General features: G+C 48.5%; 61 protein-coding genes and 1 pseudogene (1 of these 62 only partly in view). 32 read left to right on the forward strand and 30 right to left on the reverse strand.

What is annotated here, in order from left to right:
* A partial coding sequence (locus ACJHWT_RS05470; RefSeq protein WP_223602324.1) for a hypothetical protein occupies positions 1-79 on the reverse strand: 79 nt, incomplete at its 3' end.
* A 210-nt stretch (positions 80-289) separates the two neighbouring features.
* Here ACJHWT_RS05470 and ynfU point away from each other — a divergent pair.
* On the forward strand, positions 290-460 hold the full coding sequence (gene ynfU, locus ACJHWT_RS05475) for a putative zinc-binding protein YnfU (protein ID WP_001405948.1): 171 nt from the start codon (positions 290-292) through the stop codon (positions 458-460).
* A gap of 363 nt (positions 461-823) precedes the next feature.
* Here the strand turns inward: ynfU and cspB are convergent, their stop codons facing one another.
* A complete protein-coding gene (gene cspB / locus ACJHWT_RS05480) occupies positions 824-1039 on the reverse strand; it encodes a cold shock-like protein CspB (protein WP_000066485.1) in 216 nt (71 codons plus the stop codon).
* Positions 1040-1337: 298 nt separating this feature from the next.
* On the opposite strand from cspB, the pseudogene cspF reads away from it, so the two are divergent.
* Positions 1338-1540: pseudogene (gene cspF, locus ACJHWT_RS05485) on the forward strand (cold shock-like protein CspF); the annotation flags it as partial.
* 174 nt (positions 1541-1714) lie between these two features.
* On the opposite strand, the gene ACJHWT_RS05490 reads toward cspF, so the two are convergent.
* From ACJHWT_RS05490 to ACJHWT_RS05535, 10 genes are all read right to left on the reverse strand, one after another.
* Complete coding sequence (locus ACJHWT_RS05490) at positions 1715-2467, reverse strand: antitermination protein (RefSeq protein WP_001047132.1); 753 nt, start codon at positions 2465-2467, stop codon at positions 1715-1717.
* A 13-nt stretch (positions 2468-2480) separates the two neighbouring features.
* A complete protein-coding gene (locus ACJHWT_RS05495; protein ID WP_001696469.1) occupies positions 2481-3530 on the reverse strand; it encodes a DUF968 domain-containing protein in 1050 nt (349 codons plus the stop codon).
* A 1-nt stretch (position 3531) separates the two neighbouring features.
* Positions 3532-3810, reverse strand: a complete 279-nt coding sequence (locus tag ACJHWT_RS05500) for a hypothetical protein (protein WP_032297225.1) — start codon at positions 3808-3810, stop codon at positions 3532-3534.
* 66 nt (positions 3811-3876) lie between these two features.
* Complete coding sequence (gene rem / locus ACJHWT_RS05505; protein WP_000980999.1) at positions 3877-4128, reverse strand: protein Rem; 252 nt, start codon at positions 4126-4128, stop codon at positions 3877-3879.
* A gap of 216 nt (positions 4129-4344) precedes the next feature.
* On the reverse strand, positions 4345-4500 hold the full coding sequence (gene hokD, locus ACJHWT_RS05510; protein ID WP_000813254.1) for a type I toxin-antitoxin system toxin HokD: 156 nt from the start codon (positions 4498-4500) through the stop codon (positions 4345-4347).
* 734 nt (positions 4501-5234) lie between these two features.
* Positions 5235-6260, reverse strand: coding sequence for a RelA/SpoT domain-containing protein (locus ACJHWT_RS05515; protein ID WP_000547812.1), 1026 nt, complete (start codon positions 6258-6260; stop codon positions 5235-5237).
* Positions 6261-6793: 533 nt separating this feature from the next.
* The gene (locus ACJHWT_RS05520; RefSeq protein WP_001151252.1) at positions 6794-7195 is read right to left on the reverse strand and encodes a DUF977 family protein; all 402 of its coding nucleotides are present in this window, start codon (positions 7193-7195) and stop codon (positions 6794-6796) included.
* 40 nt (positions 7196-7235) lie between these two features.
* Positions 7236-8201, reverse strand: a complete 966-nt coding sequence (locus ACJHWT_RS05525) for a hypothetical protein (protein ID WP_000054495.1) — start codon at positions 8199-8201, stop codon at positions 7236-7238.
* Complete coding sequence (locus ACJHWT_RS05530) at positions 8182-8703, reverse strand: toxin YdaT family protein (RefSeq protein WP_000705360.1); 522 nt, start codon at positions 8701-8703, stop codon at positions 8182-8184. The genes ACJHWT_RS05525 and ACJHWT_RS05530 overlap by 20 nt, the downstream gene beginning before the upstream one ends.
* The gene (locus tag ACJHWT_RS05535) at positions 8687-8914 is read right to left on the reverse strand and encodes a Cro/CI family transcriptional regulator (RefSeq protein ID WP_000921596.1); all 228 of its coding nucleotides are present in this window, start codon (positions 8912-8914) and stop codon (positions 8687-8689) included. The genes ACJHWT_RS05530 and ACJHWT_RS05535 overlap by 17 nt, the downstream gene beginning before the upstream one ends.
* An 80-nt stretch (positions 8915-8994) precedes the next feature.
* Here ACJHWT_RS05535 and ACJHWT_RS05540 point away from each other — a divergent pair, with 80 nt between their 5' ends.
* The 3 genes from ACJHWT_RS05540 (at position 8995) to ACJHWT_RS05550 (ending at position 10100) form a co-directional block, all read left to right on the forward strand.
* Positions 8995-9402 carry a helix-turn-helix domain-containing protein gene (locus tag ACJHWT_RS05540; protein ID WP_000381212.1) on the forward strand — a complete coding sequence of 136 codons (408 nt, stop codon included), beginning with the start codon at positions 8995-8997 and terminating at the stop codon, positions 9400-9402.
* A gap of 168 nt (positions 9403-9570) precedes the next feature.
* Complete coding sequence (locus ACJHWT_RS05545) at positions 9571-9723, forward strand: DUF1391 family protein (protein ID WP_000379591.1); 153 nt, start codon at positions 9571-9573, stop codon at positions 9721-9723.
* 11 nt (positions 9724-9734) lie between these two features.
* Complete coding sequence (locus ACJHWT_RS05550) at positions 9735-10100, forward strand: hypothetical protein (protein WP_001320327.1); 366 nt, start codon at positions 9735-9737, stop codon at positions 10098-10100.
* Here ACJHWT_RS05550 and ACJHWT_RS05555 read toward each other — a convergent pair.
* Positions 10069-10269, reverse strand: coding sequence for a hypothetical protein (locus tag ACJHWT_RS05555; protein WP_000159335.1), 201 nt, complete (start codon positions 10267-10269; stop codon positions 10069-10071). The two genes, ACJHWT_RS05550 and ACJHWT_RS05555, sit on opposite strands and share 32 nt — an antisense overlap.
* 502 nt (positions 10270-10771) lie before the next feature.
* On the opposite strand from ACJHWT_RS05555, the gene dicB reads away from it, so the two are divergent.
* The 5 genes from dicB to ACJHWT_RS05580 all read left to right on the forward strand — a co-directional run bounded on the left by dicB (position 10772) and on the right by ACJHWT_RS05580 (position 15352).
* Complete coding sequence (gene dicB / locus ACJHWT_RS05560) at positions 10772-10960, forward strand: cell division inhibition protein DicB (RefSeq protein WP_000854559.1); 189 nt, start codon at positions 10772-10774, stop codon at positions 10958-10960.
* Positions 10957-11148, forward strand: coding sequence for a lysis protein YdfD (ydfD, locus tag ACJHWT_RS05565; RefSeq protein WP_001083273.1), 192 nt, complete (start codon positions 10957-10959; stop codon positions 11146-11148). The genes dicB and ydfD overlap by 4 nt, the downstream gene beginning before the upstream one ends.
* 93 nt (positions 11149-11241) lie before the next feature.
* Positions 11242-13713 carry an exonuclease gene (locus ACJHWT_RS05570; protein ID WP_001695751.1) on the forward strand — a complete coding sequence of 824 codons (2472 nt, stop codon included), beginning with the start codon at positions 11242-11244 and terminating at the stop codon, positions 13711-13713.
* 72 nt (positions 13714-13785) lie between these two features.
* Positions 13786-14037, forward strand: coding sequence for an excisionase family protein (gene xisR / locus ACJHWT_RS05575; RefSeq protein WP_001695752.1), 252 nt, complete (start codon positions 13786-13788; stop codon positions 14035-14037).
* Between the two features lie 34 nt (positions 14038-14071).
* Complete coding sequence (locus ACJHWT_RS05580) at positions 14072-15352, forward strand: tyrosine-type recombinase/integrase (RefSeq protein ID WP_000877006.1); 1281 nt, start codon at positions 14072-14074, stop codon at positions 15350-15352.
* A gap of 187 nt (positions 15353-15539) precedes the next feature.
* Here ACJHWT_RS05580 and ACJHWT_RS05585 read toward each other — a convergent pair whose 3' ends face one another.
* The 3 genes from ACJHWT_RS05585 to ACJHWT_RS05595 form a co-directional block, all read right to left on the reverse strand.
* Positions 15540-16559 (reverse strand): Zn-dependent oxidoreductase, encoded by a 1020-nt coding sequence (locus tag ACJHWT_RS05585; protein ID WP_000836040.1) that lies wholly within the window; start codon positions 16557-16559, stop codon positions 15540-15542.
* An 11-nt stretch (positions 16560-16570) separates the two neighbouring features.
* On the reverse strand, positions 16571-17785 hold the full coding sequence (rspA, locus tag ACJHWT_RS05590; protein WP_001295394.1) for a starvation-sensing protein RspA: 1215 nt from the start codon (positions 17783-17785) through the stop codon (positions 16571-16573).
* A 205-nt stretch (positions 17786-17990) separates the two neighbouring features.
* Positions 17991-18317, reverse strand: coding sequence for a YnfA family protein (locus tag ACJHWT_RS05595; protein ID WP_001295395.1), 327 nt, complete (start codon positions 18315-18317; stop codon positions 17991-17993).
* Between the two features lie 134 nt (positions 18318-18451).
* On the opposite strand from ACJHWT_RS05595, the gene ACJHWT_RS05600 reads away from it, so the two are divergent.
* Complete coding sequence (locus tag ACJHWT_RS05600) at positions 18452-18793, forward strand: DUF1283 family protein (RefSeq protein WP_000705195.1); 342 nt, start codon at positions 18452-18454, stop codon at positions 18791-18793.
* A 34-nt stretch (positions 18794-18827) separates the two neighbouring features.
* A complete protein-coding gene (speG, locus tag ACJHWT_RS05605) occupies positions 18828-19388 on the forward strand; it encodes a spermidine N1-acetyltransferase (protein ID WP_001138584.1) in 561 nt (186 codons plus the stop codon).
* 2 nt (positions 19389-19390) lie between these two features.
* Here speG and ACJHWT_RS05610 read toward each other — a convergent pair whose 3' ends face one another.
* Positions 19391-20101 (reverse strand): YnfC family lipoprotein, encoded by a 711-nt coding sequence (locus ACJHWT_RS05610; RefSeq protein ID WP_001445899.1) that lies wholly within the window; start codon positions 20099-20101, stop codon positions 19391-19393.
* Positions 20102-20208: 107 nt separating this feature from the next.
* On the opposite strand from ACJHWT_RS05610, the gene ACJHWT_RS05615 reads away from it, so the two are divergent.
* The 7 genes from ACJHWT_RS05615 (at position 20209) to clcB (ending at position 29214) form a co-directional block, all read left to right on the forward strand.
* Positions 20209-20514, forward strand: coding sequence for a DUF1161 domain-containing protein (locus ACJHWT_RS05615; protein ID WP_001317855.1), 306 nt, complete (start codon positions 20209-20211; stop codon positions 20512-20514).
* A 198-nt stretch (positions 20515-20712) separates the two neighbouring features.
* Positions 20713-23139, forward strand: a complete 2427-nt coding sequence (gene ynfE / locus ACJHWT_RS05620) for a selenate/tellurate reductase subunit YnfE (RefSeq protein ID WP_000041658.1) — start codon at positions 20713-20715, stop codon at positions 23137-23139.
* 60 nt (positions 23140-23199) lie between these two features.
* Positions 23200-25623, forward strand: coding sequence for a selenate/tellurate reductase subunit YnfF (ynfF, locus tag ACJHWT_RS05625; RefSeq protein WP_001695753.1), 2424 nt, complete (start codon positions 23200-23202; stop codon positions 25621-25623).
* Between the two features lie 10 nt (positions 25624-25633).
* Entirely contained in the window at positions 25634-26251 is a 618-nt protein-coding gene (ynfG, locus tag ACJHWT_RS05630; RefSeq protein ID WP_000213028.1) for a DMSO reductase like molybdoenzyme iron-sulfur subunit YnfG, read from the forward strand.
* 1 nt (position 26252) lies between these two features.
* Entirely contained in the window at positions 26253-27107 is an 855-nt protein-coding gene (ynfH, locus tag ACJHWT_RS05635) for a selenate reductase membrane anchor subunit YnfH (RefSeq protein WP_000526519.1), read from the forward strand.
* A gap of 42 nt (positions 27108-27149) precedes the next feature.
* Positions 27150-27764 (forward strand): Tat proofreading chaperone DmsD, encoded by a 615-nt coding sequence (dmsD, locus tag ACJHWT_RS05640; protein ID WP_000148698.1) that lies wholly within the window; start codon positions 27150-27152, stop codon positions 27762-27764.
* A 157-nt stretch (positions 27765-27921) separates the two neighbouring features.
* On the forward strand, positions 27922-29214 hold the full coding sequence (gene clcB, locus ACJHWT_RS05645; protein ID WP_071586384.1) for a voltage-gated ClC-type chloride channel ClcB: 1293 nt from the start codon (positions 27922-27924) through the stop codon (positions 29212-29214).
* On the opposite strand, the gene bioD is transcribed toward clcB, so the two are convergent.
* The 3 genes from bioD to ACJHWT_RS05660 all read right to left on the reverse strand — a co-directional run bounded on the left by bioD (position 29167) and on the right by ACJHWT_RS05660 (position 32235).
* Positions 29167-29862 carry a dethiobiotin synthase gene (gene bioD / locus ACJHWT_RS05650; RefSeq protein ID WP_000919226.1) on the reverse strand — a complete coding sequence of 232 codons (696 nt, stop codon included), beginning with the start codon at positions 29860-29862 and terminating at the stop codon, positions 29167-29169. The genes clcB and bioD overlap by 48 nt on opposite strands.
* A gap of 124 nt (positions 29863-29986) precedes the next feature.
* The gene (gene mlc, locus ACJHWT_RS05655; RefSeq protein ID WP_000225276.1) at positions 29987-31207 is read right to left on the reverse strand and encodes a sugar metabolism global transcriptional regulator Mlc; all 1221 of its coding nucleotides are present in this window, start codon (positions 31205-31207) and stop codon (positions 29987-29989) included.
* A 134-nt stretch (positions 31208-31341) separates the two neighbouring features.
* Positions 31342-32235, reverse strand: a complete 894-nt coding sequence (locus tag ACJHWT_RS05660) for a LysR family transcriptional regulator (RefSeq protein ID WP_001019561.1) — start codon at positions 32233-32235, stop codon at positions 31342-31344.
* Positions 32236-32341: 106 nt separating this feature from the next.
* Here ACJHWT_RS05660 and ACJHWT_RS05665 point away from each other — a divergent pair, with 106 nt between their 5' ends.
* On the forward strand, positions 32342-33595 hold the full coding sequence (locus ACJHWT_RS05665) for an MFS transporter (protein ID WP_000091847.1): 1254 nt from the start codon (positions 32342-32344) through the stop codon (positions 33593-33595).
* 49 nt (positions 33596-33644) lie between these two features.
* Here ACJHWT_RS05665 and ACJHWT_RS05670 read toward each other — a convergent pair whose 3' ends face one another.
* Positions 33645-33764, reverse strand: a complete 120-nt coding sequence (locus ACJHWT_RS05670) for a KPN_01571 family protein (RefSeq protein ID WP_001299090.1) — start codon at positions 33762-33764, stop codon at positions 33645-33647.
* Between the two features lie 255 nt (positions 33765-34019).
* Between ACJHWT_RS05670 and asr the strand changes: the two genes are divergently transcribed.
* The 3 genes from asr (at position 34020) to ACJHWT_RS05685 (ending at position 35425) form a co-directional block, all read left to right on the forward strand.
* A complete protein-coding gene (gene asr / locus ACJHWT_RS05675; protein ID WP_001362115.1) occupies positions 34020-34328 on the forward strand; it encodes an acid resistance repetitive basic protein Asr in 309 nt (102 codons plus the stop codon).
* Between the two features lie 92 nt (positions 34329-34420).
* Entirely contained in the window at positions 34421-34504 is an 84-nt protein-coding gene (locus ACJHWT_RS05680; protein ID WP_000233090.1) for a hypothetical protein, read from the forward strand.
* A 99-nt stretch (positions 34505-34603) separates the two neighbouring features.
* Positions 34604-35425, forward strand: coding sequence for a trypsin-like serine peptidase (locus ACJHWT_RS05685; RefSeq protein ID WP_001254970.1), 822 nt, complete (start codon positions 34604-34606; stop codon positions 35423-35425).
* Between the two features lie 38 nt (positions 35426-35463).
* Here ACJHWT_RS05685 and mdtI read toward each other — a convergent pair whose 3' ends face one another.
* Positions 35464-35793: a multidrug/spermidine efflux SMR transporter subunit MdtI gene (gene mdtI / locus ACJHWT_RS05690; RefSeq protein WP_000046661.1), complete on the reverse strand. Its 330-nt coding sequence runs from the start codon at positions 35791-35793 to the stop codon at positions 35464-35466.
* Positions 35780-36145, reverse strand: coding sequence for a multidrug/spermidine efflux SMR transporter subunit MdtJ (gene mdtJ / locus ACJHWT_RS05695; RefSeq protein ID WP_000276149.1), 366 nt, complete (start codon positions 36143-36145; stop codon positions 35780-35782). The genes mdtI and mdtJ overlap by 14 nt, the downstream gene beginning before the upstream one ends.
* Positions 36146-36555: 410 nt before the next feature.
* Between mdtJ and tqsA the strand changes: the two genes are divergently transcribed.
* Positions 36556-37590, forward strand: a complete 1035-nt coding sequence (gene tqsA / locus ACJHWT_RS05700) for an AI-2 transporter TqsA (protein WP_001118212.1) — start codon at positions 36556-36558, stop codon at positions 37588-37590.
* 24 nt (positions 37591-37614) lie between these two features.
* Here the strand turns inward: tqsA and pntB are convergent, their stop codons facing one another.
* On the reverse strand, positions 37615-39003 hold the full coding sequence (gene pntB / locus ACJHWT_RS05705; protein ID WP_000014036.1) for a Re/Si-specific NAD(P)(+) transhydrogenase subunit beta: 1389 nt from the start codon (positions 39001-39003) through the stop codon (positions 37615-37617).
* Positions 39004-39013: 10 nt separating this feature from the next.
* Positions 39014-40546 carry a Re/Si-specific NAD(P)(+) transhydrogenase subunit alpha gene (pntA, locus tag ACJHWT_RS05710; protein ID WP_001295398.1) on the reverse strand — a complete coding sequence of 511 codons (1533 nt, stop codon included), beginning with the start codon at positions 40544-40546 and terminating at the stop codon, positions 39014-39016.
* 523 nt (positions 40547-41069) lie between these two features.
* On the opposite strand from pntA, the gene ydgH reads away from it, so the two are divergent.
* The 3 genes from ydgH to folM all read left to right on the forward strand — a co-directional run bounded on the left by ydgH (position 41070) and on the right by folM (position 44341).
* Positions 41070-42014, forward strand: coding sequence for a DUF1471 family protein YdgH (gene ydgH, locus ACJHWT_RS05715; protein WP_000769322.1), 945 nt, complete (start codon positions 41070-41072; stop codon positions 42012-42014).
* Between the two features lie 185 nt (positions 42015-42199).
* Positions 42200-43582: an amino acid permease gene (locus ACJHWT_RS05720; RefSeq protein ID WP_000412395.1), complete on the forward strand. Its 1383-nt coding sequence runs from the start codon at positions 42200-42202 to the stop codon at positions 43580-43582.
* 36 nt (positions 43583-43618) lie between these two features.
* Positions 43619-44341, forward strand: coding sequence for a dihydromonapterin reductase (gene folM / locus ACJHWT_RS05725; RefSeq protein WP_000513658.1), 723 nt, complete (start codon positions 43619-43621; stop codon positions 44339-44341).
* Here the strand turns inward: folM and ACJHWT_RS05730 are convergent.
* On the reverse strand, positions 44338-44673 hold the full coding sequence (locus ACJHWT_RS05730) for a GlpM family protein (RefSeq protein WP_000524861.1): 336 nt from the start codon (positions 44671-44673) through the stop codon (positions 44338-44340). The two genes, folM and ACJHWT_RS05730, sit on opposite strands and share 4 nt — an antisense overlap.
* 128 nt (positions 44674-44801) lie before the next feature.
* On the opposite strand from ACJHWT_RS05730, the gene rstA reads away from it, so the two are divergent.
* The 3 genes from rstA (at position 44802) to tus (ending at position 47831) form a co-directional block, all read left to right on the forward strand.
* Entirely contained in the window at positions 44802-45521 is a 720-nt protein-coding gene (gene rstA / locus ACJHWT_RS05735) for a two-component system response regulator RstA (RefSeq protein ID WP_001317857.1), read from the forward strand.
* Positions 45522-45524: 3 nt separating this feature from the next.
* Positions 45525-46826: a two-component system sensor histidine kinase RstB gene (gene rstB / locus ACJHWT_RS05740; protein WP_000732513.1), complete on the forward strand. Its 1302-nt coding sequence runs from the start codon at positions 45525-45527 to the stop codon at positions 46824-46826.
* 75 nt (positions 46827-46901) lie between these two features.
* Entirely contained in the window at positions 46902-47831 is a 930-nt protein-coding gene (gene tus, locus ACJHWT_RS05745) for a DNA replication terminus site-binding protein (RefSeq protein ID WP_001695767.1), read from the forward strand.
* Here tus and fumC read toward each other — a convergent pair.
* Together fumC and fumB are read right to left on the reverse strand one after the other, a co-directional pair.
* On the reverse strand, positions 47828-49231 hold the full coding sequence (gene fumC, locus ACJHWT_RS05750; protein WP_001099118.1) for a class II fumarate hydratase: 1404 nt from the start codon (positions 49229-49231) through the stop codon (positions 47828-47830). The two genes, tus and fumC, sit on opposite strands and share 4 nt — an antisense overlap.
* A 142-nt stretch (positions 49232-49373) precedes the next feature.
* Positions 49374-51020: a class I fumarate hydratase gene (gene fumB, locus ACJHWT_RS05755; protein ID WP_000066641.1), complete on the reverse strand. Its 1647-nt coding sequence runs from the start codon at positions 51018-51020 to the stop codon at positions 49374-49376.
* A gap of 198 nt (positions 51021-51218) precedes the next feature.
* Here fumB and manA point away from each other — a divergent pair, with 198 nt between their 5' ends.
* Positions 51219-52394, forward strand: a complete 1176-nt coding sequence (gene manA / locus ACJHWT_RS05760; protein WP_065203446.1) for a mannose-6-phosphate isomerase — start codon at positions 51219-51221, stop codon at positions 52392-52394.
* A 100-nt stretch (positions 52395-52494) separates the two neighbouring features.
* Positions 52495-54003, forward strand: coding sequence for a YdgA family protein (locus ACJHWT_RS05765; protein ID WP_001043321.1), 1509 nt, complete (start codon positions 52495-52497; stop codon positions 54001-54003).
* 44 nt (positions 54004-54047) lie between these two features.
* Here the strand turns inward: ACJHWT_RS05765 and uidC are convergent, their stop codons facing one another.
* Together uidC and uidB are read right to left on the reverse strand one after the other, a co-directional pair.
* A complete protein-coding gene (uidC, locus tag ACJHWT_RS05770) occupies positions 54048-55313 on the reverse strand; it encodes a glucuronide uptake porin UidC (protein ID WP_001227064.1) in 1266 nt (421 codons plus the stop codon).
* Between the two features lie 38 nt (positions 55314-55351).
* A protein-coding gene (uidB, locus tag ACJHWT_RS05775) for a glucuronide transporter (protein WP_001075887.1) crosses the window boundary here: on the reverse strand, positions 55352-56115 show its 3' portion. It continues 610 nt past the right edge of the window; 764 of the gene's 1374 nt are visible here — the last part of the coding sequence; its start codon lies beyond the right edge, outside the window; it ends in the stop codon at positions 55352-55354.

The raw sequence follows: 56115 nt of genomic DNA on the forward strand, positions 1-56115 counted from the left end.
GCCAGTTGGTGATTTTGAACTTTTGCTTTGCCACGGAACGGTCTGCGTTGTCGGGAAGATACGTGATCTGATCCTTCAACTCAGCAAAAGTTCGATTTATTCAACAAAACCAAGATCGGAGTCTACGGGGTAGTTTTGACAGCACACGTTGTTCTCAACGGCGCTAAAGAAACATACACATTAAAAATGTGAGTAATTATTTTGAAAGAAAGTCATATATAAAATAATAATACGAGAAATGTTTTCATATTTAGTGTACTGTATACGGCCATTTATACAGGAAAAGCCTATGTCAGAACGTAAAGACTCAAAATCACGCCGTAATTATCTCGTTAAATGTTCCTGCCCAAACTGCACCCAAGAGTCAGAACACAGTTTTTCAAGAGTACAAAAAGGTGCCCTTTTGATCTGCCCTCATTGCAACAAAGTATTCCAGACAAATCTTAAAGCTGTAGCCTGATTGATTTTATTAGTAACAAGTATTTTTTATATTTTAATAATATATTTAAAGCAGATAATAAAAAACCCGCCTGAGCGGGTTTGAGATTGTGGTGCTTTTTGTGGGAGTCATCCACTTACGCACTTTGTTTTGCCATGCCAGCAGTTAGCTTCTGCTGTAAAACTATTCATGCAGCAAACCTGCACTTCACCACAATGGTTAGCATACTTTTCCTGATTAAGATTTTGCCAAATATGCTGGCCATTGTTTCATGTATTGGACCTCCTTACTTTTTATTAAAGAGATCCAATATTCACTACTCTGTCCGTATCTCTACTCAGGCATCAGCCTTCTTCGTTATCGTATACAGACGAGCGATGAATTTTAATCAGTAATGATGACATTTACTGCTGCAGGACCTTTAGCACCACTCTCTATAGAGAAGGTAACCTTTTGACCTTCAAATAAGGTTCGATAATTATCATTCTGAATCGCAGAAAAATGCACAAACACATCTTTACTACCATCAACAGGAGAAATAAAGCCGAAACCTTTATCAGCGTTAAACCATTTTACTAAACCAGTCATTTTATTTGACATTCTACATTCCTTAACTTGAGCCTTTCGGCATAAATGGTTTGCATAACAGAAACGACTTCGTACTTAATTGGAGAGACTCAAAGAAGGAATAAGTGAATAACACCTGAAATGAGAACTGCTTTAGTAAACTACTTCGTATATCGTCTGTTCTTCAAACCGACGCAGTCATTAACTCATAGTTGAACATATGAAGCAATGTTTATTTTAGACATCCAGCCACCTTCAACCCTATCAAAAAAGTAGTTTTCTCCAGGAACGTGTGTATGGTGCACCAGGTTATCAGTATTAAGGAGTTTTTCTGTCCCCTAAAATGACAGGAATTGTCAAAAACTTTGACTACAAAAGCAGCAAAGGTCTTATATTCCCATCCGATGGCGTATCGATGCCCAGCTTCACGTTTCAGCTCTCAATCTTCGAGATGCAGAAGAAATTACCACAGGATTACGCGTGGAATTTTGCCGGATAAATGGTTCGCGTGGACCTTCAACTGCCAATGTTTATCCCGGGATGAGATTCAATATCTCTATTGCCCCATTTAAAGCACAAAAACCCGCTTATAAGCGGGTTTTCTACTTTTTTCTAAACGTCGGATACACAAAGCCCATCGTTGAGAGAATCTTATCCATGTTTTTTGAAAAATGCAAACATCATGTCGCCATCTTCAGCAAAAATCATTTATCTCGTCACCTTCCTCAATTGCGCTTCCGCGTATGCTTCTTCCTGCCAGCACTTTGTTACCAGTTTATCAATGACGTCCGCATACCCCTTATACCACTGATAATCGGTCAGGTCTGGTACCAGCTTCTGGACATGACGTCGTGCCAGCGTGGTCGGTAAACGACTAAATCGGTTTCCATTACAACGCCCACAAATCTTATATACCGGTACGCCATGAAACCGGGTTCTTTTTTCATCCAGAACAATCCCTTTACCCTTACACCCTCTGCACGCTGTGCTGACTTCGCCCTTACCATGGCAATGCTGACATAGTTCCTTCACCCATTCTTCCTTGATTACAGATTCCCCGCGTCTGTAGTGTTTCACCACTTCGCGCAATACATTATAAAATCCCGTACCTGAACAATGCTCACAGCGAGCCTTACTTGCCGCAGACCTGGAGTAATCAGCAAAGGCAAAATTCACGAGGTAAGGAATAATCTGTAACCGGATTTCTTCACTCAATTTGTTCAATGTCGGGTTATCCAGTGCCATCGCGTAATTTAGCAGGCCTTCAATCGCAAACTGAGGGTCCTGAACACCAACTTTTGCCAGAAATAAGGCCAACCCAAGTGGTGCTTTCGACTGCACCATCCCCTGCGCTGCCATTACATCCGTAATTGTTAAACAACCGGTGCCTGTCGCTGGAGCGTCATCGCTCAATTTTGGAGATTTTGGGGAGTAATATTTTGGTAAGGCTTCAAGGTTCATGCTCGTTCTCCACTTACGCCAGTACGCCAGTTGCCAGCGCGCGATCGATAAAACGAAATATCAGCTCCAGTTGGGAGCCATACTTCTCTTCAAATGCCACTGTATCCGTATGCAGCTCGTTGTGATGCTTTCTGCACAAAGGCAACACAAAGAGATCATGTGCTTTTGTTCCCATTCCGCCCTGCCCGTGACCAATCAGATGATGCGGATCGTCGGCTGGCATACCGCAGCAAGCACACGGCTGTGTCTTAACCCAACGAGTGTATTTCTCCTTAACCCAGCGGCGACGTTTAGGCAGCTTCATGAAAGATTCCGGAGACTCTGGATCAACGTTGATGCTTACCACCGTCTTTTCCTGTGGTGGTTTTTGTTGCTGGTGGGCGTAAGGCAACGGTGCAAGATTTTTTGTGCGTTGTTTCAATATGCTGGTGGCGGTCTGCTCTCCCGGTACGATGTCGCTTTCGCGGTACACCGAGCAGATTTTTTCCGCTGGTAATCCCAGCGAACGACGCGATACAGCCTCAGGTAGTGCATCCACCACCTGATTGCAGACCGCCCACCAGGATAATTCAGCCAAAGATAATTCCCGCTCCTGCGTACCGCTTATTGCGTGACGGATGACGTCAATCACCCATGCTGTCAGATTTTGTTGAGCAAGCAGCTCCAGTGATTCCGATGTCTGGTCACGCAGTTGGTTGTCGCAGTGCCAGCACAACACCATTGCGCCGGTACCATAACGGTGAATGACTGTTTCAGTGTGATGGTAATCGCCATTAGGCCACTGGCAGGATGTAATATGACGTAATAGCCAGTCAGACAATGCGCCAACGCCGCCAGCAGCACGAATCACCCGTTCGTTACTAAAAAACGGCAGCAATGTTTTGTCTTCCGCCAGCGGCTGGCGAACGGCAGGAACGACTCCGGATGGCAGATTACGCATGCTTTTTGGTTCCGGTTCCACCAGCACTCGAGGATTATGAAATATCTGTATGGATTCACGGCCCGGCTTAAGGACCACCAGCCCAAGCTCAGGCACCAGAACAGGTCTAAGTAATACCCGCACGTTACCTCCAGATCCGTTGCTGGAAAGTGCGGGACGCACGTGGTGGGCGTTCGGAATAAGGCAGCCTGACAGAGATTATCCAGTGCCGATAGTCGAGACTGAGAGCTTTCTTAACCTCGAACCCGCGCCTGCAGTAAGAATGAATCAGCCATTCGGCCTGTTCTGCAGTGCATGGAGGGTGCTGGAACCATTCAGACTTGAATGCGTGAGAATACCGCCCGTGCGTGCAGGCAAGAACGGGCGAATTATCAGAATTGTAATATTTTACGTTGCGTGCCATCGGTTTTCTCCGGTGGCACGGTGTTACTCAGCGGGAGTTCAGCCCCGCGCAAGATTGTAGATGAGTTTATTCTTCTGCAAAAGCTGAAAAGCCTGCTTTTATTCCGATCTCTTTCAGTGCCTGTAATGAAGTGACAAACTCACCTTCGCGCAAGATAAATCCGTCTGTCACTCGACCATCCACAAAATTAATTAACGCAGCCCCATTCTTTCGCAAACACATAATGCGGTAATGACTAACAAGATTTCCATTTTCAACGCACACAGCATAGAGGCCATCTTCACAAAAAATTTTACGCAGTTCTTCGATGTTCATCATCAGAATCCTTCCGGATAATTAGCTCTCCCCTTTAAGGGACCATCCCTCTTATCCCTGCGCGCTACTTAAGTATTTTTGATTCTATTCCGGCACCGTCCAGAACTTCAAACGCGTTGAAAATAAAAACAAAAACCCGCCGAAGCGGGTTAAGTGCGGGTGCGTTGAGGATGCCTGCCACATCAGAGGTGGCGAGGGATTTCTCCCTCGCCGGGTCTCTTACTCCTCAGGTTCGTAAGCTGTGAAGACAGCGACCTCCGTCTGGCCGGTTCGGATTCGTACCTCGCAGAGGTCTTTCCTCGTTACCAGTGCCGTCACTATGACGGTTAAACAGATGACGATCAGGGCGATTAACATCGCCTTTTGCTGCTTCATAGCCTGCTTCTCCTTGCCTTCCGGCACGTAAGAGGCTAACCTACATGTGTCTAGCATGAAATTGGCCTCAGATTAATGTTAAGCGTCTTGCAGGACGCGTAATGTTAACTGGGGCTTTTCTCTATCTGCCTTTGGTGTTCATGCCCGAGGCAGATAGCCTCAAGCACCCGCAGCCATTCTACTTAACTACCTTTACCTCGCCAATATGAAATCAGTCAGAAAGGCGATCCATAAGAACAATAGCAAGACAATAAATCGCCATTACAGCCGTAATAGCCAGCGCACATTTGAGAACCAGCACCACAACCTCCTGTATTGGACGTACACCAGTCCTGATGAATATGAGGCTGTCTCGTCAGTGATTCAATACAACTATTGGGTATAGTTTCTCTGATTTTTTCTGTGGAAATGGGGCTCAACCACTAGTCACCACCAGCACTTCTTTTAATACGCAAAGTCCGACACAAGCTAACCTTCTAGTCCGCTTTGAGCAAGGAGCGGAAGTCAGTCCAAATTAGCCAAATTCTCGCAACAAGCTGTTGCCACCATACCGACCAGGGACAAATAATTCGCTTAAGCCTCCATGAATGTCATTGAATAACTTTACAACAACCACCACCTGCCGGCTTTGTTATTTTATGTTGACTAGCAGCAGAACCTCACAGGCCATTGTGGTCAGAAGCGGTCTGAAAAAACTAAGTTAGTAGAATTCAGACCACTCCAGATAACATTTTTTATTTTATAAAAACATACCTACTGAGATAATTTAAAAAAGTTTTCGTATCTAAAAAGTAAGCAGGATATGCATTTTTTAATTCACTAATTGAACTAACAGAAACCATAGCCACTTCACAGCCTTTATTTTCCGCGCAGTATTTTTCAGACTCGACATAAGCTTCTGCCGCCTTCGCATGATTGTGATTTTCGAAGCTCTTTATATTTATATTCCGCTTTATGGTATCAACAACAATTATGCAAAGTCCTTTATCATATTTTTTGCTACCCTCAATATGGCTAACTACGGCATTGTAAGCAGCTAATATATCGAAAACATTCAACTCGACGGATAAATAACTTAATTCTTCTGATATTTTTATATAACTCCCAGATGGTTCTTTTTCATACTCAAGTTTATAAAAAAGCTCTGATACCAATTCAAAAAACCTAAGCCATCTTGCATCACCAAAACCAGATTTCAATGATTCCTTTCGAAACAAACCAACCATTTCAACTGCTGTAGCCCAGCTATGTTGAATAGCTGTTCTTATTTGCATTTCAATGCGCAACCCATTTAAAGATGGAAATTTTTTATTTTGGAATGAATAGACCATATGAAAGCTTCTATAACCAGAATCTTTCACGTCTATCATGTAATCATCCATTCTAACTAGTTCATGTGAGAATTTAGATGATTTTATTTTATTAACTAAATCATACACTTGATCCAGATTATTTAAAATAGCCCGGCACCCACCAAGATCCTGCATCTTATTTAACTTCATATCAGGAAATCTAGAAAGCTTAGTAACAATGGAAGGCATCCTCTTAATTCTAGAGGATAGTAACGCATTTTTGTTTAAGGAAATAGCCTCTCTTTCCATATAAAATTGTATTTTACTTAAAGGATATAAATGCAACATCCTCCACTCATGAAGAATTTGTACATCTTCCTCTTTATATTTTTCACCTGTACCAAACTGAGAAACTAATCTATCCCCAGCTCTTCCAACTTCCTTTTTTGAAACAGATAAAATGTGCATAGTAAGAGGCCTTATAATAAAATTATGCTAGTTTAGGAATTACAACTTACAAAGACCCGACAGCGGACAAGGTTAACAAACCAGCGCCAATTAAGAGAGCTAGTCCGTGCCAGTATGGCATCAGGGTAACTGAAATGAATTGGATGCACCAGACGTGCGACAAGGAGCCTGCTTGAAAAAGGGAATTAAAGCTGTTTTTTAACCAATTGGCTGATCGCTACTCCTCAACTTGCGGATTTATGACGTTTTAGTGCCCGAAACTGAATGTAATCATTCGTTGGAGTGGCTCGAAAAAATCCACGAAAATGCTCACATCAGACTAGAAGTACCGTACATGAGGGCATTTTTGAATTCCATTTCGCGGGATGGAGGTGACCAGCTCCCGTTTTTAACTCACAGTTTCGTTAGTAACGTCCGCTGTTGGCACAAAGCGGACAACCACGCCAGATCTACCCTGTGCCATGAAAAATGAGAATGTCAATTCACTCCTGAACTAATGCTTTTTAATCTAGTAACGTCTAAAATATCTAACATTATCCCTGATAAAATGCCAGTATGCGCTGCATAACTTCACTCTTCCGGCACTCGCGGCAGATTATGTTCTGACGCCTGTCGTAGCGACGTATTTCTCCGTCAGGTAATGACCAGATAAGGTCCGGATCAACCGCAGATGGTTTCTTCAGCTTTGCCCTTGAGAGCTTTTTACGGGCATTTTGCCAGTCCTTACGCGCCTGTTCAGACGGGAATAACCCGTAACCAGAGTTGTATACATCGCCGCTGGCAACCAGCTCTCTTGCGAGAACGCTCATCAGATATCTTGTCGCACCTGTCTTGACTTCCAGTTGCCGTAACGTCTCACGCCCACTCCGGCGTACGAGTTCAACAACCTGCCCTTTAATTTTTTCCCGCTCTTCTTGTGTAAAAACTTTTGCCACAAGTCCCCCTTAAAATTATCTCATGACCTGAAATCAACACTTATCCCCTGAAACCAGGCGGAATTTCTGTATCCGGTTCAGAAATATGATTCACACAACGCTGTACAGGTGAACGTCCCAGGCGGATGACCAGTTCGTCCCATTTTTCGCGGAGTTTTGACGGGCTCATGATGTTTTTTACCCAGAATGGATCCCGCTGTACCCGACCAAACATTTCGCAAATTTGTCTGTGGCTTCTGCCATCCAGCATCCGCATTGTGCGCACGTCATTGGCCCAGGCTGTCCAGTTAGGCTCTTTTGGTCGCATGATCTCTCCATCGTCGCTGGCAGCCTGTTCGTAAAGGTTCACGATCCGCCCCCAAATCCACTGCGCACACGCCAGATCCTCCCTGCTACCCCACTGGCGTTTTTTCACACTAAACACAACCGCGTCGGGGTTCCGGGTTAAAAAATCCTGTTCAGTCGTCTGCGGGTCCGGTTGCGAAGCTTCCGGACGAAAAGTGTTTTTATTCTCTGTAGTAATCTCTGTTGTATTCTCTGTAAGATCATCAGGCCATTTTGACCCGATGACATTGGGTCGTTTTGAACCAATGGAGCGTTTCATTTTGACCTCTTCCATCGTGTCATTTTGACCTGATGGAGCGGCGCATTTTGAACCGATGGATTCGTTCAATTTGCCACCATCTAAAAGCTCGCTCCCATAGTTGATCGTGTAGAAATTGGTCATATCGCGCTTTGATTTATTGAGCTTTTCACAACGCAAAAGCCCCAGCGTTTTCAGACTTGCAAACGCGCGCTTTAACGTTGACTCTGACCAGAATGGGAACTGTTCCAGCCATTGTTCCGTTGTGTTATAAATCCAGCGAACACCATCACATTCCATACCGGAGTTGGTATCTCTCAACCAGTAGTGCAGTTGTTGCAAAACAATGGCTTCGTTTAAGCCGATTTTCATTGCCAGCTGCGTGTTTATAACCAGTGGGCGTTCAGCAAAAAGAAGACTCATAATTCCATCCAGCTTTTTGTTGGTATTGCTGTCGATACGCAAGCTTGAAAGCAATTGCTTTTTCTATAAGTTCGTCAGTTTCACGATCTACAACGGCAGGATCTGCAAAAAGCAGTCCGGATTCCACCACATCGCCATATTCTTTATTTAACCCGGCGATCATGTACGTAATACTTTTTCCATCACTGATCTCACGATACAACCTGAAATCACTAATCCGGATAGCCTCCATAATTGCAGGCACTAGCGCTGTGAACTTTTCACGCTTATCCCTGGTGTCGATAGCCTTCCAGCGTTCGAATATCTTCACTCGATTAACGCTAAGCGCTCGCTGATCAACCGCGCCACCTTCATATGTGACACGCTGAACATCGATGTTCGGGCGCTCTTTCAAAGCCCAGAATGCTTCAGTGATTAATATCGTCGCCTGCTCCTGTGTCATTCCTGGTCGACATATCCAGGCATCCAGAGCCTCACGAGCCTGTTCAGGAGTGATTTTCATTGTTCAACCGCCCCGCCCGCTTCGTCTTACGATATTCGTCATAAACTTTGGGATCATACTGAAGCTCCCCGCCAGATGCCTCCTGTAGACGCATCGCGCGACCTTCAGGAACCAGTATCCCCCAAGCAGCAACACTTGCCAGTCTCACTCCTGCGGCATTGGCAAGCTTTGTTTTGCTGCCAAAAAAAGTAATTGCGTCAACTTTAAGCATCAAAGCCCCCTCTTGTTAGACTTTTCTAACATTATTGTGCGCGGGATACCTAAGTCAAGAAAAATTAGAATTACCTAACTATGGATACAAGAACCCTAGGCCAGCGAGTTCTGGCGCGACGAAAAGAATTACGCTTAACACAACGAGAAGCTGCGCGCCTCGCTGGAGTTGCTCACGTCACAATTTCACAATGGGAAAGAGACGAAACCCAGCCAGTCGGAAAACGATTGTTTGCTTTAGCGGATGCTCTGAAGTGCTCACCTACATGGCTAATGTTTGGTGACGAAGACAAGGCACCAGTGCCTGCACAAGAACTTCATGTGGAAACAGAGCTAACTCCCAACCACAAAGAATTGATCGAATTATTCGATGCTCTTCCATCTTCCGAGCAGGAAGCCTTGCTGTCTGAAATGCGCGCAAGAGTAGAAAACTTCAACAAACTCTTCGAAGAAATGCTTAAAGCGCGTAAAAATAAATCAATAAAATAACATTCTTTTCAAGTGATTAGTTGCGCCCACTCTTTTTGTTAGATCAATCTAACAAAAAACACTTGCCTCTCATGTTAGGTTATTCTAAATTACTTTCCATCAAGACACCGCACGGTGTTCTCAGCAAACAGTTCCGCGACCCCGGCGTTAAGGGGAAATGAGGTCAGCATGGATACTATCGATCTTGGCAACAGCGAATCTCTGGTATGTGGCGTGTTCCCCAACCAGGACGGTACGTTCACCGCGATGACATATACCAAAAGCAAAACGTTTAAAACCGAATCTGGCGCGCGTTGCTGGTTAGCCAGAAACACTGACTGATGAGGCTGACGATGGAATTTAAAGATTTACCGTCTGATGTACAGAAAACAGCAGCTCATACATTGCATTCTGTGCTGCGAGAAATCGGGAAAGATATTGCAAGCGAGCCAGCAAAAGATCTGGCCCGGAAAATCAAGACCGCTTTCGTTGAGCTTTATAATGTTGGCACTGACTCTGAAACTGTCGAGACCAAGACCGTAAGTTCACCAATATTCTCACTTGAGCCAGGCGTATTATCAGGTGAAATATGCACCGAGATTTCCAGCGAACTGCTTCCGGTAATACGAGAAGCAATTTGCCGTCGCGGTTTGGATGGAAGTTACGATCATGACGTCCTGCAAGTTCTCAGGACAATGGTGACTTCACTGGGGATTTGATCCCTGCGTCCTCTAACCTTTTGATATAGCGGTCCTCCAAGAAGCGGTAAATTTTGTCGAAATCATCTTTCCCCTCTGGTTTATTCAGAGGATTACAGGACCCGTAAGTAGCGGCATACATTTCAACCGTTTTATCAAAAATATAAGAGACAAATTCTTCTTTAGTCATATAGATTTCCTTCTTGGTTATTCGGAATAAGAAGGATACCACCTCGCCTGACGTGGTTAAAAGCAGGCACACAACACGAAAGCGCACGGCGAAGTTCGTCTCACTGTACGGTGTCGTTAAATTTAATTCGACCGTGCGCTTCCGGTTGTGGCAACCCGCGAAATGGCGCGGCGGTAAGTATGGCAGGGTTATTCCTTCCCCGTTGAGGACACCGAGTTGTCAGGTTGACCATACGCTTAAGTGACAACCCCGCTGCAACGCCCTCTGTTATCAATTTTCTGGTGACGTTTGGCGGTATCAGTTTTACTCCGTGACTGCTCTGCCGCCGTTTTTAAAGTGAATTTTGTGATGCGGTGAATGCGGCTAAGCGCACGCGGAACAGTTAAAACCAAAAACAGTGTTATGGGTGGATTCTCTGTATCCGGCGTTAATTGTTAACTGGTTAACGTCACCTGGAGGCACCAGGCACTGCATCACAAAATTCATTGTTGAGGACGCGATAATGAAAACGTTATTACCAAACGTTAATACGTCTGAAGGTTGTTTTGAAATTGGTGTCACTATCAGTAACCCTGTATTTACTGAAGATGCCATTAACAAGAGAAAACAAGAACGGGAGCTATTAAATAAAATATGCATTGTTTCAATGCTGGCTCGTTTACGTCTGATGCCAAAAGGATGTGCACAATGAATTCAGCATTTGCGCTTGTTCTGACAGTTTTTCTTGTTTCCGGAGAGCCAGTTGATATTGCAGTCAGTGTTCACAGGACAATGCAGGAGTGTATGACAGCAGCAACCGAACAGAAAATTCCCGGTAACTGTTACCCGGTCGATAAAGTTATTCACCAGGATAATATCGAAATCCCGGCAGGTCTTTAAAACAGTTCCGTAATAAATATCCGGTTTCATTCTTATATGCCAGCAATGGCAGGGATTTGTTCATCCTTAAATCTGTCATGAGGTTAAAACAAAATGAGTAAAGTCTTTATTTGCGCCGCTATTCCTGACGAACTGGCAACAAGGGAAGAAGGCGCTGTGGCTGTAGCCACAGCCATTGAAGCTGGCGACGAACGCCGTGCTCGAGCAAAATTTCACTGGCAGTTCCTGGAACATTATCCGGCTGCTCAGGACTGCGCTTATAAATTTATTGTCTGCGAGGATAAACCTGGCATACCCCGCCCTGCCCTCGATTCATGGGATGCTGAATATATGCAGGAAAACCGCTGGGATGAGGAGTCTGCTTCTTTTGTCCCGGTTGAGACTGAATCCGATCCGATGAACGTCACTTTTGACAAGCTGGCCCCTGAAGTACAGAACGCTGTCATGGTTAAGTTCGACACATGTGAAAACATCACCGTTGATATGGTTATTAGCGCACAGGAATTGTTGCAGGAAGACATGGCAACATTCGACGGACATATCGTTGAAGCGTTGATGAAAATGCCAGAAGTTAACGCCATGTATCCGGAGCTTAAGTTGCACGCCATTGGGTGGGTTAAGCATAAATGTATTCCTGGTGCTAAATGGCCCGAAATTCAGGCAGAGATGCGCATCTGGAAAAAACGTCGCGAAGGTGAACGCAAGGAAACCGGAAAATACACGTCTGTTGTTGATCTCGCCCGCGCCAGAGCCAATCAACAGTACACTGAAAATTCAACAGGAAAAATCAGCCCGGTCATTGCTGCCATTCATCGCGAATACAAGCAGACATGGAAAACACTGGATGACGAACTGGCCTACGCTCTCTGGCCTGGTGATGTGGATGCCGGAAACATTGACGGCAGCATCCATCGCTGGGCAAAAAAAGAAGTTATCGACAACGACCGCGAAGACTGGAAGCGTATCTCGGCATCAATGCGCAAACAGCCTGATGCCCTTCGCTACGACCGCCAGACTATTTTTGGCCTTGTCCGTGAGCGTCCGATCGACATTCACAAAGATCCCATAGCACTGAACAAATATATCTGCGAATACCTGACGACAAAGGGCGTGTTTGAGAATGAAGAAACAGACCTGGGCACTGTTGATGTTCTCCAGTCATCAGAAACACAAACTGATGCAGTGGAAACTGAGGTATCTGATATCCCAAAAAATGAAACCGCGCCGGAAGCTGAACCATCTGTAGAGCGTGAGGGGCCGTTCTATTTCCTCTTCGCAGATAAGGACGGAGAAAAATACGGTCGCGCAAACAAACTTTCTGGTCTGGATAAGGCACTGGCTGCTGGCGCCACTGAAATCACAAAAGAAGAATATTTTGCCCGAAAAAATGGCACATACACGGGCTTACCGCAAAATGTAGATACCGCTGAAGATTCAGAACAACCAGAGCCGATAAAAGTTACCGCTGACGAAGTAAACAAAATTATGCAGGCAGCCAATATCAGCCAGCCTGACGCCGATAAGTTGCTTGCTGCATCACGTGGTGAATTTGTTGAAGGGATTAGTGACCCGAATGATCCGAAATGGGTTAAGGGGATCCAGACCCGCGATTCTGTGAACCAGAACCAGCATGAATCGGAACGGAACTACCAAAAAGCGGAACAAAACAGCACAAATGCGTTACAAAACGAGCCAGAAACGAAACAGCCTGAACCAGTGGCGCAACAGGAAGTGGAAAAAGTCTGCACCGCCTGCGGTCAGACCGGCGGCGGCAACTGCCCTGATTGTGGCGCGGTGATGGGCGACGCAACATACCAAGAAACATTCGATGAAGAGTATCAGGTTGAAGTTCAGGAAGATGATCCGGAGGAAATGGAAGGCGCTGAACATCCACACAAGGAGAACACTGGCGGCAATCAGCATCACAATAGCGATAATGAAACTGGCGAGACGGCAGATCACTCAATTAAGGTGAACGGTCATCACGAAATCACATCCACCAGCAGGACGTGTGACCATCTAATGATCGACCTTGAAACCATGGGAAAAAATCCTGATGCCCCGATCATCTCAATAGGTGCAATATTTTTCGATCCGCAAACCGGAGATATGGGACCGGAATTTAGTAAGACTATCGATCTGGAAACTGCTGGCGGAGTCATTGATCGGGACACCATTAAATGGTGGCTTAAGCAATCACGCGAAGCGCAATCTGCCATTATGACCGATGAAATCCCGTTAGATGATGCACTGTTACAATTGCGGGAATTTATCGACGAAAACTCCAGTGAATTTTTTGTTCAGGTTTGGGGAAATGGAGCCAACTTCGACAACACGATTTTGCGCCGTTCATACGAACGGCAGGGGATCCCCTGCCCGTGGCGTTACTACAACGATCGCGATGTACGCACAATCGTTGAGCTGGGGAAAGCCATAGACTTCGATGCCAGAACGGCTATTCCATTCGAAGGTGAGCGCCATAATGCACTTGATGACGCCCGTTACCAGGCAAAATACGTTTCAGTTATCTGGCAAAAACTGATCCCGAGTCAGGCTGATTCTTAATGTTCAACTGTCGCCGGTTGTGACTGGTATTCTGCAACCGGCGCTCGTCTGATGTAAGAGATAAAGAAATCGATGAGCGAAGTAATCATGATTGTCTCTCCCGGCAAATGGGTATCCGAAGAGCAGTTAATTGCGCTGAAAGGAATAAAAAAAGGTACGTTAAAAAAGGCCCGGGAAAAATCGTTTATGGAAGGAAGGGAATATAAGCATGTCGCTCATGACAGTATGCCATGGGATAACAGTCCATGCTTTTACAACCTGGAAGAAATTGATCGCTGGATTGAGCGCCAGGCATCAGCGAGACCAAGACGTCATCTTACTTGACTAAAAGCCACACTAACTAATGAGAGAAGTTGAAATGAAATATCCGACAGGCGTGGAAAACCATGGAGGGAAATTACGTATCTGGTTTGTTTATAAAGGCGTAAGAGTCAGGGAAAATCTGGGGGTTCCTGACACAGCAAAAAACAGGCGCGTTGCAGGTGAACTACGCTCCTCTGTTTGTTACGCAATAAAAACTGGTGTTTTCGACTATGCAAAACAGTTTCCCTCCTCACGCAATCTGGAAAAATTTGGTGAGGCCCGACAAGATTTAACCATAAAAGAACTGGCTGAAAAATTTCTGGCACTGAAAGAAACTGAAGTCGCCAAAACATCACTCAACACATACCGTGCCGTCATCAAAAATATCCTGAGCATAATCGGTGAAAAAAATCTTGCCTCATCGATTAATAAAGAAAAATTACTGGAGGTTCGTAAAGAGCTACTGACTGGATACCAGATCCCCAAAAGTAACTATATTGTTACACAACCAGGGAGATCGGCTGTAACTGTAAATAATTACATGACAAATCTTAACGCCGTGTTCCAGTTTGGTGTTGATAACGGTTACCTGCCAGATAATCCGTTTAAGGGGATCTCGCCATTAAAGGAATCAAGAACCATTCCGGATCCTCTTTCGCGGGAGGAATTTATCCGTCTTATCGATGCGTGCAGAAATCAGCAAGCAAAAAATTTATGGTGTGTTTCTGTTTATACTGGCGTTCGCCCTGGTGAGCTGTGTGCACTTGGATGGGAGGACATAGATCTGAAAAATGGAACAATGATGATCAGGAGAAATTTAGCAAAAGACCGTTTCACGGTACCAAAAACACAGGCGGGAACCAATCGGGTCATTCATCTTATTAAGCCAGCAATCGACGCTCTCCGGAGTCAGATGACATTAACGAGACTGAGCAAAGAGCATATCATTGATGTTCACCTCAGAGAGTATGGCAGAACAGAAAAACAAAAATGCACCTTTGTTTTTCAACCTGAAGTGTCAGCGAGAGTAAAAAATTATGGTGACCATTTTACCGTTGACTCAATAAGGCAGATGTGGGACGCAGCGATAAAACGTGCCGGACTCCGCCATCGAAAATCATATCAGTCGAGACATACTTATGCCTGCTGGTCGCTGACAGCTGGTGCTAACCCGGCATTTATAGCAAACCAGATGGGCCATGCAGATGCGCAAATGGTATTTCAGGTATACGGAAAATGGATGTCTGAAAACAATAATGCACAGGTAGCTTTGTTAAATACACAGTTAAGCGAGTTTGCCCCAACCATGCCCCATAACGAAGCAATGAAAAATTAATTTAATATTTATCAAATAGTTGACACGTATGACTCTTGAAATCCATAAATTCAAGCGCAGTGCCCAGCCATCCCGATACTGCTGCTTTCACCAAATCCTTAGTGCTTCTTTCGTGTTTTTCTATTGTCATAATGGTTATCTCTAAAAAAGAGGTAAGATGCGTACTACTTACTCGCCGTTATTGGTATTATTCAGAAAAAGTGAGTAAGACTTTGCAGCAATGTTTTTGATCCTGTTCAAATAAACTAATGGCATCAGCAACATGCTGGAAATCAAACGTATGGGTAATTAATTTTTCTGGTTTAATTAACCCTTTACTTAACCAGTCGATAACGACCGGAAATTTATTTGCATTTAAGCGTGAAGAGAAAATAGAGAGTTCTTTTCCGGTAATTCCTTGCTGAATCACTTCAGACGGTTCACTGGAGAAGCCCATCAATACAATACGTGCCGCTGGAGAAGCCAGCGTTACAGCCTCTTTCAGGATAGAAGGATGACAAGCCGCATCGATAATTAATGTCGGCTTGATGCCTTTTTCAGCGAAACTCTCGCCAAGCGGTGTCTGGCTGTTATTAATCGCCCAGTCTGCCCCGCTCTCTTTCGCTTTTTCCAGTCGTTCATCAATGCGATCGGCAACAATCACATTTTTAACGTTATAGACGCCTTTTAATACCTGAACGATCGTCAGGCCGATTGGACCGGCACCGTAAACCAGAACGGTATCATTTTCAGTCGGTTGACCATGACCGGTAACGTTAGCCGCAATGGTAAAAGGTTCGATCATCACCGCATATTGATCGGCCACTGCTTCAGGAATTTTCCACGCATTTTTTGCCGGAACCACGGCATATTCACTGAAACCACCGTCAGCGTGCACACCTAATACAGCCAGTGTCGTACAAACGTTCGGCTTACCTATAGAGCACGGATAGCAATGCCCACAGCTGACCACCGGATCGACAGCAACGCGTTCACCGACTCTGGCGCTTTCCACGCCTTCACCCACTGCATCAATGACGCCAAAGAATTCATGACCAATGACGCGCGGATATTTCGCAAAAGGATTATGCCCACGATAAATATGGCTATCTGAACCACAAATTCCGGCAAGTTTCACTTTTACTCGTACTTCACCCGCTGACGGGGTGGGTATTTCGCGTTCGATAATTGCCAGTTGATTCGGTTTTTCAATTAAAATGCTTTTCATTATCTTACTCCTTACCAGTTCCACAGCGTGCCATCTTCCAGACGTGCGACTGGCAGATAAGCAGGTTCATAGGGATATTTCGCCGCCAGCTTTTCATCGAATTCGATGCCAAGACCCGGTTTGTCTCCCGGATGCATATAGCCGTTATCGAAAGTCCAGTTGTGCGGGAAGACTTCAAGCATTTGTTCGGAATAACCCATGTACTCCTGGACACCGAAATTGGGGACCCACAGATCAAAGTGCAGCGCCGCAGCCATGCAGACTGGTGACAAATCGGAAGGACCGTGTGAGCCAGTACGTACCTGATACAGCGAAGCAAAATCGGCAATCCGGCGCATACCGGTAATTCCGCCTGCATGGGTCAGCGTGGTACGGATATAATCGATAAGTTGCTCTTCAATCAGTTGCTTGCAGTCCCAGATGCTGTTGAAGACTTCACCCACCGCGATGGGTGTGACGGTATGTTGGCGAATGAGACGGAAGCATTCCTGGTTTTCCGCAGGCGTCGGGTCTTCCATCCAGAACATGCGATAATCTTCAATGCTTTTACCAAAGCGCGCCGCTTCAATAGGCGTTAAGCGATGGTGCATGTCATGCAGCAAATGTTCATTAAAACCAAACTTGTTACGTACCGCGTCAAACAATTTCGGCATGAAATCGAGGTATTTCTCCGTCGACCACAGCTGCTCTTCCGGCCACTGTCCTTTAGTTGCGGGTTCATAAGCCAGACCTTTACCTTTCGACATGCCGTAGGTGGTTTTCATACCAGGGATTCCGCACTGCACGCGGATGGCTTTGAATCCCAGCTCCTGATGACGAGCATAATCATCCAGAGCTTCATCAATACTGTGACCGGTGGTATGGCAATAAACCATCACCCCTTCACGAGACGCGCCGCCGAGTAACTGGTAAAGCGGCATGTTGGCAGCTTTGGCTTTAATATCCCACAGCGCCATATCAACCGCTGAAATGGCCGACATCGTCACCGGGCCGCGACGCCAGTAAGCACCTTTATAGAAAAACTGCCAGATATCTTCGATACGGTGTGCATCGCGACCAATAAGCTGCGGACAAAGGTGATCCTGCAAATAAGAGGCCACGGAAAGCTCACGTCCATTTAGGGTGGCATCCCCAAGGCCCGTAATACCGTCCTCAGTGGTGATTTTTAATGTGACGAAATTACGCCCCGGACAGGTAACAAAAACTTCAGCCTTTACGATCTTCATGTTCGATTCCTTGCATCGCTTGTCGTGATGCATGAAATCTACGCAACTGAGCTACTACCATACAAGTATGAAGATCAAAAAAAGCCGGAGTGATCACAAAAAAAGGCGTATATTTGCGCCGTGAATGGTTGACAAAAGATGAAATAGAATACCTTTTGTCAGCTGACACATCCTCGTATCTTATTGATAAAAGGGATTTATATTCCTACGTGCGCCCCCAGCCCGCAACAATGATCAACATGCCGCAAAGCGCAATCAACGCCCCCGTCCAGTCATAAAGACTCAGTTTCACGCCATCCACAACGCGCAGCCACATCAACGCCGTGCAGACATAAACGCCACCATAAGCGGCGTAAACACGCCCACTCGCCGCAGGATGCAACGTTAACAACCAGACAAACAGCGCCAGTGAAATCCCCGCCGGAAGCAACAGCCAGATACTGGCGTTTCGTTTTAACCACAACCAGGGCAGAAAGCATCCAATAATTTCACACAGCGCAGTAGCAAAAAATAGTAACGTTGTTTTAATCATCTTTGTCACTTATTGACATCACGTATAGTTATAGGGCGACATAATATCATCAATATAAACACCCTCCTTGAACGTTTTGCGTTCGCAGTGGATGGTGTAGAATCAGCTTTAATCATTCATACAGGGAATGAATTATGAAAATCACTCTCAGCAAACGAATCGGCCTGCTCGCTTTTCTGCTGCCTTGCGCACTGGCATTGAGCACAACTGTTCATGCCGAAAATAACAAACTGGTGATTGAGTCTGGCGACAGTGCACAAAGCCGCCAGCGCGCCGCTATGGAAAAAGAGCAATGGAATGACACGCGTAATCTGCGCCAGAAAGTGAATAAACGCACTGAAAAAGAGTGGGATAAAGCCGACGCTGCTTTTGATAACCGCGATAAATGTGAGCAAAGCGCCAACATCAATGCCTACTGGGAGCCAAATACTTTGCGCTGCCTGGACCGTCGAACTGGCCGCGTTATTACCCCCTAACCTGTTATTGATTTAAGGAATGTAAGGACACGTTATGCCAAGCGCCCACAGTGTTAAGCTACGCCCGCTGGAGCGTGAAGATTTACGCTATGTACATCAACTCGACAATAACGCCAGTGTGATGCGTTACTGGTTTGAGGAACCCTACGAAGCCTTTGTTGAACTCTCTGATCTGTACGATAAGCATATTCACGATCAGAGCGAACGGCGCTTTGTGGTGGAATGTGACGGCGAAAAAGCCGGTCTGGTGGAGCTGGTGGAAATTAACCATGTTCATCGCCGCGCAGAATTTCAGATAATTATCTCCCCAGAATATCAGGGGAAAGGTCTGGCAACGCGTGCCGCAAAATTAGCAATGGACTATGGCTTCACCGTTCTCAATCTCTATAAGCTGTATCTGATCGTCGATAAAGAGAATGAAAAAGCGATTCACATTTACCGCAAGCTTGGCTTTACGGTTGAAGGTGAATTGATGCATGAGTTCTTTATTAATGGTCAATATCGTAATGCCATTCGCATGTGCATATTCCAGCATCAGTATCTGGCAGAGCACAAAACACCGGGTCAGACTCTCCTGAAGCCGACCGCACAATAGCATTAATAATAATCGATAGTATTTTTGATGGTGTAAACCCGTTCGACGGCGGGTTTTACTCCTTCATCAACAATGATTAGCTGACAGTCCACCGGATTGGCGTGACTGTCATATTCACAGCTCTGTTTTACATTACCAACCCTTTGATTATTCAGTAAAGTAACCGCTGTGTAATCTAATTTTTTGATCGGATCCGTTGATGGCGTAGCGCTGACAGATAATGTTTTGTCGTTACTTTTCGTGGTTTTACCCAGCGGATACCCCTGATCATCATAGCGATATTCCATCTGCATCTGTTTGCTGCTGGCTTTAATCACAAAGCCATTATCATCGGTTTCCCAGCTCACCCCGGCAGAAGGTAATTCTGCTAGCTGGCATTTTCCCTGCAAACGAACTCTCTTCTCCAGTGTCTGGGCATCACGGTAATAATTGGCGTCCAGTACCAGGGCAACCACGGTATTATTTTCCAGATCCAGTAATTCGAGTGAATCAAAACAGCCTTCTTCCGACAAAGTCCCCGAAACACGTTTCGTCACTTCACCTTGCTCATCCATTAATGTCTGAGTGAAATCTTTTACCGGACCACGCAGCGGATCAAAATCGAATTCATTAGAGAAACTGGCCATCTCAGGGGTAAATGAAAGTGTTACCTCTGTGCGGTCACATCCTGTGAGGAATATCGCGAGTAAGCATGGCAGTAATTTGTATTTCACAACAGTCACCAGAGAGTAGAGATGATTCTCAATCATAGTAGCAAATACAGTACTTTACACGTTAAATGCTATGCTTAAAGAAGTTATCTTCGCGTAAGGAGCTTATGATGAAACGCTCAACCTGCTGTGCCGCGCTTCTGCTCGCCCTCGCCTCACCCGCGGTACTCGCCGCGCCGGGATCCTGTGAGCGCATACAGAGCGATATATCACAGCGCATTATCAATAATGGCGTACCCGAAAGCAGCTTCACGTTAAGTATTGTACCCAATGACCAGGTTGATCAGCCTGATTCCCAGGTCGTCGGGCATTGCGCTAATGATACGCATAAAATTCTCTACACCCGCACCACCAGCGGTAACGTCTCTGCTCCCGCGCAGTCTACCCAGGATGGCGCGCCTGCCGAACCGCAGTAATACATTATCGACTGCACGCCGGATACGACACATCCGGCGATTTGAATATACAACATAATCCCACCTTATTACTCATACCCTTCTATTGATATGGATTAATAATTCTTAACCCAAAATAGGTAGACTCCCTCTATTGTTAGCGCGCTAAATATTCAATATATAAACTTTTATATAACGATAAAGAACAGGGAGTGAGTTATGTCCAAAAATGAACAAATGGTGGGCATCAGCCGCAGAACACTCGTTAAATCTACCGCGATAGGTTCTCTGGCGCTGGCTGCAGGCGGTTTTTCTTTACCGTTCACCCTGCGCAGTGCAGCGGCAGCGGTACAACAAGCCAGCGAAAAAGTGGTCTGGGGTGCCTGTTCCGTCAACTGTGGTAGCCGCTGTGCACTTCGTCTACATGTTAAAGATAATGAAGTGACCTGGGTGGAAACTGACAACACCGGCAGCGATGAGTATGGCAATCATCAAGTACGCGCCTGTTTGCGCGGTCGCTCCATCCGTCGGCGTATTAATCATCCCGACCGCTTGAATTACCCAATGAAACGCGTGGGCAAACGCGGCGAAGGCAAATTCGAACGGATTAGCTGGGATGAAGCCCTGGATACTATCGCCAGTAGCCTGAAAAAAACCGTCGAACAATATGGCAATGAGGCTGTATATATTCAGTACTCTTCGGGGATTGTTGGCGGCAATATGACCCGCTCTTCGCCATCCGCCTCGGCGGTCAAACGCCTGATGAACTGCTACGGCGGTTCACTCAACCAGTATGGCTCCTACAGCACCGCGCAAATCTCCTGTGCCATGCCCTACACCTACGGCAGTAATGATGGCAACAGCACAACGGATATTGAAAACAGCAAGCTGGTCGTGATGTTTGGTAACAACCCGGCAGAAACCCGCATGAGCGGTGGTGGCATCACTTATCTTCTTGAAAAAGCGCGCGAGAAATCGAACGCAAAAATGATTGTTATCGATCCGCGATATACCGATACGGCTGCCGGTCGTGAAGACGAATGGCTTCCTATTCGCCCGGGCACCGATGCCGCGCTGGTTGCGGGTATTGCCTGGGTATTGATTAACGAAAATCTCGTTGATCAACCTTTTCTCGATAAATACTGCGTCGGCTATGACGAAAAAACCTTACCCGCAGATGCACCAAAAAATGGTCACTATAAAGCCTATATTCTTGGTGAAGGAGACGACAAAACAGCGAAAACGCCGCAGTGGGCTTCGCAAATTACCGGTATCCCGGTGGACCGTATCATCAAACTGGCGCGTGAAATTGGCACAGCAAAACCCGCTTATATCTGCCAGGGCTGGGGACCGCAACGCCAGGCAAACGGCGAGCTGACTGCACGCGCTATTGCGATGTTGCCTATTCTGACGGGCAATGTCGGCATCAGCGGCGGGAATAGTGGCGCGCGTGAATCGACCTATACCATTACCATAGAACGCCTGCCGGTGCTGGATAATCCGGTCAAAACGTCAATCTCCTGCTTCAGCTGGACGGATGCTATCGATCATGGCCCGCAAATGACGGCAATCCGCGACGGCGTCCGGGGCAAAGATAAACTGGATGTGCCCATTAAGTTCATCTGGAACTACGCGGGAAATACCCTGGTTAATCAGCATTCTGACATCAACAAAACGCATGAAATTCTGCAGGACGAATCGAAATGCGAAATGATTGTGGTCATCGAAAACTTTATGACCTCATCGGCAAAATATGCCGACATTCTGCTGCCAGACCTGATGACCGTTGAGCAGGAAGATATTATTCCTAACGACTACGCCGGTAACATGGGATATCTCATTTTCCTTCAGCCAGTCACCAGCGAAAAATTCGAACGCAAACCGATTTACTGGATCCTGAGTGAGGTCGCGAAACGTCTTGGACCTGACGTCTATCAAAAGTTCACAGAAGGTCGCACGCAGGAACAATGGTTACAACATCTGTACGCCAAAATGCTTGCCAAAGATCCGGCGTTACCGTCTTACGACGAACTGAAAAAAATGGGTATCTATAAGCGTAAAGATCCCAATGGTCATTTTGTCGCCTACAAAGCATTTCGTGACGACCCCGAGGCAAATCCACTTAAAACGCCTTCCGGTAAGATTGAAATTTATTCCAGCAAGCTGGCGGAAATTGCCCGTACCTGGGAACTGGAAAAAGATGAAGTGATAAGCCCACTGCCGGTTTATGCCTCAACCTTTGAAGGCTGGGACTCCCCTGAACGTAGTACTTTTCCACTGCAACTGTTTGGTTTCCATTACAAATCCCGTACTCACTCGACCTACGGCAACATTGATGTCCTGAAGGCTGCCTGCCGTCAGGAGGTGTGGATCAACCCTATTGACGCACAGAAACGTGGGATTGCCAACGGCGATATGGTGCGGGTGTATAACCATCGTGGCGAAGTTCGGCTACCAGCCAAAGTGACACCACGCATTCTCCCTGGGGTTAGCGCTATGGGCCAGGGAGCCTGGCACGAGGCCAATATGTCTGGCGATAAAATCGACCATGGCGGCTGTGTGAATACGCTAACCACTCTGCGCCCTTCACCACTGGCGAAGGGAAACCCGCAGCACACTAATCTGGTCGAGATCGAAAAAATATAACCCACTACAACCATAAATTCTGGCATGACATTTTGTTTGAAAAGCAATAAGTGAGTAATGATGAAAATCCATACCACAGAGGCGCTCATGAAGGCTGAAATCAGCCGTAGAAGTCTGATGAAAACCTCCGCACTTGGCAGTCTCGCGCTGGCAAGCAGTGCTTTCACTCTGCCATTTTCCCAAATGGTCCGAGCGGCAGAGGCACCGGTAGAAGAGAAAGCGGTCTGGAGTTCCTGCACCGTTAACTGCGGGAGCCGCTGTCTGTTACGTTTGCATGTGAAAGATGACACCGTGTACTGGGTGGAGTCTGATACGACAGGTGACGACGTCTACGGTAATCATCAGGTTCGAGCGTGTTTACGCGGGCGCTCTATCCGCCGACGGATGAATCATCCTGATAGGTTGAAATATCCCATGAAGCGTGTCGGCAAGCGCGGTGAAGGTAAATTTGAACGGATAAGTTGGGATGAAGCCCTGGATATCATCAGTGATAATCTTCGGCGGATCCTGAAAGAATACGGCAATGAGGCTGTACATGTCCTGTACGGAACAGGCGTAGATGGCGGAAACATCACCAACTCGAACGTCCCGTACCGTCTGATGAACTCTTGCGGTGGTTTTCTCAGTCGCTATGGCAGCTACAGTACCGCTCAAATCAGTGCCGCAATGAGTTATATGTTCGGTGCCAATGATGGCAACAGCCCGGATGATATCGCCAATACGAAACTGGTCGTTATGTTCGGAAATAACCCGGCAGAAACGCGGATGAGCGGCGGTGGTGTCACTTACTACGTCGAGCAAGCCCGCGAACGTTCAAATGCACGCATGATCGTCATCGATCCACGTTATAACGACACAGCTGCCGGACGTGAAGATGAATGGCTGCCCATTCGCCCTGGCACCGATGGAGCACTGGCCTGTGCGATTGCCTGGGTACTGATTACTGAAAACATGGTCGATCAGCCATTTCTCGACAAATATTGTGTTGGTTACGATGAAAAAACGCTGCCCGCCAACGCACCACGTAACGCGCATTATAAAGCCTATATTCTGGGCGAAGGGCCTGACGGCATAGCTAAAACGCCGGAATGGGCAGCAAAAATCACCAGCATACCGGCAGAAAAAATTATCCAGTTGGCACGAGAGATCGGTTCAGCAAAACCTGCTTATATTTGTCAGGGTTGGGGGCCACAACGACACTCCAACGGCGAACAAACGTCCCGCGCTATTGCCATGCTTTCCGTTCTCACCGGTAACGTCGGCATAAACGGCGGCAACTCAGGTGTACGCGAAGGTAGCTGGGATCTGGGGGTAGAATGGTTCCCGATGCTTGAGAATCCTGTTAAAACGCAGATTTCCGTCTTTACATGGACAGATGCCATCGACCACGGTACGGAAATGACCGCGACCCGTGATGGTGTTCGTGGAAAAGAAAAACTGGATGTCCCCATCAAGTTTTTATGGTGCTACGCCAGTAACACATTGATCAATCAACATGGCGACATCAATCACACCCATGAGGTGCTTCAGGATGACAGCAAGTGCGAGATGATTGTTGGCATTGACCACTTCATGACTGCCTCGGCTAAGTATTGCGATATCCTGTTGCCCGACCTGATGCCAACAGAGCAAGAAGACCTTATCTCTCATGAATCTGCCGGGAATATGGGCTATGTGATCCTCGCCCAACCCGCAACCTCAGCAAAATTTGAACGCAAACCCATCTACTGGATGCTGAGCGAAGTTGCCAAACGCTTAGGACCAGACGTTTATCAAACCTTTACTGAAGGCCGCAGTCAGCACGAATGGATCAAATATCTCCATGCGAAAACGAAGGAACGTAACCCTGAGATGCCCGACTACGAGGAGATGAAAACGACCGGGATCTTTAAGAAAAAATGCCCTGAAGAACACTACGTCGCTTTCCGCGCATTCCGTGAAGATCCACAGGCAAACCCGTTGAAAACACCTTCGGGGAAAATCGAAATTTATTCTGAACGACTGGCGACGATTGCGGATACCTGGGAATTGAAAAAAGATGAAATTATTCATCCCCTTCCTGCGTATACCCCAGGTTTTGATGGCTGGGACGATCCCCTGCGGAAAACCTATCCACTGCAGCTAACGGGCTTCCACTACAAAGCGCGTACCCACTCCAGCTACGGCAATATTGATGTGTTACAGCAGGCCTGCCCACAAGAGGTGTGGATCAACCCTATTGATGCTCAGGCACGCGGTATCCGTCATGGCGATACCGTGCGGGTATTTAACAATAATGGAGAAATGCTGATTGCCGCAAAAGTGACTCCGCGTATTCTGCCTGGCGTTACCGCCATCGGGCAAGGTGCGTGGCTTAAAGCGGATATGTTTGGTGACCGGGTCGATCACGGCGGCAGTATCAATATTCTGACCTCTCACCGCCCTTCACCGCTGGCAAAGGGAAACCCGTCGCACAGCAATCTTGTCCAGATCGAAAAGGTTTAAGGAGTAGCCCATGACCACACAATATGGATTTTTTATCGATTCCAGCCGCTGTACTGGCTGTAAAACCTGCGAACTGGCGTGCAAAGATTTTAAAGATCTTGGCCCGGAAGTCAGTTTCCGCCGTATTTATGAATATGCTGGCGGCGACTGGCAGGAAGATAATGGCGTCTGGCACCAGAACGTGTTCGCTTATTATCTCTCCATCTCCTGTAACCATTGCGATGACCCCGCATGTACAAAAGTCTGCCCCAGCGGCGCAATGCATAAGCGTGAAGATGGCTTTGTGGTGGTTGATGAAGATGTTTGTATCGGCTGCCGCTACTGCCACATGGCTTGTCCGTACGGCGCGCCACAGTACAATGCTGAAAAAGGACACATGACGAAGTGCGATGGTTGTTATTCGCGCGTCGCCGAGGGGAAACAACCCATATGTGTCGAATCCTGCCCGCTGCGTGCACTTGAGTTCGGTCCAATTGAAGAGCTGCGCCAGAAGCACGGCACTCTGGCTGCCGTCGCGCCACTACCGCGCGCGCATTTCACAAAACCCAATATCGTTATCAAACCTAACGCCAACAGCCGCCCGACCGGCGATACCACTGGTTATCTGGCTAATCCGGAGGAAGTGTAAAATGGGAAATGGATGGCATGAATGGCCACTGGTTATCTTTACCGTATTGGGTCAATGCGTAGTAGGCGCGCTGATTGTTAGCGGAATTGGCTGGTTCGCCGCCAATAATGACGCAGACCGTCAGCGTATTGTCCGTGGCATGTTTTTCCTCTGGCTGTTGATGGGCATCGGGTTTATTGCCTCTGTCATGCACCTGGGATCGCCACTGCGAGCGTTTAACTCGCTGAATCGAATCGGAGCTTCTGGTCTGAGTAACGAGATTGCTGCCGGTTCCATATTTTTTGCCGTTGGCGGATTATGGTGGCTGGTGGCAGTCATCGGTAAAATGCCGCAAGCGTTGGGGAAACTCTGGTTACTTGTCAGCATGGCGCTCGGCGTCATTTTCGTCTGGATGATGACCTGCGTGTATCAAATCGACACAGTGCCAACCTGGTATAACGGTTACACTACGCTGGCTTTCTTCCTGACAGTATTGTTGAGCGGTCCAATACTTGCTGCCACAATTCTGCGGGCAGCCCGCGTTACATTTAATACCACACCATTTGCCATCATTAGCGTTCTGGCGCTGATCGCTTGTGCCGGGGTGATTGTGCTGCAAGGTTTGTCTCTGGCGTCTATTCACTCATCCGTACAACAAGCCAGCGCACTGGTACCAGATTACGCCTCCTTACAGGTCTGGCGTGTGGTATTGTTATGCACAGGTCTAGGATGCTGGCTTTGTCCGCTCATTCGTCGCCGTGAACCTCACGTTGCCGGACTTATTCTGGGGCTAATCCTCATACTTGGCGGTGAGATGATCGGGCGTGTGCTCTTTTATGGCCTGCACATGACGGTAGGAATGGCTATTGCAGGTTAACAAATTGGTGCGGGGCAACCCGCACATTTCAGGATGTTAGGAATGACCCATTTTTCACAGCAAGATAATTTTTCTGTCGCGGCGCGCGTGTTGGGCGCGCTGTTTTATTACGCTCCAGAGAGTGCGGAAGCCGCACCTCTGGTTGCGGTACTCACCCGTGACGGCTGGGAAACTCAGTGGCCTCTACCAGAAGCGTCATTAGCGCCGCTGGTGACGGCTTTTCAGACACAGTGTGAAGAGACTCACGCCCAGGCCTGGCAGCGTTTGTTTGTCGGCCCGTGGGCACTGCCGTCTCCGCCGTGGGGATCGGTCTGGCTGGATCGCGAATCTGTGCTGTTTGGCGATTCAACATTGGCACTTCGTCAGTGGATGCGCGAGAAAGGCATTCAGTTTGAAATGAAGCAAAACGAACCGGAAGATCATTTTGGTTCACTGCTGTTGATGGCTGCGTGGTTGGCGGAGAATGGTCGCCAGACAGAATGCGAAGAATTGCTGGCATGGCACCTTTTTCCGTGGTCAACACGATTTCTTGACGTTTTTATCGAAAAAGCAGAACACCCTTTCTACCGTGCACTGGGGGAACTGGCTCGCTTAACGCTGGCGCAATGGCAATCACAACTGTTGATTCCTGTCGCGGTTAAACCACTCTTTCGATAGGATCACCGTAATATTGCCGGATGGTGGCGATTACGCGCAATTCGGCAATAATAGGTTACAGTGTCACGTTTTTTATCTCTTAAAGCACGCACTGCTTTTGCGGCTGGCCTCTTTTGCCGCAAAATAGTCGCCCGTGTTTCATTGCCCATTTCTGCTCATGCATCATCTACACATCTATCCGGATCTGCGCACTATGTTCCGCCGTCTGCTTATCGCAACAGTCGTCGGTATTCTTGCGGCCTTTGCCGTTGCCGGGTTTCGTCATGCAATGCTGCTACTGGAGTGGTTGTTCCTCAATAATGACTCCGGCAGTCTGGTCAATGCAGCGACAAATCTTTCCCCCTGGCGACGGCTGCTAACTCCGGCGCTCGGCGGACTGGCGGCGGGTTTGTTGCTGATGGGCTGGCAGAAATTTACCCAGCAACGCCCTCATGCGCCGACCGATTACATGGAAGCGTTGCAAACCGATGGGCAGTTTGATTACGCAGCAAGCCTGGTTAAATCCCTTGCCTCGCTGCTGGTAGTAACCAGCGGCAGTGCAATTGGTCGCGAAGGTGCGATGATTCTTTTAGCTGCCCTTGCCGCCTCCTGTTTTGCGCAACGTTTTACGCCACGCCAGGAGTGGAAATTATGGATCGCCTGTGGAGCTGCGGCGGGAATGGCTGCGGCCTATCGCGCCCCGCTTGCTGGCAGTTTATTTATAGCCGAAGTGCTGTTTGGCACTATGATGTTGGCCTCTCTCGGCCCGGTGATTATTTCCGCCGTCGTGGCGTTGCTGGTTAGCAATCTGATTAATCATAGCGACGCGTTACTCTACAGCGTACAACTCTCAGTGACGGTTCAGGCTCGTGACTATGCGCTGATTATCAGTACAGGTGTGCTGGCAGGTCTGTGCGGACCACTGTTGTTAACGTTGATGAACGCCTGTCATCGTGGATTTGTAAGTCTCAAACTTGCGCCGCCCTGGCAACTGGCACTGGGCGGGTTGATCGTGGGTCTGCTTTCCCTGTTCACACCTGCAGTGTGGGGCAACGGCTATAGCACCGTACAATCCTTTTTAACCGCCCCGCCACTGTTAATGATCATTGCCGGGATCTTCCTCTGTAAACTGTTTGCCGTGCTGGCGAGTAGTGGTTCTGGCGCGCCCGGTGGTGTCTTTACACCGACGCTATTTATCGGTCTTGCCATTGGCATGTTGTATGGTCGTAGCCTGGGATTATGGTTCCCTGATGGCGAAGAAATTACGCTTTTACTCGGATTGACCGGGATGGCGACACTGTTGGCGGCAACCACGCACGCGCCGATTATGTCGACGTTGATGATATGTGAAATGACCGGGGAGTATCAGCTACTCCCCGGTTTATTGATTGCCTGCGTAATTGCGTCGGTAATTTCGCGGACGTTACACCGTGACTCTATCTACCGCCAGCACACTGCGAAGCATAGCTAAGCGGATGTATTGCCCCAGTTCACGCTGTTCGGCGCGCGGCAGATAAGGCAGTTCACCAATGAGCGGTGCCGGAAGTTTTTTACCGAGCACATCAATGATTTCCGCATAATGCGCCAGTCCTGGATTGATTCGGTTAGCCACCCAGCCAATGAGCGGCAGCCCGTCGTTGGCAATCGCCTGAGCTGTTAGTAGTGCATGGTTAATGCAACCTTCCTGAATACCGACAACCATCAATACCGGCAGTTGTTCCTGCACCACCCATTCAGAGAGCGGACGCAAATCATTCATCAGACTGCGCCAGCCGCCAGTCCCTTCTACCACGACATGATCGACTTTATCGGTCAGGTTTGCCAGGCCGTTTGAAATGAGGGTGTAATTGATTGGGCAACTGTGCGCCACGCTACTTTCTTCTTCGCTTAACGCGATAGGATTAACTGCTTCATAAGGCAGTTCGATGGTTGAAACACTCTGCAACACCAGGGCATCTTTATTACGCAGCCCTTCGGGTGTCTCTTTGCTCCCCTTCGCTACGGGTTTATATCCCGCAACCGTTTTTCCCTGGGAGGCTAACGCTTGTAGCAATGCGCGGGAAACCACCGTTTTCCCTACAGAAGTGTCTGTACCGGTAATAAAGAAACGCTTCAGCATCACTAACTCCACCGTTATGCTTCACAAATATAAACCAGGAAAATAATTAACCTTGAAAGTCTAAGTTATGCTTTCCTGGCCCAAATTGAGATAGCGCAAATTTTGGTAGAACAGTTAAAAAATGTTAACCCTGCAACAGACGAATCAACAAAGAACCGTTATACATCGCGTCTTTTACCAGCGCAGCCCCTGCCATCGTACCCTGGTTAGAAAACTGAGTACTCTCAACGCTAATGTGCTGACTATACGCAGGAAGGGCCTGCTGACGGATGCTGTCCGAGATGACCGGGAAGAGGATATCTGCCGCTTTACTTAACGGTGAGCCAATCAGTATTTTTTGTGGGTTAAATAAATTCACCATGATGGCAAGAATGCGCCCTACATGCGCGCCCACCCCGGTAATGATGTCTTTTGCCAGTAGATCGCCGCGCAATGCCGCCTGACACAATGAATCCACGGTTAACGGCTGTCCATGTAACATCGAGCTCATGGATTGATTGAGACGCAGCTGTGCCAGCTCAAGAATACTGTCCACACTGGCGATGGTTTCGAGGCAGCCGTGATTCCCGCAATAACAGCGTTTCCCATACGGGTCGACCTGCGTGTGACCTATTTCCACGAGGCTACTGCTGCCTGCGTGTAGCAGATGACCATCGGTAATGACGCCCGCCCCCACGTTGTGATCGATAACCACCTGAATCACATCGCGCGCCCCGCGTGAGGCACCAAACAAGGCCTCAGCCATCGTCCATGCGCTGATATCATGCTGAATATAAACCGGTACGCCGGTATGCTGCTCCAGCGCCTCGCCGAGCGGCATCTCTTTTACATCCTCGTAGAACGGCATGCGATGTACAATACCATTTTCCGTATCAATAATTCCCGGCAAGGTTATGGCAATCGAAGTCAGACGCTCAAGTTTTTTCTGGTGGCGGATAAAAAACTGATCGATATGGGAAATGATACGATCCAGCAATGGCGAGTCATCTTTTAACGCCAGTTCCTGCGACTCCTCCACTACCAGTTTGCTGCTCAGATCGCGCAAAGCAAGGAAAATCTCCCCGCGACTAATGCGCAGAGAAAGATAGTGCCAGGCTTCAGTTTCAACCACCAGCCCCACTGCCGGACGGCCACGGTTCCCCGCTTCTTTGATTTCCAGCTCTTGCACCAGGTGTGCTTCGAGCATCTCACGGACAATTTTAGTGATACTGGCAGGAGCCAGCTGCGCCAGACGGGAAAGATCGATACGCGAGACTGGACCAAGCTGATCAATCAGGCGATAAACCGCGCCCGCGTTGGTCTGCTTTATTTGATCAATGTGCCCAGGCTGATTTTCAGCAACCACCGCATACTCCCTATATTTTCGCGCTCCGAAATAATCTGTAGGCTATGGTGAAGCACTTCAATACGTGTCGTCAAATTTTTACTTAGGCATGTGATTAACAGCACATTTTTCGGGCTTTTTCGCTGAAATTTCCCTCACCTGAGAGCATTCAGCAGATGAATACGAAAGTTACGCGCAGCCGGACTTTGTTCATGGTGTTTCGGCCAGACCAACCACATTTCAGAAACCGCATCCTCTTCAGCAATCGGCACCCAGCGCATTTCGTTGAGCTGAACACGTTTAAATGACGCAGGCAAAATTGAAACACCCAGACCAGCGGAAACCAGACCGATGATGGTCATTGCCTCACCCACCTCCTGAGTGATGACGGGCGTCAAATTGTAACGTCGCATCAGCCCGAGAATATCGTCATACAGCCCTGTCCCTACGTGCGGATCAAAAAAGACAAAGGGTTCTTTCGCCAGTTCAGCCAGCGTTACACTCGGGTTATTTGCCAGGGGATGATCGTGCGGGATCATCGCCATAAGCGGTTCATGGACGATGACTGCGTGTTCAAGCGTCTCCGGTAACGCTGTGTTACGCAGCAATCCCATATCCAGCGTTCCTTCAATGAGCGGAGCGATTTGCTCGCGAGTGTTCATTTCGCGGGTTTGTAAATGGACATCGGGATAATCACGGCGAAACAGCGATAACGTATCGGACACCGCCCGAATAAAAGGAGCGGACGAAGTAAAACCAATGCGCAACTCCCCCGCTTCGCCCTGATGCAGCCTTTCAGCGCGAGCGGCAGCATCATCCACCATAGACAGGATTTGCCGACTATCTACAAGAAACTGTTTTCCTGCTTCCGTCAGCAATACACTGCGATTAGTTCGTGCCAGCAGTCGGGCACCAATTTGTTGCTCCAGCGCCTGAATCTGCTGACTTAGCGGCGGTTGCGAAATATTCAGGCGGGCAGCGGCGCGCCCGAAATGCAGCTCTTCTGCAACAGCAACAAAGTAACGCAGATGACGAAGTTCAATATTCATATTTAAAACATCTTATTTGAGATTATTAATATATTAGACAGAACAATTCGATTTTCCTAATCTATTCATAAGCCTGATCCACAGGCATATTTAGCAAGGATTTCAAGTGAGCCGTACTACAACTGTTGATGGCGCTCCGGCAAGCGACACTGACAAGCAAAGCATTTCTCAGCCAAATCAATTTATTAAACGCGGTACGCCGCAATTTATGCGCGTCACCCTGGCGCTGTTCTCTGCCGGACTGGCAACCTTCGCACTTCTCTATTGTGTGCAACCTATCCTTCCGGTGCTTTCGCAGGAGTTTGGCTTAACGCCCGCGAACAGTAGTATTTCACTGTCCATTTCCACGGCGATGTTGGCTATCGGTTTGCTGTTTACTGGCCCGTTATCCGATGCCATTGGTCGCAAACCAGTGATGGTCACGGCGCTACTGTTGGCCTCCATTTGTACGTTACTTTCGACAATGATGACCAGCTGGCACGGCATTTTGATTATGCGCGCCTTGATTGGGCTTTCGTTAAGTGGCGTAGCAGCTGTTGGCATGACTTATCTTAGCGAGGAAATCCACCCCAGTTTCGTGGCCTTTTCGATGGGGTTGTATATCAGCGGCAACTCAATTGGCGGCATGAGCGGACGCTTAATTAGCGGTGTCTTCACGGACTTTTTCAACTGGCGAATTGCGCTGGCGGCAATCGGTTGTTTCGCGCTGGCCTCGGCGTTAATGTTCTGGAAAATCCTCCCTGAATCACGCCATTTTCGCCCGACTTCACTGCGCCCTAAGACGTTATTCATCAACTTTCGTCTGCACTGGCGTGACCGGGGATTACCGTTATTGTTCGCAGAAGGCTTTTTGCTGATGGGGTCGTTCGTCACGCTGTTTAATTACGTCGGCTATCGGTTGATGCTCTCCCCCTGGCATGTCAGCCAGGCCGTGGTTGGCTTATTATCGCTGGCTTATTTGACCGGTACATGGAGCTCACCCAAAGCCGGAACCATGACCACCCGCTATGGGCGCGGTCCGGTGATGTTGTTTTCGACGGGGGTTATGCTGTTTGGTTTACTGATGACCTTATTTAGCTCGCTGTGGCTGATCTTTGCCGGAATGTTACTCTTCTCAGCCGGATTCTTCGCAGCCCACTCAGTAGCCAGCAGCTGGATCGGCCCCCGCGCAAAACGCGCTAAAGGCCAGGCCTCCTCGCTGTATCTGTTCAGTTACTATCTGGGGTCGAGTATTGCCGGGACGCTGGGTGGTGTTTTCTGGCATAACTATGGCTGGAACGGCGTCGGCGCATTTATTGCTCTGATGCTGGTCATTGCTCTGCTGGTCGGGACGCGTTTGCATCATCGTCTGCACGCCTGAAAAAATAAGTCCGGACTGAGGTAAATACCCGTCCGGACTTATTGCCTGCTCAAACCAACGTTAATAGCCATCCTAAAATAGACGAAGCGCCAGCCAATTCCCGCAGCGCATCTAGTGTCATCAGGATTATAAGTACCCAAATAAACGGATTCATTTTGCTGTGTGTCATTTATTACTGATGCGCAGTTATTCTACCGCTTTGTAAGTAGTAAAATAGTTAACACGATCAAGACTACTATTATTGGTAGATGAATTTTCCTTAAGTCACAATACGTTATTATCAACGCTGTAATTTATTCAGCGTTTGTACATATCGTTACACGCTGAAACCAACCACTCACGGAAGTCTGCCATTCCCAGGGATATAGTTATTTCAACGGCCCCGCAGTGGGGTTAAATGAAAAAACAAATTGAGGGTATGACAATGAAAAAAGTATTAGCTCTGGTTGTTGCCGCTGCTATGGGTCTGTCTTCTGCTGCCTTTGCTGCAGAGACTGCGACCACACCTGCTCCGACTGCGACGACCACCAAAGCAGCGCCTGCGAAAACCACACATCATAAAAAACAGCATAAAGCAGCACCTGCCCAGAAAGCGCAGGCGGCTAAAAAGCATCATAAAAATGCCAAAGCTGAACAGAAAGCTCCTGAACAAAAAGCGCAGGCAGCGAAGAAACACGCCAAGAAACACAGCCATCAGCAACCGGCAAAACCTGCTGCACAACCCGCAGCGTAAGTTTTCAACAGTAATGCTGGCGCGCCCCCTCGCGCCTGAAAATTACGGTGCTAAACGGGTAACGTTTAGCACCGCCTTTAGCGGAGGGTAGTATGGTGGGCCGTTATCGCTTTGAGTTCATTCTTATCATCCTTATTTTATGCGCACTGATTGCCGCCCGTTTTTATCTTTCCTGATCGTAGTTATCTGATTTTACTCCCACTTTCATCCCGTCCCGTCTATAGTATTTATGAGGGTTTGCTTTTAATAATCATAATTACCCACCAGAGTGTGATATGCGTAGAACCATTGCTGTAGTGTTGGGTGCAATTAGTTTGACGTCTGCTTTTGTGTTTGCAGATAAACCAGACGTTGCCAAATCGGCAAACGATGAGGTCAGCACCCTGTTTTTTGGTCATGATGATCGTGTGCCAGTGAATGACACGACCCAATCACCGTGGGATGCGGTTGGCCAACTGGAAACGGCCAGCGGCAATTTATGTACAGCGACGCTGATTGCACCCAATCTGGCATTAACGGCAGGACACTGTTTATTGACGCCGCCAAAGGGTAAAGCCGATAAAGCGGTAGCGCTGCGTTTCGTGTCAAATAAAGGTCTTTGGCGCTATGAGATCCACGACATAGAAGGCCGCGTTGATCCGACACTGGGAAAGCGGTTAAAAGCAGATGGGGATGGTTGGATTGTTCCTCCCGCAGCTGCGCCGTGGGACTTCGGTTTGATTGTGCTACGTAATCCCCCTTCTGGCATTACACCATTGCCGTTATTTGAGGGAGATAAAGCCACGCTTACCGCCGCATTAAAAGCGGCAGGTCGTAAAGTGACTCAGGCGGGATACCCTGAAGATCATCTCGATACGTTGTACAGTCATCAAAACTGTGAAGTGACTGGCTGGGCGCAAACGTCGGTGATGTCGCATCAGTGCGATACCTTGCCGGGTGACAGCGGTTCGCCTCTGATGTTGCATACCGATGACGGCTGGCAATTAATTGGGGTGCAAAGTTCGGCTCCTGCCGCGAAAGATCGCTGGCGCGCCGATAACCGGGCCATTTCTGTTACTGGTTTTCGCGACAAGCTGGATCAACTGTCGCAAAAATAATGTTCAAACGCTGCCCGACAGCGCGGGCAGCGTGTTCATCAGGCAAGTTTCACCATGATCATTCCAGCCAACAGCAGCACCAGGCCAATCCAGCCTTTACGATTTAACCGTTGACCAAACAAGATCCAACCTGCGGCTAACGTGGCGGCAATACCAAATCCGCCCCACAATGCATAAGCGACAGACAAGTCGATCCCTTTAACGGCCTGAGAAAGCGCACTAAAGGCAGCCAGCACCGCCGCCAGAGAGAGCAAGCCAAATATTTTGCGACGAAAGCCGTCAGAAAATTTCAAAAAGACGTTAGCAACGATTTCCAGCACGATTGCCAATGCCAGCCAGGCGGCGTGAACCCATTCAAACTGCGCCATGGTTCACCTCCAGTTCAGGTTTACGCGCTTTACGGGTACCTGATTTGATCAACACAATCCCGGCGACCAGGGTGGTTAACCCGGCAATTTTCATCAGAGATAAACTTTCGTCGAATAACAAAACGCTAAACAAGGTAATAAATAAAATACCGATACCTTCCCACAGCGCATAAGCTACGCCTAAGGCGATCTTTTTAACGGCGAAAGAGAGAAATATATACGACAGAGAAATCATCACCAGCATTAAAATAAAGCCGCCATTTCCCTCACTGACGCTCGCCCATTTCATGGACAGCGTACCGGTAATTTCTGTAGCAATAGCCAGACCTAATAAAATCCAATAAATATACATTGCCCTTCTCCTGCAAGAGAATTATTTTAATTTTCGCTTAATTCAGCGAAACCAAAGTAAAGTGGTCAAGCCCGCGCTTAGCGCAAGTTTTGGCAGAAGAAAGGACTAAAGCGCGTTGCGCCAGTGCTGCTCACCTACGAGCAAGATAGTGGATGAGGTACGAAGATGGGTAAATGTAGAAAATAACGTCCTGAACAAATTGTCCATAATATTACAATTATCCGCAGTGTTGCTTCTCGTCATCGCGGATGATAATTGTCCTCGGTAGTTGAACACGCCTGATTTGTATCATAGCTTAAGAATTAACTCAAAATATTTTCACTTCTTTACCTGAGCGGTTTGATTTTCGTTATGATGACGGAGCGAAAAAGACATTATTATTAGCCAAGGAAGAAAAAACGGGGACAAGCATGGCAAAGCCGATCATCACGCTCAATGGCCTAAAAATCGTCATTATGTTGGGAATGCTGGTCATTATTCTCTGCGGTATCCGTTTTGCCGCCGAGATCATCGTGCCGTTTATTCTCGCATTATTTATTGCTGTTATTCTTAACCCGCTGGTGCAACACATGGTCCGCTGGCGTGTGCCGCGTGTACTGGCAGTGTCAATTTTGATGACCATCATCGTGATGGCGATGGTGTTGCTGTTAGCTTATCTGGGTTCCGCGCTCAATGAGTTGACGCGGACGTTACCGCAATATCGCAACTCTATTATGACGCCACTGAAAGCGATTGAACCGTTGTTGCAACGCGTAGGGATTGATGTCTCAGTTGACCAACTGGCGCATTACATTGATCCGAACGCGGCGATGACGTTGCTCACCAACTTATTGACGCAGTTATCTAATGCCATGTCATCAATCTTTTTATTGCTGCTGACGGTGCTGTTTATGCTGCTCGAAGTGCCACAATTGCCCGGGAAATTTCAGCAAATGATGGCGCGTCCGGTTGAAGGGATGGCGGCGATTCAGCGTGCGATTGACAGTGTGTCTCATTATCTGGTGCTGAAAACAGCCATCAGCATCATCACCGGCCTGGTCGCATGGGCGATGCTCGCCGCACTCGATGTTCGCTTCGCTTTTGTCTGGGGATTGCTGGCCTTTGCGCTTAATTACATCCCGAATATTGGTTCAGTTCTCGCGGCAATCCCCCCTATTGCTCAGGTACTGGTGTTTAATGGCTTCTACGAAGCGTTGCTGGTGCTGGCGGGATATCTGCTGATTAATCTGGTCTTCGGCAATATTCTGGAGCCGCGCATCATGGGACGTGGGCTGGGGCTTTCGACATTGGTGGTATTTTTGTCGTTGATTTTTTGGGGATGGTTGTTAGGACCGGTGGGTATGCTGCTTTCCGTGCCGTTGACAATTATTGTCAAAATTGCGCTTGAACAAACAGCGGGAGGTCAAAGCATCGCCGTTCTGTTAAGCGATCTCAATAAAGAGTGACGGCCTCCGCAGAGGCCGTCAGGGTTACAGAGCTTTCAGGATTGCATCCACGCTGGCTTTGGCGTCACCAAACAGCATGTGGGTGTTTTCCTTGAAGAACAGCGGGTTTTGCACACCAGCATAGCCAGTGTTCATCGAACGTTTAAAGACAATCACGTTCTGCGCTTTCCACACTTCCAGCACAGGCATACCAGCAATCGGACTCTTCGGATCATCCTGCGCCGCCGGGTTAACCGTATCGTTAGCACCAATCACCAGTACGGTATCGGTATCAGCAAAGTCATCGTTGATCTCGTCCATTTCCAGCACGATGTCATACGGTACTTTTGCTTCAGCCAGCAATACGTTCATATGTCCAGGCAAACGCCCCGCAACCGGGTGGATACCGAAACGCACGTTGATACCACGAGCGCGCAGTTTCTCGGTAATTTCAGCGACAGGATATTGCGCCTGCGCGACTGCCATGCCGTACCCCGGAGTAATGATCACTGAATGGGAGTTTTTCAGCAGTTCCGCTGTCTCTTCTGCGGTGATTTCGCGGTGCTCGCCCACTTCCTGATCATCGCCAGTAGAAGAGCCGTCGGTGCCGAAACCACCCGCAATAACGCTGATAAAGGAACGGTTCATCGCCTTACACATAATGTAAGAAAGGATAGCGCCCGAAGAACCGACCAGCGCACCGGTCACAATCAGCAGATCGTTGCTGAGCATAAAGCCCGCAGCCGCAGCCGCCCAGCCGGAGTACGAGTTCAGCATCGACACCACCACTGGCATATCTGCACCACCGATGGAGGCGACTAAATGCCAGCCGAATACCAGCGCAATGGCGGTCATTATCAGCAATGCCAGCACTTGCAGGCCGACGCTGTCCGTGCGAACAAATACAATCAGCAGCAGGAAGGAAACGACCAGAGCCGCCAGGTTCATTTTGTGACGGTTTGGCAGCATCAACGGTTTAGACGAAATCTTGCCACACAGTTTGCCGAACGCCACCACCGAACCCGTGAACGTTACCGCCCCGATGAAGATACCGAGGAACACTTCCGTCAGGTGAATATTGACCAGAATCGGTGCCATTCCCGCGTCATGATGCAGATAGCTGTTAAAGCCAACCAGCACTGCCGCCAGACCCACGAAGCTGTGCAGGATCGCCACCAGTTCTGGCATTTCGGTCATTTCAACTTTCTTCGCCAGCCGGATACCAATTGCCCCACCAATGACCATCGCCAGCAAGATCCAGCCAACATTACCCGTATCCGGTCCAAAAATGGTTGCGATTAACGCAATCGCCATCCCGGCGATACCGAAGTTGTTACCCTGGCGAGACGTTTCATGTTTCGAAAGACCGGCCAGACTGAAGATAAACAGGATCGCGGCAACAATGTATGCAGCTGTAACTAATCCTCCAGACATATGTTACCCCTTAATTTTTGCGGAACATTTTCAGCATGCGCTGAGTCACGGTGAAGCCACCGAAAATATTAATGCTGGCTATAAGCACCGCGATAAAACTAAGGAAGCTAACCCAGCCGCCCTGGCCAATCTGCAACAGTGCTCCGACAACAATAATCCCTGAAATCGCGTTGGTGACCGACATCAACGGTGTATGCAGCGCGTGCGATACATTCCACACCACGTAATAACCGACAACACAGGCCAGCGCAAAAACGGTGAAGTGCCCAAGAAACTCTTTCGGCGCAACGCTTGCCAACCAGCCGAAAAGAATGATTGCCAGCGCCATCAACGCGTATTTACGCCACGGTGAGCAGGCACATTTTTCCTCGGTTTTCACTTCCGGTGCCGCTTTTTGTGCCGCCTGCGGCTGAGCTGATACCTGAATCGGCGGTGCCGGCCAGGTAATTTCGCCCGCACGGATCACGGTCACGCCGCGAATCACCACATCATCAAAATCAACAGTGATATTGCCGTCTTTCTCTTTGCACAACAGTTTCAGCAGATTAACGAGGTTAGTACCGTAAAGCTGTGAGGATTGCGTCGGCAGACGGCCCGGAAGATCGGTATAACCAATCACTTTGACACCATTTTCCGTAGTGAAGATTTCACCCGGCACGGTGTATTCACAGTTGCCGCCGTTTTGGGCTGCCAGGTCGACAATCACACTACCCGCCTTCATGGAGTCAACCATTTCACGGGTAATTAGCTTCGGCGCTGGTTTGCCTGGAATAAGCGCGGTGGTGACAATGATATCGACCTCTTTTGCCTGGGCGGCAAAGAGTTCCATTTCCGCTTTGATGAACGCGTCCGACATCACTTTGGCATAGCCATCGCCGCTGCCCGCTTCCTCTTTAAAATCCAGCTCGAGGAATTCCGCGCCCATACTTTGAACTTGTTCTTTCACTTCCGGGCGGGTGTCGAATGCACGCACAATCGCGCCGAGACTGTTTGCAGCGCCAATGGCGGCCAGACCCGCAACACCCGCACCAATCACCATCACTTTTGCCGGTGGCACTTTCCCGGCCGCAGTAATTTGCCCGGTAAAGAAGCGCCCAAATTCATGTGCCGCTTCAACAATGGCGCGATAACCGGCGATATTCGCCATCGAGCTTAGTGCGTCCAGCGATTGTGCGCGTGAGATACGCGGCACAGAGTCCATCGCCATCACGGTCACGTTACGTTCCGCAAGTTTTTGCATTAATTCCGGATTCTGCGCAGGCCAGATAAAACTCACCAGCGTTGTCCCAGGATTCAGTAACGCAATTTCATCATCTAACGGCGCATTGACCTTCAGAATGATCTCTGACTGCCAGACGCTATTCCCTTCTACAATTTCAGCGCCCGCTTGCACAAACGCTTTATCGTCAAAACTTGCCAGTTGACCCGCGCCGCTCTCTACCGCGACGGTAAAACCCAGTTTCAGCAGCTGTTCCACTGTTTTTGGCGTTGCTGCAACACGGGTTTCATTGGTTAACCGTTCTCTTGGTATGCCAATTCGCATGATATTCCCTTCCATCGGTTTTATTGATGATGGTTTGCCTGTGTCAGGAGCCACACAAGCCGCTCATGTACGAGCTAAATGTTACTCCGTTAAAATAAATTAGTAACAAACGCCCTATAACGTACTGAAAATTATGCCTGTGATCTAGCGCCAAAAATCAGTATTTCGGCGTGAACTCGCAAAATATTAACGATTCAGCCGTGATAGTGGGATAAACACCTTAGAACGCCGGATAAAGACTGATAATTGTCTTCGGCGTTCGCATAAAACGAGACATCGCCCCGGCACGAATCACTACTTAACATTAAATTAACTTATACAATTCAGTTGCTTCAGTAGTATTGATGCTGATACGGCTGTTTTTTAAGCATAGACGGCCATTTGAGCAGGATTAAAATTGGCTTAAGGAATGTGATATGAAAAATGACGCAGACAGTTACACCGTTTAAATGCAATAATCAGCCACGTTTCTCGTTAATAACAATACCAGTACCTGGTTTGCGCAAGGCGAAGGATTATTTTTATGAAGCTTAAGAACACCCTCCTGGCGTCGGCACTGCTTTCTGCTACGGCATTCTCCGTTAACGCAGCAACAGAACTGACACCGGAGCAAGCGGCAGCGGTTAAACCTTTTGACCGTGTAGTGGTTACCGGTCGTTTTAATGCTATTGGCGAAGCGGTGAAAGCCGTTTCTCGTCGCGCTGATAAAGAAGGTGCCGCCTCTTTTTATGTTGTCGACACTTCTGATTTTGGTAACAGCGGTAACTGGCGTGTGGTCGCTGACCTCTATAAAGCCGATGCTGAAAAAGCAGAAGAAACAAGTAATCGCGTAATTAACGGTGTTGTCGAACTGCCGAAAGATCAGGCTGTTCTGATTGAACCGTTTGACACGGTCACCGTCCAGGGCTTCTATCGTAGCCAGCCAGAAGTCAATGATGCCATCACCAAAGCGGCAAAAGCGAAAGGTGCCTACTCTTTCTACATCGTTCGTCAAATCGATGCCAACCAGGGCGGCAACCAGCGTATTACTGCATTCATCTATAAAAAAGATGCTAAGAAACGTATCGTCCAGAGCCCGGATGTGATCCCGGCAGATTCCGAAGCAGGACGTGCAGCTCTGGCTGCCGGTGGCGAAGCCGCGAAGAAAGTTGAGATCCCGGGGGTTGCGACTACCGCATCACCAAGCTCTGAAGTCGGTCGCTTCTTTGAAACCCAGTCATCAAAAGGCGGGCGTTACACTGTCACGCTCCCAGACGGCACTAAAGTCGAAGAACTGAACAAAGCGACCGCAGCGATGATGGTCCCGTTCGACAGCATCAAATTCTCTGGCAACTACGGCAACATGACTGAAGTCTCCTATCAGGTTGCGAAACGTGCCGCGAAGAAAGGTGCTAAGTATTACCACATCACCCGCCAGTGGCAAGAACGTGGTAATAACCTGACCGTCAGCGCAGATCTGTATAAATAACTATTCAGTTACTCCTATAAGGCGGCTTGATGCCGCCTTTCGCATTTTTAGTCACAAATTTCCCCGCGACCATTGCATGCAGACACATCTCTTCGTAAAATCCCGCGCTTCAGTGGCAAACTCCATTTTTATGCGTTTTGCCCTAATATTTATTCTTCTTGTCACGTTTTAATCACTGGATATCGATGGAAAAGAAACTGGGACTGAGCGCACTCACCGCGCTGGTATTAAGCTCAATGCTGGGCGCGGGTGTTTTCAGTCTGCCGCAAAATATGGCGGCAGTTGCCAGCCCGGCAGCACTGCTCATCGGCTGGAGTATTACTGGTGCTGGTATTTTATTACTGGCCTTTGCCATGCTGATCCTCACGCGCATTCGTCCCGAACTTGACGGCGGTATCTTTACCTATGCCCGCGAAGGATTTGGTGAGCTAATCGGCTTTTGTTCCGCATGGGGATACTGGCTGTGCGCGGTCATCGCCAACGTCTCCTATCTGGTGATCGTTTTTTCCGCGTTAAGCTTTTTTACGGACACGCCGGAATTGCGCCTGTTTGGCGATGGTAATACCTGGCAATCGATCGTCGGTGCATCGGCTTTATTGTGGATTGTTCACTTTTTGATCCTGCGCGGAGTGCAAACCGCTGCCAGCATTAACCTGGTGGCGACACTGGCAAAATTGTTGCCGCTGGGTCTGTTTGTTGTGCTGGCGATGATGATGTTCAAACTGGATACCTTCAAGCTCGACTTCACCGGACTTGCACTTGGCGTACCCGTTTGGGAACAGGTGAAAAACACCATGCTGATCACCCTGTGGGTTTTCATTGGTGTGGAAGGTGCCGTGGTTGTTTCTGCGCGTGCGCGTAATAAACGTGATGTTGGCAAAGCGACACTGCTGGCGGTTCTCTCCGCTCTGGGCGTTTACTTGCTGGTAACGCTGCTTTCGCTGGGCGTGGTGGCACGTCCTGAACTGGCTGAAATTCGTAACCCGTCAATGGCCGGACTGATGGTGGAAATGATGGGACCGTGGGGCGAAATCATCATCGCTGCCGGTTTGATCGTTTCCGTTTGCGGTGCGTACTTAAGCTGGACCATCATGGCGGCAGAAGTTCCGTTCCTGGCAGCCACTCATAAAGCATTCCCGAGCATTTTTGCGCGCCAGAACGCACAAGCTGCGCCATCCGCTTCACTGTGGCTGACCAATATCTGCGTGCAAATTTGTCTGGTACTCATCTGGCTGACCGGTTCCGATTACAACACATTGCTGACCATCGCCTCAGAAATGATTCTGGTGCCCTATTTCCTGGTCGGCGCGTTCTTGCTGAAAATCGCAACCCGTCCACTGCATAAAGCGGTAGGTGTCGGTGCCTGCATTTATGGCTTATGGTTATTGTACGCCTCTGGTCCAATGCACTTGCTGTTATCCGTTGTTCTGTATGCACCGGGGCTGCTGGTTTTCCTGTACGCGCGTAAAACGCATACCCATGATAATGTACTGAATCGTCAGGAAATGGTGCTGATTGGCATGCTGTTAATTGCCTCAGTTCCGGCGACCTGGATGCTGGTGGGATAACGTTCATCCCATCGTTGGATAGCAAAGGAGATAACGATGGGTAAAGCCCAACCCTTGCCAATATTAATTACTGGCGGAGGTCGTCGCATCGGCCTCGCCCTCGCCTGGCATTTCATTAATCAAAAGCAACCGGTGATTATCAGCTATCGGACGCACTATCCCGCCATTGATGGACTGATTAACGCAGGTGCGCAGTGTATTCAGGCTGATTTTTCGACCAACGACGGTGTGATGGCGTTTGCCGATGAAGTACTAAAAAGCACCCATGGCCTGCGTGCTATTTTGCATAACGCCAGCGCGTGGATGGCAGAAAAACCAGGTACACCACTGACCGACGTACTGGCTTGCATGATGCAGATCCACGTTAATACCCCATACCTACTCAACCATGCACTGGAAAGATTACTGCGTGGGCACGGACACGCCGCCAGCGATATCATTCACTTTACCGATTATGTGGTGGAGCGCGGTAGCGACAAACATATTGCCTATGCTGCAAGCAAAGCGGCACTGGATAATATGACCCGCTCGTTTGCCCGCAAGCTGGCACCGGAAGTGAAAGTGAATTCTATTGCGCCATCGCTAATCCTGTTTAATGAACATGATGATGCCGAATATCGACAACAGGCGCTGAATAAATCACTGATGAAAACCGCGCCTGGCGAGAAAGAAGTAATCGACCTGGTCGATTACTTACTTACCAGCTGCTTTGTCACCGGACGCAGTTTCCCTCTTGATGGCGGTCGTCATCTGCGTTAATGCAGCTTAATCCAGCATATAATCAACACCCATGCGCTTATCCCCCAACACGCAACAGAACCAACAAAAGCGGCGGGCAAGCGCATCATTCCGGTGAAATACCACAGCGACGCCAGGTAAACAAAATAGGGAATAATCGACCACATGCTAAAAATGATGGTTGCGCGTAAGGCTTCAATGCCGCGTTCGCTGGCAACAATATAATGCGCGATGAGCGCAAAGGTCGGGAAAAGTGGGATCAGCCCGGCGATATAATAATTTTTCGTTTTTGCTAAAACACCAATCAACAGCACTACCAGCGCACCGAGCGCGGCTTTGATTACCAGCCCCATCTTTTTACCTTAACACTTCCATAACAAGTCACCAGTAGAATACCTGATGAAACCTTGTTTAGAAACGATTGATAGTAAGTAAAAACAGCGCGGTGTATTGTGACGTTTTTATATCTACCGTGAATGTTATGAATACTATCGTATTTGTGGAAGATGATGCGGAAGTCGGTTCACTGATTGCCGCGTACCTGGCAAAACATGATATGCAGGTTACCGTGGAACCGCGCGGCGACCGGGCCGAAGAAACTATTCTGCGAGAAAATCCGGATTTGGTGTTACTCGACATCATGCTACCAGGCAAGGACGGCATGACCATTTGTCGTGATTTACGCGCAAAGTGGTCCGGACCGATTGTTCTTCTAACCTCTCTCGATAGCGATATGAACCACATCCTGGCACTGGAAATGGGCGCCTGCGACTATATTCTCAAAACGACGCCCCCTGCTGTTTTGCTAGCGCGTTTACGTTTGCATTTGCGTCAGAATGAGCAAGCCACAGTGACCAAAGGTATTCAGGAAACGTCTCTGACTCCCTACAAAGCCCTGCATTTCGGCACGTTGACCATCGATCCCATCAACCGCGTAGTCACCCTGGCTAACACTGAAATCTCGCTCTCGACAGCTGATTTCGAATTATTGTGGGAATTAGCTACCCATGCCGGGCAAATCATGGACCGCGATGCATTGCTGAAAAATTTACGCGGCGTCAGTTATGACGGACTGGATCGTAGCGTGGACGTGGCTATTTCGCGGTTAAGAAAAAAACTGCTCGATAACGCCGCAGAACCTTATCGCATTAAAACTGTGCGTAACAAAGGCTATCTTTTTGCGCCTCATGCATGGGAATAAGCGATGAAAAAACTGTTTATCCAGTTTTACCTGTTATTGTTTGTCTGCTTCCTTGTGATGTCTCTGCTGGTTGGGCTGGTGTACAAATTTACCGCCGAACGCGCGGGCAAACAGTCGCTGGATGATTTGATGAACAGTTCGCTGTATCTGATGCGCAGCGAATTGCGTGAGATCCCCCCACACGATTGGGGTAAGACGCTGAAGGAGATGGATTTAAATCTCTCTTTCGATCTGCGAGTCGAGCCACTGAGTAAATACCATCTTGATGATATTTCCATGCACCGGCTGCGTGGCGGCGAAATTGTCGCCCTGGACGATCAGTACACTTTTTTGCAACGTATCCCGCGCAGCCACTACGTGCTGGCAGTTGGTCCTGTTCCTTATCTTTATTACCTCCATCAGATGCGATTACTGGATATCGCCCTGATCGCTTTTATTGCCATTTCCCTCGCCTTTCCGGTGTTTATTTGGATGCGTCCGCACTGGCAGGATATGTTAAAACTGGAAGCAGCGGCGCAACGATTTGGCGATGGGCATCTCAATGAACGTATCCACTTTGATGAAGGTTCGAGCTTTGAACGACTTGGCGTCGCATTTAACCAGATGGCGGACAATATCAACGCCTTGATTGCCAGCAAAAAACAGCTTATTGACGGTATCGCTCACGAACTGCGAACACCGTTAGTGCGCCTGCGTTATCGACTGGAGATGAGCGATAACCTGAGCGCCGTCGAATCCCAGGCGTTGAATCGCGATATCAGTCAACTTGAAGCTTTAATTGAAGAGCTGCTGACTTATGCCCGACTCGATCGCCCACAAAATGAGCTTCATCTTAGCGAACCAGACCTGCCGTTGTGGCTGTCAACGCATCTGGCAGATATTCAGGCAGTAACGCCCGATAAAACGGTACGGATAAAAACGCTCGCGCAAGGCCATTATGCTGCGTTGGATATGCGCTTAATGGAGCGCGTGCTGGATAATTTGCTCAATAACGCCCTGCGCTACTGTCACTCAACGGTTGAAACCAGCCTGCTACTGTCGGGGAATAGAGCGACATTAATTGTTGAGGATGATGGCCCAGGGATTGCCCCTGAAAACCGCGAACATATCTTTGAACCTTTTGTTCGCCTCGATCCCAGCCGGGATCGCTCAACCGGCGGCTGCGGGCTGGGGCTGGCAATTGTCCACTCTATAGCACTGGCAATGGGCGGTACGGTTAATTGTGACACCAGCGAACTGGGTGGTGCCCGCTTCTCGTTTAGCTGGCCGTTATGGCATAACATCCCGCAATTTACCTCTGCTTGACATTACGCGCACGGTGGTCAAGTCACCACCACTGTGCTATAAAATAAGGATGTTGTAACTAAAGTGGTTAATATTATGGCGCGTTACGATCTCGTAGACCGACTCAACACTACCTTTCGCCAGATGGAACAAGAGCTGGCTGCATTTGCCGCTGAGCTAGAACAGCACAAATTGCTGGTTGCCCGCGTGTTCTCTTTGCCGGAGGTAAAAAAAGAGGATGAGCATAATCCGCTTAATCGTATTGAGGTAAAGCAACATCTCGGCAACGACGCGCAGTCGCTGGCGTTACGTCATTTCCGCCATTTATTTATTCAACAACAGTCCGAAAATCGCAGCAGCAAGGCCGCTGTTCGTCTACCTGGCGTGTTGTGTTACCAGGTCGATAACCTTTCGCAAGCAGCGTTGGTCAGTCATATTCAGCACATCAATCAACTCAAGACTACGTTCGAGCATATCGTCACGGTTGAGTCAGAACTCCCCACAGCGGCGCGTTTTGAATGGGTGCATCGTCATTTGCCGGGGCTGATCACCCTTAATGCTTACCGAACGCTCACTGTTCTGCACGATCCCGCCACTTTACGTTTTGGCTGGGCCAATAAACATATCATTAAGAATTTGCATCGTGATGAAGTCCTGGCACAGCTGGAAAAAAGCCTGAAATCACCGCGCAGTGTCGCACCGTGGACGCGCGAGGAGTGGCAAAGAAAACTGGAGAGAGAGTATCAGGATATTGCTACCCTGCCACAGGACGCGAAGTTAAAAATCAAACGTCCGGTGAAGGTGCAGCCGATTGCCCGCGTCTGGTACAAGGGAGATCAAAAACAAGTACAACACGCTTGCCCTACGCCGCTTATTGCGCTGATTAATCGGGATAATGGCGCGGGCGTGCCGGACGTTGGGGAGTTGTTAAATTACGATGCCGACAATGTGCAGCACCGTTATAAACCACAGGCGCAGCCGCTTCGTTTGATCATTCCACGGCTGCACCTGTATATTGCGGATTAACGCCCGGCTTTCATACTGCCGACCATCTGTTCTGGCCGTACCCAGCTGTCAAACTCGGCTTCGCTAAGATACCCCAGCGCAAGGGCTGCAGCTTTTAAGGTCAGCCCTTCTTTATGCGCTTTTTTGGCGATCTCGGCGGCTTTGTCATAACCTATGTGGGTGTTAAGCGCAGTCACCAGCATCAGCGATTCATTGAGTAATTGATTGATTCGCTTACGATTCGGTTCAATGCCCACTGCGCAGTGTTTGTTGAAACTTTCCATGCCATCTGCCAGCAAGCGCACCGATTGCAGGAAATTATGGATCACCATCGGACGGAAGACGTTCAGTTCAAAGTTACCGGAAGCGCCACCCATGTTGATCGCCACATCGTTCCCCATCACCTGACAGCAGAGCATGGTTAATGCTTCACACTGCGTCGGGTTCACTTTCCCCGGCATGATTGAGCTACCCGGCTCATTTTCCGGGATTGAGATTTCACCAATTCCGCAGCGCGGGCCAGAGGCCAGCCAGCGGACATCATTGGCAATTTTCATCAGTGACGCAGCCAACCCTTTCAACGCGCCGTGCGCCTGAACCAGGGCATCACAGGTCGCCAGCGCTTCAAATTTGTTCGGCGCGGTAACAAACGGTGCACAAGTAATGACTGCCAGTTCATCTGCCACGCGACGCGCATACTCCGGATGGGTATTTAGTCCAGTACCCACCGCTGTACCGCCAAGAGCCAGTTCCGCTACATGCGGCAGGCTGTATTCGATATGTTTCAGATTATGCTCGAGCATCGCTACCCAGCCGGAAATCTCCTGCCCCAGCGTTAACGGCGTGGCGTCCTGCAAGTGGGTACGACCGATTTTGACGATATCAGCAAATACGCGGGATTTTTCACTCAGCGTCTGGGTCAGGGTTTTAAGTTGTGGAATGAGTTGCTTGCGCAGCGCCAGTAGTGCCGCAACGTGCATCGCCGTCGGAAAGACATCGTTGGAACTTTGGCTTTTGTTCACGTCGTCGTTAGGGTGAACTTTACGTTCCATCCCGCGCACGCCACCGAGTAATTCACTGGCCCGGTTAGCCAGCACTTCGTTCATGTTCATGTTACTTTGCGTGCCGGAGCCGGTCTGCCAGATAGCCAGCGGGAATTCGTCGTCATGCTGTCCTGCCAGTACTTCATCCGCCGCCTGCCGAATGGCGCTCGCTTTCTCTTCAGACAACAAGCCTAAATCTTCATTAACTTTTGCCGCTGCGCGCTTGGTTAGTGCCAGCGCATGAATCAGTGAGGTGGGCATTTTCTCCGTCGAAATGCGGAAATGCTCCAGCGAGCGTTGAGTTTGTGCGCCCCACAGCTTATCTGCCGGGACATCAATCGCCCCCATCGAATCTTTTTCGCTGCGTACTGTATTCATGGCCTGCTCCTCACCTGATTAATTTTTTCTTTCTGTTTTGCTTTCGTTAAGCAACTTTTAGCTCACTCATTATTTACCATTTGATAACAAATGTTTGGTCTTTCGTGCCATGTAAAAAAACCGCCCCGAAGGGCGGCTCTGTTTATTTCACACAGCGGGTGCACTGTGTGAGTTGTATCTGCTGGAAGAAGTCATTTCCTTTATCATCCACAAGGATAAACGCCGGGAAATCTTCCACTTCAATTTTCCAGATGGCTTCCATTCCTAGTTCCGGATATTCAACACATTCCAGGCTCTTAATACTACCCTGCGCCAATACAGCTGCCGGACCACCGATACTACCGAGGTAGAAACCGCCGTGTTTTTTACAGGCATCCGTCACCTGCTGGCTGCGGTTGCCTTTCGCCAGCATGATCATACTTCCGCCCTGCGCTTGCAGTTGATCGACATAAGAATCCATCCGTCCGGCGGTCGTTGGGCCAAGAGAACCGGAGGCATAACCTTCCGGCGTTTTGGCCGGACCCGCGTAGTAAATCGGATGATCTTTAATATACTGCGGCACCCCTTCGCCGTTATCCATCCGCTCTTTCAGTTTGGCGTGAGCAATATCACGACCAACGATAATCGTGCCATTCAGCGATAAGCGTGTAGAAACGGGATACTGCGACAACTGTGCGAGGATCTCTTTCATCGGACGGTTAAGATCAACGCGCACCGCTTCGCCTTCTCCCGCTTTGCGCAGCTCTTCCGGAATATATTTGCCTGGATTATGTTCCAGTTTTTCGATCCAGATCCCCTGACGGTTGATCTTCGCTTTGATATTACGGTCAGCAGAACAGGAGACGCCCATTCCGACCGGGCAGGATGCGCCGTGACGTGGCAGGCGAATCACGCGGATGTCGTGAGCGAAGTATTTACCACCAAACTGCGCACCCAGACCAAGATTTTGCGCTTCGATCAGCAATTCTTTTTCCAGTTCCACATCGCGGAACGCCTGACCGTGCTCATTCCCTTCCGTTGGCAGTTCGTCATAGTATTTAGCGGAAGCCAGTTTCACTGTTTTAAGGTTAGTTTCCGCAGAAGTTCCACCAATTACGAACGCAATATGATACGGAGGACAGGCCGCCGTACCCAGCGTGCGCATCTTCTCAACCAGGTAATTTTTCAGTTTCCCCGGCGTTAGTAACGCTTTGGTTTCCTGATAGAGATACGTCTTGTTTGCCGAACCACCACCTTTGGCGATACAGAGGAATTTGTACTCGTCGCCATCAACGGCATAAAGATCGATCTGCGCTGGTAGATTGGTGCCGGTATTCACCTCTTTATACATATCCAGCGGCGCGTTTTGCGAGTAGCGCAGATTATCTTCGATATAAGTGTTATAGACACCGCGTGCCAGCGCCGCTTCATCACCGCCACCGGTCCATACACGCTGCCCTTTTTTGCCAACAATAATCGCGGTGCCGGTATCCTGACAGGTTGGCAGAACGCCTTTCGCCGCGATGTCGGAGTTGCGCAGGAATTGCAGCGCCACATATTTATCATTTTCGCTGGCTTCCGGGTCACGCAGAATGTCGGCCACCTGTTGTTGGTGAGCCGGACGCAGCATAAATGACGCATCATGAAACGCCTGACGCGCCAACAAAGTTAACGCTTCGGGTGCGACTTTCAAAATCTCCTGCCCTTCAAATTCAGATACGCTAACGTGTTCGCTGGTTAGCAGGTAATACTCAGTATCATCTTTTTTGAGTGGAAAAGGAGCCTGATAATGAAAGGGTTTGTTTGACATTGTTCTCTCACTTACTGCCTGGTTTGGTTATGCTCTGGGCGGGTGTTCCGTTGCCCTGTTAAAAGCGAGTAACAATATCCTACACACTTTTTTAACAAAAACTGAGACTAGTACGACTTTTTGCGGCTCCAGGTTACTTCCCGTAGGATTCTTGCTTTAATAGCGGGATTAATTTCCACATTAAAACAGGGATTGATCATGCAAAAACTCATTAACTCAGTGCAAAACTATGCCTGGGGCAGCAAAACGGCGTTGACTGAACTTTATGGTATGGAAAATCCGTCCAGCCAGCCGATGGCCGAGCTGTGGATGGGCGCACATCCGAAAAGCAGTTCACGAGTGCAGAATGCCGCCGGAGATATCGTTTCACTGCGTGATGTGATTGAGAATAATAAATCGACTCTGCTCGGAGAGGCCGTTGCCAAACGCTTTGGCGAACTGCCTTTCCTGTTCAAAGTATTATGCGCAGCACAGCCGCTCTCCATTCAGGTTCATCCAAACAAACGCAATTCTGAAATCGGTTTTGCCAAAGAAAATGCCGCAGGTATTCCGATGGATGCCGCCGAGCGTAACTATAAAGATCCTAACCACAAGCCGGAGCTGGTTTTTGCGCTGACGCCTTTCCTTGCGATGAACGCGTTTCGTGAGTTTTCCGAGATTGTCTCCCTGCTCCAGCCGGTTGCAGGTGCACATCCGGCGATTGCTCACTTTTTACAACAGCCTGATGCCGAACGTTTAAGCGAACTGTTCGCCAGCCTGTTGAATATGCAGGGTGAAGAAAAATCCCGCGCGCTGGCGATTTTAAAATCGGCCCTTGACAGCCAGCAGGGTGAACCGTGGCAAACGATTCGTTTAATTTCTGAATTTTACCCGGATGACAGCGGTCTGTTCTCCCCGCTGTTGCTGAATGTGGTGAAATTGAATCCTGGCGAAGCGATGTTCCTGTTCGCTGAAACGCCGCACGCTTACCTGCAAGGCGTGGCGCTGGAAGTGATGGCGAACTCCGATAACGTGCTGCGTGCGGGTCTGACGCCTAAATATATTGATATTCCGGAACTGGTTGCCAATGTGAAGTTCGAAGCCAAACCGGCTAACCAGTTGTTGACCCAGCCGGTGAAACAAGGTGCAGAACTGGACTTCCCGATTCCTGTGGATGATTTTGCCTTCTCGCTGCATGACCTTAGTGATAAAGAAACCACCATTAGCCAGCAGAGTGCCGCCATTTTGTTCTGCGTCGAAGGCCATGCAACGCTGTGTAAAGGTTCTCAGCAGTTACAGCTTAAACCGGGTGAATCAGCGTTTATTGCCGCCAACGAATCACCGGTGACTGTCAAAGGCCACGGTCGTTTAGCGCGTGTTTACAACAAGCTGTAAGAGCTTACTGAAAAAATTAACATCTCTTGCTAAGCTTATTAAAGGCTTATAACACCTTCAGGCGGCCAGTCCGCCTGATTTCATTTTATGGATAATCATTATGAATAAATCGCTGGTAGCGGTAGGCGTCATTGTTGCGCTAGGCGTAGTCTGGACAGGCGGCGCATGGTATACAGGCAAGAAGATTGAAACCCATCTCGAAGACATGGTCGCGCAGGCGAACGCGCAACTCAAACTGACCGCTCCTGAATCCAACCTGGAAGTCAGTTATCAAAACTATCATCGCGGCGTATTCAGCAGCCAGTTGCAACTGTTGGTGAAACCCATTGCCGGGAAAGAAAATCCGTGGATTAAAAACGGTCAGAGCGTCATCTTCAACGAATCGGTTGATCATGGTCCCTTTCCCCTTGCCCAGCTCAAAAAACTGAACCTGATCCCGTCGATGGCATCAATTCAAACCACGCTGGTTAATAATGAAGTAAGCAAACCACTGTTTGATATGGCAAAAGGTGAAACGCCTTTTGAGATTAACTCCCGCATTGGTTACAGCGGTGATTCCAGTTCCGATATTTCGCTCAAGCCGCTGAATTACGAGCAAAAGGATGAAAAAGTCGCCTTTAGCGGCGGCGAGTTCCAGTTAAATGCGGACAGAGACGGCAAAGCTATCTCCCTTTCCGGGGAGGCGCAAAGTGGTCGGATAGACGCGGTTAACGAATATAACCAGAAAGTACAGTTGACCTTTAATAATCTGAAAACCGACGGTTCCAGCACGCTGGCAAGTTTTGGTGAGCGCGTAGGAAATCAAAAACTGTCACTGGAAAAAATGACCATTTCAGTGGAAGGCAAAGAACTGGCACTGCTGGAAGGCATGGAGATCAGCGGTAAATCGGATCTGGTCAATGACGGTAAAACGATCAATAGCCAACTGGATTACTCGCTAAACAGCCTGAAGGTACAGAATCAGGATCTGGGCAGCGGCAAGCTGACTTTAAAAGTCGGCCAGATTGATGGTGAAGCCTGGCATCAGTTTAGCCAGCAATATAACGCGCAAACTCAGGCGCTGCTGGCACAGCCAGAAATTGCCAACAATCCCGAACTTTATCAGGAGAAAGTGACGGAAGCCTTCTTTAGCGCTCTGCCGCTGATGCTGAAAGGCGATCCGGTGATTACTATCGCGCCGCTAAGCTGGAAAAACAGTCAGGGTGAAAGTGCGCTGAATCTGTCGCTGTTCCTGAAAGATCCGGCAACGACTAAAGAAGCGCCGCAAACGCTGGCGCAGGAAGTAGATCGTTCGGTTAAATCTCTGGATGCGAAACTGACCATTCCGGTGGATATGGCAACTGAGTTGATGACTCAGGTAGCGAAGCTGGAAGGTTATCAGGAAGATCAAGCGAAAAAACTGGCGAAACAGCAAGTTGAAGGTGCATCAGCAATGGGGCAGATGTTCCGTCTGACCACCTTGCAGGACAATACCATCACCACCAGCCTGCAATATGCTAACGGTCAGATCACGTTAAACGGGCAGAAAATGCCACTGGAAGATTTCGTTGGTATGTTTGCAATGCCGGCATTAAACGTTCCGGTCGTACCCGCTATTCCGCAGCAGTAATTCACGGCCAATACGCCGGAGGTTTTTCTCTCCGGCGTAATTTCTTACTTCAGCATAAAGTCATACTGAATACTCATTTTCACATCCCAGTAATTCAGGCGATCGCCCAGCGCACTGCCATCGCGCTTTTCCTGCCCTTTATCGGCAGCAAGAAAGAAATTCATCCCTTGTAACGGCCCTTCGCTGACCCGATAGTTCATACCACCTAAGATACCCGCGCCTTCAATCCGCACATCTCGTTTACTGGATTCATAGCCGCGGGTCACAATCGGTGCAAATGTCAGCGTAAATTGCGGAGTTAAACGATAGTTGACGCCCAATTGCCAGGACTGCATTCCTTCACGGTTACGATCAAGACTTAATGAAAAGGGATAGCCAATGTCAGTATCCACCACGGCACCATTCATTGCATGGCGCAAATAACCACCACTGCCAAATACGCTTCCCCACGGCGCATTCCAGGTCAATTGTCCACTAACCAACGCCGTTTCATTGGGCTGGCTGGTATTACGACTTAAACCTTCGAGCTGCGCGTAAAAGCCGAGCAACTCCCCTTTCAACGTATAATTCGGGTCGAGCGGTATGCTTTTCTCGAGAATACTTTGTATCTGATTGGAAACATCTTTCTGTACCGATGCCCCCAGAGAATAGCGACTGGTATCATCATGCCAACTGGCGGCTAAAAAAGAACGTGCGCGATGTTTATCGTATTTTCCCGTCTGGCTGTTATAAACCCCTTCATCACGAATACCGGTTGTTGAATCGGTCCATAAAAATACTCGTGAACGCCACATTCCCCACAGATCAATATTTGGCGTTAAAGCCCAATAACCTAATGCTCCTTCAGAAACAGTCGGTAATGTACGTTGCGAACTGCCAGCCATTAACGGAATACGATAAGGTAAGCTACCATAACTATAATCCGTCCCGAAGCGACCTAATTTTAGCAGGCTATTTTCACTGGGTTTTATTTTTACTGCCCCCAGGGCAAAGCCAAAACTTTTATCACCATCAAGATACCACCGGGTACTCATATCAGCACGAGCACCTAATTTATAAACATAATACGCCCCGCCTTCAACGCCAATAATATTGGAATAATAACCACTATTGAAATCGAGCAATCCTCCCTGTACCCATGCGTAAATATCTCTTCCCGTGCCAGCACTGGGCTTATCAGCCCTGCGTAATTCGTTTTTCAGTCTGATGCGTAGTCCCGCTTCATCGTCAGCCGGTTGCGCCGCGTAAGCAGAGGTAAGGCCAGAGGCAGCCGTCAGGCAAATAACGGCCATGGCCACTATTTTTCTCATAGTTGCACCTTTGATGTTCTGATTATTTTTATTGAATATTAACTAGTGATATCGTTGATTAATTGCTGCTGAACTTTTTTACGATTATCAATTTCAACAACGATTTCTTTGAATTTTTTATCCGTGAGCGGATAAAACCAGATAATGACGAATGCCAGTAGCATAAATCCGCAAGGTACTAAGGCAATTGATGTGCGGATGCCCATAATAACTTCCGGCGTTTGCGCCTGATTGGCGATATATCCGCTTAATCCCAAAATAAAGGCAGGAATTGAACCTCCGATTGCCTGACCGCATTTACGGGTAAATGAGAATAGTGAATAGGTGAGCCCTTCAATTCGCACGCCGGTCAGGTATTCACCGTATTCTACGGTATCAGCTTCCAGTGCCCACATCACGGTCATGGTAACGCCCTGGCCAATTGATGCGATGGCCAACGCAACCAACGCCACCGGCAGTGACCAGACGGAAACCCAGAAGAACAGCAGATAACCGCAGGTTCCCAGCAAAGCGCCAATCAGGAAGGTATTCTTTTTACCGATCCTCGCGACCATCCCCGGCACCAGCGGTGCCGATGCCACAGTACCGACCAGGTTTTGCACCAGTACCAGCACAGTGAACAGCCCGGTATCATTTAACACATAGCGCACGTAGAACAACGACGAGGCGCTGACCGCGAAGGTCGAAATCAGCACACACAGCGCACCGATGCACAACATAAACAGCGGGCGATTCCGTTTCAGGGTTTGCAGACTGATCTTCAATGACGGCTGCGCCACGATACGTACCACATTCTCACGCG

Origin of the sequence: Escherichia sp. WS338, from assembly GCF_046486405.1 — a bacterium.
Lineage (GTDB): Bacteria > Pseudomonadota > Gammaproteobacteria > Enterobacterales > Enterobacteriaceae > Escherichia > Escherichia coli.

Coding starts and splice junctions, on each gene's coding strand:
- xisR (WP_001695752.1), top strand. CDS start 13,786: ATGAGCGAAGTAATCATGATTGTCTCTCCCGGCAAATGGGTATCCGAA.
- ACJHWT_RS05580 (WP_000877006.1), top strand. CDS start 14,072: ATGAAATATCCGACAGGCGTGGAAAACCATGGAGGGAAATTACGTATC.
- pntB (WP_000014036.1), bottom strand. CDS start 39,003: ATGTCTGGAGGATTAGTTACAGCTGCATACATTGTTGCCGCGATCCTG.
- asr (WP_001362115.1), top strand. CDS start 34,020: ATGAAAAAAGTATTAGCTCTGGTTGTTGCCGCTGCTATGGGTCTGTCT.
- ACJHWT_RS05685 (WP_001254970.1), top strand. CDS start 34,604: ATGCGTAGAACCATTGCTGTAGTGTTGGGTGCAATTAGTTTGACGTCT.
- ACJHWT_RS05500 (WP_032297225.1), bottom strand. CDS start 3,810: ATGGCACGCAACGTAAAATATTACAATTCTGATAATTCGCCCGTTCTT.
- ACJHWT_RS05680 (WP_000233090.1), top strand. CDS start 34,421: ATGGTGGGCCGTTATCGCTTTGAGTTCATTCTTATCATCCTTATTTTA.
- ACJHWT_RS05660 (WP_001019561.1), bottom strand. CDS start 32,235: ATGAATATTGAACTTCGTCATCTGCGTTACTTTGTTGCTGTTGCAGAA.
- speG (WP_001138584.1), top strand. CDS start 18,828: ATGCCAAGCGCCCACAGTGTTAAGCTACGCCCGCTGGAGCGTGAAGAT.
- ACJHWT_RS05615 (WP_001317855.1), top strand. CDS start 20,209: ATGAAACGCTCAACCTGCTGTGCCGCGCTTCTGCTCGCCCTCGCCTCA.
- ACJHWT_RS05525 (WP_000054495.1), bottom strand. CDS start 8,201: ATGAGTCTTCTTTTTGCTGAACGCCCACTGGTTATAAACACGCAGCTG.
- tqsA (WP_001118212.1), top strand. CDS start 36,556: ATGGCAAAGCCGATCATCACGCTCAATGGCCTAAAAATCGTCATTATG.
- uidC (WP_001227064.1), bottom strand. CDS start 55,313: ATGAGAAAAATAGTGGCCATGGCCGTTATTTGCCTGACGGCTGCCTCT.
- rstA (WP_001317857.1), top strand. CDS start 44,802: ATGAATACTATCGTATTTGTGGAAGATGATGCGGAAGTCGGTTCACTG.
- ACJHWT_RS05730 (WP_000524861.1), bottom strand. CDS start 44,673: ATGGGGCTGGTAATCAAAGCCGCGCTCGGTGCGCTGGTAGTGCTGTTG.
- ACJHWT_RS05540 (WP_000381212.1), top strand. CDS start 8,995: ATGGATACAAGAACCCTAGGCCAGCGAGTTCTGGCGCGACGAAAAGAA.
- ACJHWT_RS05490 (WP_001047132.1), bottom strand. CDS start 2,467: ATGAACCTTGAAGCCTTACCAAAATATTACTCCCCAAAATCTCCAAAA.
- rspA (WP_001295394.1), bottom strand. CDS start 17,785: ATGAAGATCGTAAAGGCTGAAGTTTTTGTTACCTGTCCGGGGCGTAAT.
- mdtJ (WP_000276149.1), bottom strand. CDS start 36,145: ATGTATATTTATTGGATTTTATTAGGTCTGGCTATTGCTACAGAAATT.
- ACJHWT_RS05720 (WP_000412395.1), top strand. CDS start 42,200: ATGGAAAAGAAACTGGGACTGAGCGCACTCACCGCGCTGGTATTAAGC.
- ydgH (WP_000769322.1), top strand. CDS start 41,070: ATGAAGCTTAAGAACACCCTCCTGGCGTCGGCACTGCTTTCTGCTACG.
- folM (WP_000513658.1), top strand. CDS start 43,619: ATGGGTAAAGCCCAACCCTTGCCAATATTAATTACTGGCGGAGGTCGT.
- ynfH (WP_000526519.1), top strand. CDS start 26,253: ATGGGAAATGGATGGCATGAATGGCCACTGGTTATCTTTACCGTATTG.
- ynfU (WP_001405948.1), top strand. CDS start 290: ATGTCAGAACGTAAAGACTCAAAATCACGCCGTAATTATCTCGTTAAA.
- ACJHWT_RS05550 (WP_001320327.1), top strand. CDS start 9,735: ATGGAATTTAAAGATTTACCGTCTGATGTACAGAAAACAGCAGCTCAT.
- fumB (WP_000066641.1), bottom strand. CDS start 51,020: ATGTCAAACAAACCCTTTCATTATCAGGCTCCTTTTCCACTCAAAAAA.
- ACJHWT_RS05555 (WP_000159335.1), bottom strand. CDS start 10,269: ATGACTAAAGAAGAATTTGTCTCTTATATTTTTGATAAAACGGTTGAA.
- ACJHWT_RS05595 (WP_001295395.1), bottom strand. CDS start 18,317: ATGATTAAAACAACGTTACTATTTTTTGCTACTGCGCTGTGTGAAATT.
- ACJHWT_RS05545 (WP_000379591.1), top strand. CDS start 9,571: ATGGATACTATCGATCTTGGCAACAGCGAATCTCTGGTATGTGGCGTG.
- ACJHWT_RS05585 (WP_000836040.1), bottom strand. CDS start 16,559: ATGAAAAGCATTTTAATTGAAAAACCGAATCAACTGGCAATTATCGAA.
- tus (WP_001695767.1), top strand. CDS start 46,902: ATGGCGCGTTACGATCTCGTAGACCGACTCAACACTACCTTTCGCCAG.
- rstB (WP_000732513.1), top strand. CDS start 45,525: ATGAAAAAACTGTTTATCCAGTTTTACCTGTTATTGTTTGTCTGCTTC.
- ydfD (WP_001083273.1), top strand. CDS start 10,957: ATGAATTCAGCATTTGCGCTTGTTCTGACAGTTTTTCTTGTTTCCGGA.
- ynfG (WP_000213028.1), top strand. CDS start 25,634: ATGACCACACAATATGGATTTTTTATCGATTCCAGCCGCTGTACTGGC.
- dmsD (WP_000148698.1), top strand. CDS start 27,150: ATGACCCATTTTTCACAGCAAGATAATTTTTCTGTCGCGGCGCGCGTG.
- mdtI (WP_000046661.1), bottom strand. CDS start 35,793: ATGGCGCAGTTTGAATGGGTTCACGCCGCCTGGCTGGCATTGGCAATC.
- ynfF (WP_001695753.1), top strand. CDS start 23,200: ATGAAAATCCATACCACAGAGGCGCTCATGAAGGCTGAAATCAGCCGT.
- rem (WP_000980999.1), bottom strand. CDS start 4,128: ATGATGAACATCGAAGAACTGCGTAAAATTTTTTGTGAAGATGGCCTC.
- cspB (WP_000066485.1), bottom strand. CDS start 1,039: ATGTCAAATAAAATGACTGGTTTAGTAAAATGGTTTAACGCTGATAAA.
- dicB (WP_000854559.1), top strand. CDS start 10,772: ATGAAAACGTTATTACCAAACGTTAATACGTCTGAAGGTTGTTTTGAA.
- clcB (WP_071586384.1), top strand. CDS start 27,922: ATGCATCATCTACACATCTATCCGGATCTGCGCACTATGTTCCGCCGT.
- ACJHWT_RS05600 (WP_000705195.1), top strand. CDS start 18,452: ATGAAAATCACTCTCAGCAAACGAATCGGCCTGCTCGCTTTTCTGCTG.
- ACJHWT_RS05670 (WP_001299090.1), bottom strand. CDS start 33,764: ATGACACACAGCAAAATGAATCCGTTTATTTGGGTACTTATAATCCTG.
- hokD (WP_000813254.1), bottom strand. CDS start 4,500: ATGAAGCAGCAAAAGGCGATGTTAATCGCCCTGATCGTCATCTGTTTA.
- ACJHWT_RS05530 (WP_000705360.1), bottom strand. CDS start 8,703: ATGAAAATCACTCCTGAACAGGCTCGTGAGGCTCTGGATGCCTGGATA.
- ACJHWT_RS05515 (WP_000547812.1), bottom strand. CDS start 6,260: ATGCACATTTTATCTGTTTCAAAAAAGGAAGTTGGAAGAGCTGGGGAT.
- ACJHWT_RS05570 (WP_001695751.1), top strand. CDS start 11,242: ATGAGTAAAGTCTTTATTTGCGCCGCTATTCCTGACGAACTGGCAACA.
- ACJHWT_RS05765 (WP_001043321.1), top strand. CDS start 52,495: ATGAATAAATCGCTGGTAGCGGTAGGCGTCATTGTTGCGCTAGGCGTA.
- pntA (WP_001295398.1), bottom strand. CDS start 40,546: ATGCGAATTGGCATACCAAGAGAACGGTTAACCAATGAAACCCGTGTT.
- manA (WP_065203446.1), top strand. CDS start 51,219: ATGCAAAAACTCATTAACTCAGTGCAAAACTATGCCTGGGGCAGCAAA.
- bioD (WP_000919226.1), bottom strand. CDS start 29,862: ATGCTGAAGCGTTTCTTTATTACCGGTACAGACACTTCTGTAGGGAAA.
- fumC (WP_001099118.1), bottom strand. CDS start 49,231: ATGAATACAGTACGCAGCGAAAAAGATTCGATGGGGGCGATTGATGTC.
- ynfE (WP_000041658.1), top strand. CDS start 20,713: ATGTCCAAAAATGAACAAATGGTGGGCATCAGCCGCAGAACACTCGTT.
- ACJHWT_RS05535 (WP_000921596.1), bottom strand. CDS start 8,914: ATGCTTAAAGTTGACGCAATTACTTTTTTTGGCAGCAAAACAAAGCTT.